The 43,921-nt window shown below is 52.7% G+C and carries 45 protein-coding genes and 1 pseudogene; 26 read left to right on the top strand and 20 right to left on the bottom strand.

Annotated features, from left to right (window positions below):
• Nucleotides 1–156 precede the first annotated feature (156 nt).
• Nucleotides 157–882, top strand: a complete 726-nt coding sequence (locus Q0683_RS05235) for a segregation/condensation protein A (protein WP_298614730.1) — start codon at nt 157–159, stop codon at nt 880–882.
• Here the strand turns inward: Q0683_RS05235 and Q0683_RS05240 are convergent.
• Together Q0683_RS05240 and Q0683_RS05245 are read right to left on the bottom strand one after the other, a co-directional pair.
• A complete protein-coding gene (locus tag Q0683_RS05240; protein WP_298976633.1) occupies nt 879–1,730 on the bottom strand; it encodes an inositol monophosphatase family protein in 852 nt (283 codons plus the stop codon). The two genes, Q0683_RS05235 and Q0683_RS05240, sit on opposite strands and share 4 nt — an antisense overlap.
• 6 nt (nt 1,731–1,736) lie before the next feature.
• The gene (locus Q0683_RS05245; protein ID WP_298614734.1) at nt 1,737–2,129 is read right to left on the bottom strand and encodes a 2Fe-2S iron-sulfur cluster-binding protein; all 393 of its coding nucleotides are present in this window, start codon (nt 2,127–2,129) and stop codon (nt 1,737–1,739) included.
• A 171-nt stretch (nt 2,130–2,300) separates the two neighbouring features.
• On the opposite strand from Q0683_RS05245, the pseudogene Q0683_RS05250 reads away from it, so the two are divergent.
• A pseudogene (locus tag Q0683_RS05250) lies at nt 2,301–2,714 on the top strand (DUF1269 domain-containing protein); the annotation flags it as partial.
• A 237-nt stretch (nt 2,715–2,951) separates the two neighbouring features.
• Nucleotides 2,952–4,727, top strand: a complete 1,776-nt coding sequence (locus tag Q0683_RS05255; RefSeq protein WP_298976637.1) for a hypothetical protein — start codon at nt 2,952–2,954, stop codon at nt 4,725–4,727.
• 6 nt (nt 4,728–4,733) lie between these two features.
• Here the strand turns inward: Q0683_RS05255 and Q0683_RS05260 are convergent, their stop codons facing one another.
• Nucleotides 4,734–5,567 carry an acyl-CoA desaturase gene (locus tag Q0683_RS05260; protein WP_298614738.1) on the bottom strand — a complete coding sequence of 278 codons (834 nt, stop codon included), beginning with the start codon at nt 5,565–5,567 and terminating at the stop codon, nt 4,734–4,736.
• A 520-nt stretch (nt 5,568–6,087) separates the two neighbouring features.
• On the opposite strand from Q0683_RS05260, the gene Q0683_RS05265 reads away from it, so the two are divergent.
• The 4 genes from Q0683_RS05265 to ntcA all read left to right on the top strand — a co-directional run bounded on the left by Q0683_RS05265 (nt 6,088) and on the right by ntcA (nt 8,791).
• A complete protein-coding gene (locus Q0683_RS05265; RefSeq protein WP_298614740.1) occupies nt 6,088–6,297 on the top strand; it encodes a hypothetical protein in 210 nt (69 codons plus the stop codon).
• Nucleotides 6,298–6,636: 339 nt separating this feature from the next.
• A complete protein-coding gene (locus tag Q0683_RS05270; RefSeq protein ID WP_298976640.1) occupies nt 6,637–7,296 on the top strand; it encodes a hypothetical protein in 660 nt (219 codons plus the stop codon).
• Nucleotides 7,297–7,307: 11 nt separating this feature from the next.
• A complete protein-coding gene (locus Q0683_RS05275) occupies nt 7,308–7,952 on the top strand; it encodes a DUF2834 domain-containing protein (RefSeq protein WP_298614746.1) in 645 nt (214 codons plus the stop codon).
• A gap of 173 nt (nt 7,953–8,125) precedes the next feature.
• On the top strand, nt 8,126–8,791 hold the full coding sequence (gene ntcA / locus Q0683_RS05280) for a global nitrogen regulator NtcA (protein WP_298614749.1): 666 nt from the start codon (nt 8,126–8,128) through the stop codon (nt 8,789–8,791).
• Here ntcA and Q0683_RS05285 read toward each other — a convergent pair.
• The gene (locus Q0683_RS05285; protein ID WP_298976643.1) at nt 8,788–10,416 is read right to left on the bottom strand and encodes a cyclic peptide export ABC transporter; all 1,629 of its coding nucleotides are present in this window, start codon (nt 10,414–10,416) and stop codon (nt 8,788–8,790) included. The two genes, ntcA and Q0683_RS05285, sit on opposite strands and share 4 nt — an antisense overlap.
• Nucleotides 10,413–10,640 (bottom strand): photosystem II assembly protein Psb35, encoded by a 228-nt coding sequence (locus Q0683_RS05290; RefSeq protein ID WP_366142441.1) that lies wholly within the window; start codon nt 10,638–10,640, stop codon nt 10,413–10,415. The genes Q0683_RS05285 and Q0683_RS05290 overlap by 4 nt, the downstream gene beginning before the upstream one ends.
• 216 nt (nt 10,641–10,856) lie before the next feature.
• Here Q0683_RS05290 and Q0683_RS05295 point away from each other — a divergent pair, with 216 nt between their 5' ends.
• Together Q0683_RS05295 and hemC are read left to right on the top strand one after the other, a co-directional pair.
• Nucleotides 10,857–12,191, top strand: a complete 1,335-nt coding sequence (locus Q0683_RS05295) for a TIGR03279 family radical SAM protein (protein WP_298976645.1) — start codon at nt 10,857–10,859, stop codon at nt 12,189–12,191.
• A 73-nt stretch (nt 12,192–12,264) separates the two neighbouring features.
• On the top strand, nt 12,265–13,227 hold the full coding sequence (gene hemC, locus Q0683_RS05300) for a hydroxymethylbilane synthase (protein ID WP_298617714.1): 963 nt from the start codon (nt 12,265–12,267) through the stop codon (nt 13,225–13,227).
• Nucleotides 13,228–13,231: 4 nt separating this feature from the next.
• Here the strand turns inward: hemC and Q0683_RS05305 are convergent, their stop codons facing one another.
• The 3 genes from Q0683_RS05305 to accD all read right to left on the bottom strand — a co-directional run bounded on the left by Q0683_RS05305 (nt 13,232) and on the right by accD (nt 17,737).
• Entirely contained in the window at nt 13,232–14,338 is a 1,107-nt protein-coding gene (locus Q0683_RS05305; protein WP_298976648.1) for a CHAT domain-containing protein, read from the bottom strand.
• 496 nt (nt 14,339–14,834) lie between these two features.
• On the bottom strand, nt 14,835–16,685 hold the full coding sequence (locus tag Q0683_RS05310) for a serine/threonine phosphatase (RefSeq protein ID WP_298614764.1): 1,851 nt from the start codon (nt 16,683–16,685) through the stop codon (nt 14,835–14,837).
• A gap of 128 nt (nt 16,686–16,813) precedes the next feature.
• On the bottom strand, nt 16,814–17,737 hold the full coding sequence (accD, locus tag Q0683_RS05315; RefSeq protein ID WP_298614767.1) for an acetyl-CoA carboxylase, carboxyltransferase subunit beta: 924 nt from the start codon (nt 17,735–17,737) through the stop codon (nt 16,814–16,816).
• Between the two features lie 237 nt (nt 17,738–17,974).
• Here accD and rseP point away from each other — a divergent pair, with 237 nt between their 5' ends.
• From rseP to Q0683_RS05335, 4 genes are all read left to right on the top strand, one after another.
• Complete coding sequence (gene rseP / locus Q0683_RS05320) at nt 17,975–19,081, top strand: RIP metalloprotease RseP (protein ID WP_298614769.1); 1,107 nt, start codon at nt 17,975–17,977, stop codon at nt 19,079–19,081.
• Between the two features lie 3 nt (nt 19,082–19,084).
• Nucleotides 19,085–19,753 (top strand): endonuclease III, encoded by a 669-nt coding sequence (nth, locus tag Q0683_RS05325; RefSeq protein ID WP_298614772.1) that lies wholly within the window; start codon nt 19,085–19,087, stop codon nt 19,751–19,753.
• A gap of 189 nt (nt 19,754–19,942) precedes the next feature.
• Nucleotides 19,943–20,701 (top strand): hydroxyacylglutathione hydrolase, encoded by a 759-nt coding sequence (gene gloB, locus Q0683_RS05330; RefSeq protein ID WP_298976651.1) that lies wholly within the window; start codon nt 19,943–19,945, stop codon nt 20,699–20,701.
• 62 nt (nt 20,702–20,763) lie between these two features.
• Nucleotides 20,764–22,083, top strand: coding sequence for a hypothetical protein (locus tag Q0683_RS05335; protein WP_298976653.1), 1,320 nt, complete (start codon nt 20,764–20,766; stop codon nt 22,081–22,083).
• A 100-nt stretch (nt 22,084–22,183) separates the two neighbouring features.
• Here the strand turns inward: Q0683_RS05335 and Q0683_RS05340 are convergent, their stop codons facing one another.
• From Q0683_RS05340 to Q0683_RS05350, 3 genes are all read right to left on the bottom strand, one after another.
• Complete coding sequence (locus Q0683_RS05340) at nt 22,184–22,414, bottom strand: hypothetical protein (protein WP_298614781.1); 231 nt, start codon at nt 22,412–22,414, stop codon at nt 22,184–22,186.
• 70 nt (nt 22,415–22,484) lie between these two features.
• Nucleotides 22,485–23,366 (bottom strand): 3'(2'),5'-bisphosphate nucleotidase CysQ, encoded by an 882-nt coding sequence (locus Q0683_RS05345; RefSeq protein WP_298614784.1) that lies wholly within the window; start codon nt 23,364–23,366, stop codon nt 22,485–22,487.
• Nucleotides 23,363–23,539, bottom strand: a complete 177-nt coding sequence (locus tag Q0683_RS05350) for a hypothetical protein (protein ID WP_298614787.1) — start codon at nt 23,537–23,539, stop codon at nt 23,363–23,365. The genes Q0683_RS05345 and Q0683_RS05350 overlap by 4 nt, the downstream gene beginning before the upstream one ends.
• A 42-nt stretch (nt 23,540–23,581) precedes the next feature.
• Here Q0683_RS05350 and rodA point away from each other — a divergent pair, with 42 nt between their 5' ends.
• The 4 genes from rodA (at nt 23,582) to Q0683_RS05370 (ending at nt 26,209) form a co-directional block, all read left to right on the top strand.
• Nucleotides 23,582–24,856, top strand: a complete 1,275-nt coding sequence (gene rodA, locus Q0683_RS05355) for a rod shape-determining protein RodA (RefSeq protein ID WP_298614790.1) — start codon at nt 23,582–23,584, stop codon at nt 24,854–24,856.
• Between the two features lie 59 nt (nt 24,857–24,915).
• Entirely contained in the window at nt 24,916–25,083 is a 168-nt protein-coding gene (locus Q0683_RS05360) for a DUF3285 domain-containing protein (protein ID WP_298614792.1), read from the top strand.
• A 21-nt stretch (nt 25,084–25,104) separates the two neighbouring features.
• Nucleotides 25,105–25,584 carry an rRNA maturation RNase YbeY gene (ybeY, locus tag Q0683_RS05365; protein WP_298976657.1) on the top strand — a complete coding sequence of 160 codons (480 nt, stop codon included), beginning with the start codon at nt 25,105–25,107 and terminating at the stop codon, nt 25,582–25,584.
• Nucleotides 25,585–25,756: 172 nt separating this feature from the next.
• On the top strand, nt 25,757–26,209 hold the full coding sequence (locus Q0683_RS05370) for a diacylglycerol kinase family protein (RefSeq protein WP_298614796.1): 453 nt from the start codon (nt 25,757–25,759) through the stop codon (nt 26,207–26,209).
• Nucleotides 26,210–26,234: 25 nt separating this feature from the next.
• On the opposite strand, the gene ychF is transcribed toward Q0683_RS05370, so the two are convergent.
• The 5 genes from ychF to Q0683_RS05395 form a co-directional block, all read right to left on the bottom strand.
• Nucleotides 26,235–27,326 (bottom strand): redox-regulated ATPase YchF, encoded by a 1,092-nt coding sequence (gene ychF / locus Q0683_RS05375; protein ID WP_298614799.1) that lies wholly within the window; start codon nt 27,324–27,326, stop codon nt 26,235–26,237.
• A gap of 242 nt (nt 27,327–27,568) precedes the next feature.
• Nucleotides 27,569–28,984: a type I glutamate--ammonia ligase gene (gene glnA / locus Q0683_RS05380; protein ID WP_298976660.1), complete on the bottom strand. Its 1,416-nt coding sequence runs from the start codon at nt 28,982–28,984 to the stop codon at nt 27,569–27,571.
• 110 nt (nt 28,985–29,094) lie between these two features.
• Complete coding sequence (locus tag Q0683_RS05385) at nt 29,095–29,592, bottom strand: DUF2085 domain-containing protein (RefSeq protein WP_298614805.1); 498 nt, start codon at nt 29,590–29,592, stop codon at nt 29,095–29,097.
• Between the two features lie 166 nt (nt 29,593–29,758).
• A complete protein-coding gene (locus Q0683_RS05390; RefSeq protein WP_298614807.1) occupies nt 29,759–31,117 on the bottom strand; it encodes a glycosyltransferase family 1 protein in 1,359 nt (452 codons plus the stop codon).
• A gap of 58 nt (nt 31,118–31,175) precedes the next feature.
• Nucleotides 31,176–32,252: a glycosyltransferase family 4 protein gene (locus tag Q0683_RS05395; protein ID WP_298614809.1), complete on the bottom strand. Its 1,077-nt coding sequence runs from the start codon at nt 32,250–32,252 to the stop codon at nt 31,176–31,178.
• A gap of 344 nt (nt 32,253–32,596) precedes the next feature.
• On the opposite strand from Q0683_RS05395, the gene Q0683_RS05400 reads away from it, so the two are divergent.
• The 5 genes from Q0683_RS05400 to Q0683_RS05420 are packed head-to-tail and all read left to right on the top strand — an operon-like array spanning nt 32,597 to nt 35,304.
• Nucleotides 32,597–33,466 carry a branched-chain amino acid ABC transporter permease gene (locus Q0683_RS05400; RefSeq protein WP_298614811.1) on the top strand — a complete coding sequence of 290 codons (870 nt, stop codon included), beginning with the start codon at nt 32,597–32,599 and terminating at the stop codon, nt 33,464–33,466.
• A 22-nt stretch (nt 33,467–33,488) separates the two neighbouring features.
• On the top strand, nt 33,489–34,001 hold the full coding sequence (gene rfaE2 / locus Q0683_RS05405; protein ID WP_366142728.1) for a D-glycero-beta-D-manno-heptose 1-phosphate adenylyltransferase: 513 nt from the start codon (nt 33,489–33,491) through the stop codon (nt 33,999–34,001).
• A complete protein-coding gene (locus Q0683_RS05410) occupies nt 33,977–34,684 on the top strand; it encodes a GUN4 domain-containing protein (RefSeq protein ID WP_298976666.1) in 708 nt (235 codons plus the stop codon). The genes rfaE2 and Q0683_RS05410 overlap by 25 nt, the downstream gene beginning before the upstream one ends.
• Before the next feature lie 37 nt (nt 34,685–34,721).
• Nucleotides 34,722–35,117 carry a hypothetical protein gene (locus Q0683_RS05415; protein ID WP_298976668.1) on the top strand — a complete coding sequence of 132 codons (396 nt, stop codon included), beginning with the start codon at nt 34,722–34,724 and terminating at the stop codon, nt 35,115–35,117.
• Between the two features lie 4 nt (nt 35,118–35,121).
• Nucleotides 35,122–35,304 carry a hypothetical protein gene (locus Q0683_RS05420; RefSeq protein ID WP_298976670.1) on the top strand — a complete coding sequence of 61 codons (183 nt, stop codon included), beginning with the start codon at nt 35,122–35,124 and terminating at the stop codon, nt 35,302–35,304.
• A gap of 149 nt (nt 35,305–35,453) precedes the next feature.
• Here Q0683_RS05420 and Q0683_RS05425 read toward each other — a convergent pair whose 3' ends face one another.
• From Q0683_RS05425 to Q0683_RS05435, 3 genes are all read right to left on the bottom strand, one after another.
• A complete protein-coding gene (locus tag Q0683_RS05425; RefSeq protein ID WP_298617721.1) occupies nt 35,454–35,756 on the bottom strand; it encodes a carbon dioxide-concentrating mechanism protein CcmK in 303 nt (100 codons plus the stop codon).
• 119 nt (nt 35,757–35,875) lie between these two features.
• On the bottom strand, nt 35,876–36,670 hold the full coding sequence (locus Q0683_RS05430; protein WP_298976672.1) for a site-specific DNA-methyltransferase: 795 nt from the start codon (nt 36,668–36,670) through the stop codon (nt 35,876–35,878).
• Nucleotides 36,661–37,335 carry a BsaWI family type II restriction enzyme gene (locus Q0683_RS05435; RefSeq protein ID WP_298617703.1) on the bottom strand — a complete coding sequence of 225 codons (675 nt, stop codon included), beginning with the start codon at nt 37,333–37,335 and terminating at the stop codon, nt 36,661–36,663. Before Q0683_RS05435 ends, Q0683_RS05430 begins: the two co-directional genes overlap by 10 nt.
• A gap of 475 nt (nt 37,336–37,810) precedes the next feature.
• On the opposite strand from Q0683_RS05435, the gene cofH reads away from it, so the two are divergent.
• From cofH to leuB, 4 genes are all read left to right on the top strand, one after another.
• Nucleotides 37,811–39,016, top strand: coding sequence for a 7,8-didemethyl-8-hydroxy-5-deazariboflavin synthase subunit CofH (cofH, locus tag Q0683_RS05440; RefSeq protein WP_298976674.1), 1,206 nt, complete (start codon nt 37,811–37,813; stop codon nt 39,014–39,016).
• On the top strand, nt 39,013–40,614 hold the full coding sequence (locus Q0683_RS05445; protein ID WP_298615973.1) for a DUF3352 domain-containing protein: 1,602 nt from the start codon (nt 39,013–39,015) through the stop codon (nt 40,612–40,614). Before cofH ends, Q0683_RS05445 begins: the two co-directional genes overlap by 4 nt.
• Before the next feature lie 86 nt (nt 40,615–40,700).
• Entirely contained in the window at nt 40,701–41,615 is a 915-nt protein-coding gene (locus Q0683_RS05450) for a pentapeptide repeat-containing protein (RefSeq protein WP_298976676.1), read from the top strand.
• Nucleotides 41,616–41,672: 57 nt separating this feature from the next.
• Complete coding sequence (leuB, locus tag Q0683_RS05455; RefSeq protein WP_298976678.1) at nt 41,673–42,758, top strand: 3-isopropylmalate dehydrogenase; 1,086 nt, start codon at nt 41,673–41,675, stop codon at nt 42,756–42,758.
• A 26-nt stretch (nt 42,759–42,784) separates the two neighbouring features.
• Here the strand turns inward: leuB and Q0683_RS05460 are convergent.
• Nucleotides 42,785–43,921: Piwi domain-containing protein (locus Q0683_RS05460; RefSeq protein ID WP_298976680.1), on the bottom strand; the 1,137-nt coding region annotated here is incomplete at its 5' end.

Consider the following 43,921-nt stretch of genomic DNA (forward strand, 5'->3'; position numbering starts at 1 on the left):
GCCAAATTATTACCAATTTGGGGGGGCAAATTTGGGCTGAATCGGCGGGGCGCGATCGCGGCAGTGAGTTCCACTTTACGATTCCCATTGCTGAGCCTTTTCTGGATAGGGGCCATCAAGCTCCCTAAGATAGACAACAACAGGGGGCAGCTAGCCATGAGCCAATCCTTTGCCGATGCCGCCATTGACATTTTGATTGACTTGGCCGAGCGGGGGGAAATTGATCCTTGGGATATTCAAGTAATTGAGGTCTTTGATCGCTGCTTGGCAGAGTTGGCGCGGCGGGGGGAGCCTAATCTCAGTGAATCAGGGCAAGCCTTTTTGTATGCTGCAATGCTGGTACTCCTAAAGAGCGATCGCCTAGTGGCGGTTGTTGAACCTAGGCCAGCCGAAGAAGAATTCAGGGAGCCGTCAGAGATCGGCGAAAACCAGTCCGTTAGAGTCTTACCCCCTGCCCTAGAGCAGCATTTGCATCGCCGCCCCGTAGCTCCCCCCCAACAACGGCGCCGCGTCACCCTTGAGGAGTTGATTGCCCACCTGAAAACGATGGCGGTTCAAAGCGATCGCGCCAAGGTACTGCAAGCTCATCAACCTCGCCGTCGTCGCCGTCCCACGCCCCTTAAGACAATTACCCAACTGGCTCACCAAGAAAACCTCACGGAGATAGCCGGCGAAGTGGAAAGTCTCCTTGGAGAAATGGCTCCCGCAGGCACTTGGTTAGACTTCCAAGCCCTGCTGCAACTCAAACCCGATCCCGTCGGTGTCTTTTGGGCACTGCTGTTCCTTGCCGCCCAGTCCAAGGTGGAGCTTCAGCAAGCAGACTTCTATCAAACCCTCCAGGTGCGGACTTGTGTCGCTGAGCCGATACCCCTAGAGGCCTAGGTTAGCTCTGGTAGAAACGAAAACCCCAGGGGTTTCACCCGTAGGAGTGCCTCACTTAGGGCAGCATGGAGATACCCATTCGTCGCTAAAATCCGCCCGGAGGTCAGTTGAAAAGGAGATTGATCGTAGGCAGTCACCACACCTCCAGCTTCGCGAACCAGAACCACACCCGCCGCCAAGTCCCAAGGGGAAAGACCCCGTTCCCAATAGCCATCTAGACGGCCACAGGCAATGTAGGCCAAGTCAATGGCCGCTGCACCTCCCCGCCGTACCCCTTGGCTGAGATGGGTCAGGTAGCAAAATTCGGCGTAATTATTGTCCTCGGTTTCGCGGCGATCGTAGGCAAAACCAGTAACCAAAAGGCTGTGACTTAGTTCTACAGTCCTAGAAACGCGAATCGGCTGGCGATCGCGAGTTGCCCCGAGGCCGGTGGCCGCCCGAAAGAGTTCGCGGTGAAAGGGATCATAGACTACCCCAACATGGGGTTCCCCCTCCACCAGCAAAGCCACCGACACGGCACTAAAGGGGTATTGATGGGCGTAGTTCGTTGTCCCATCCAGAGGATCGATCGCCCACAGAAATGGATTGTCCTTGAGGCCCGAAAGGCCGGATTCCTCCGCCAGTACCGCATGGTCAGGACAATGGCGACGAATCACATCCAACACCGCCACTTCCGACTGGCGATCGGCCACTGTGACAAGGTCACCGGAGCGCCCCTTCTCTTCAATCTCACTTAATTTGCCCCAGTAGTATTGAAGGACAGCGCCCCCCGCCAAGGCTGCCTCGGTGGCAATTTCCAAATAGCGCTGCCGCTCACTTTCCGGCAGTGGACAATTCACGGCTGACATAAAGACTTAATCCTCATCGAGGGGTAGACCCAGTTGTACCCGCCCCTTGCCAAAGTAGCGACCAAATTGCAGCTCATAGACCTCGTCCTCATCTTGGGTTTCCACCTCAAGATCAGAGCGGGCGTAGCTGACACACAGGAGGGCATAACCTTTGGCTTGCAGGGCAGGGGAAAGACCCATGGCTTCGGGTTGATACACTTGGCCAGAGAGGATGCGCACTGCACAGGTGGTACAGGCGCCATTGCGACAGGAAAAGGGCAGCTCAAGGCCTTGGCTTTCAGCGAATTGCAGAATGTAGCGATCGCTGGGAACAGTAATTGTGTACGTCCGTGTGGGGGGGTCTCCCGGCTTTAGGGGACGCACGTGAATGGTCACCGTGTAGGTTTGTGGCGTACTCATGGTCTTGTTATCCTACAGCGAAAAAGGTCGTAACTACCGTCTGAAAGCATTGGTGCAAGGTCTAGCATTGCCCCTTAGTTACCATACCGCAGTCGCAACCCGCTAATGATAATGCTAGGGTAGGGACGGTTCTATCACCCACATTTGAGGGAGACCTAAAGTTATGAGTACCTTGATCTGGAGGATGCTGCCCTTGTTGTACGTACCAAAGAGGGCAAGGTTAAAATCAACCAAACCCAAGATCTAACCCTCCAGGGAGCTTTTGGGGGTTGTTAATCGGTCTATTGTTCTTCAATCCTCTCTTGGGCTGGGCTGCGGGTCTAGTGGCGGGGGCAATTTCCGGCAAATTTACCGACGTTGGCATTGATGACAACTTCATCAAAGAATTGGGACAAACTATCTCCCGCTAGCTCGGCTATTTTTACATTGGTGCGTCAAGCCACACCCGACAAAGTAATCGAGGAAATTGCTGCCTTTGGCGGCAAAGTCCTGCGCACGTCTTTGTCAAAAGAGGATGAGGCAAAGTTGCAGGAAGCTCTCAATCGAGGCAATGCCTATCCCCAGCGAAGTGACAACCTCTGGTGAACCAACGAACAGTTAGTTTGTTTTTGCTCTAGCTCTCACTCGAAATTGACTAGGATAATCTTGAGAGGCTCGGCCATTCCCTAGATACAGCCCTTTTCCCAAGGAACTTGCGCAACACTGCGAAAGCAAGTGTCGGACAACAGTCCAGTTCCTTAACCCCTATTTCAGAAAAGGGCTATCGCTGGGCATGGTGCTCACAGTTAGGGATGCCAATAGGGAGTGTTGGGGAGTGAGAACATGGTGCAGGATCAAACCAAACTAGCCACAGTGATCGGGATATTGAAACGCTTTGGCGGGCGATCGCGCCAACTCAATCGTCTAGTCCCCCTTGGGCAAAAGCAGTGGCATGCTTGTTTACCTTGGTTGCAACACTGGCAAGGGGTGGCCGGCCTCTCCCTCTTAACCTCTGTGAGTATTGCGGGGCTATCCCTATGGCTGTTGCTACGGCAACCGACAACTCCCGGCAATTGCGATTTTGTCCTTTGGCCTTTGGCATCGGCCTCCTTTCGCCTCTACTGCGCCCAACAGGCGGCGGAGCGACACACCCTTGAGGATTTGCTCCATGCCATTGATCTCATTGACGACTTGCCCCGCGATCATCCCCTTGCCCCTGAAATCAATCGTCGCTTAGAAGCGTGGTCAGATCAGGTTTTGGCCTTGGCAGAGGTAGCCTTTCATGAAGGGCAATTGAATCGGGCGATCGCCTTTGCACGACGCATTCCCCGTCAGGTTCAAGCCTATGCCAAGGTGGAAGAGCGCATTCAGCGCTGGCAAGAAATTTGGCAAGAAGGGGAGGCCATTTATCGGCGCGCCGAAGCCGCCTTAAAAAACCTTGCATGGCGAGAAGCCTTTCAAATTTCCCTCCAATTGCAATTTGTGGACTGTCGTTATTGGGCACAGGAGCAGTTTGGTGCCTTTAATGAGCGGATTATCCGTGCCCAACGGGAAGACCGGCAGTTGGATGAAGCCCGCGCCCTTATGGCACAGGGGGGAGCCGATCGCTTGGCCGCTGCTATTGAAATTGTGCGGCGAATTCCCCCTACCAGTGATATTTATCCCGGCGCGCGGCGATTGCTCAATGAGTTGGGTGAACGGCTGCTTGCATTAGCAGTGGCGGCTTTCAATCGCTATGACCCCCAAGAAGCGCGGCGGATTGCCCGTTTGATTCCCGCTGATGTCAGGAGTGCCCGCAGCGCTGAGGATTTGCTGAAGTTGGCAACAGCAGAAGAATTTGCCCAAGCGGGGATGGGAGAGGATATTGATCGGGCGATCGCCCAAGCACGAACAATTACCGCAGAACGCCCCCTCTACTTTGAAGCTCAACAGGCGATTCGCCGCTGGCAAGCGGATCTAAAAGTCCTGCATACCCTTGCAGAAGCGCAGGCCATTGCCCGTGGCGGCACCCTTAATCACCTTCACCTTGCCCTCAACAGGCTCAACATTCCTTTCGTGGACGCCAGTCCCTACCGCCAAGAACAAATCCGCGATCAGCGACGGCTGTGGCAACGCCAAATTGAGATTGCCGAGGATCAACCGCTCATTGATCAAGCCAATGCCCTTGCCCGTCAAGGCACTCCCGAAGCCCTGCTGGAAGCTCGCCAACTCCTTGAGCAAATTCGCCCCCGGCGTGCCCTCTATCAAACGGCTCAAAATCGCCTCAAAGAACTCTTTCCCCCCCTTGTAACTCAAGCGGTCGGCTGGCAGCCTGATGCGGATACAGTCCGTCTCAATGAAGCCCAGCGCCGTGCTCGGGGAGGGCGCGATCGCGACTTTGCCGCTGCCATTGCCATTGCCCAAGAAATTTCCCCAAACTCCAGTGTCTATGCCGCCGCCCACCAGTTAATTGTGCAGTGGGGCAACAACATCCTAGAACAAGCGCGCTATTGGGTGGGGCGGAACAACCGGCAGGCGATCGCCACCGCTGAACTCATCCCCCCCACGCATCCCCTCTACCCAGAGGCAAGGGAATTGATCCGCGTTTGGCAAGAGGCGGAACCAGAGAAGCCTTTTTAGCAGCTTTTATTGGTTCGCGGGAGCTTCCACAAGCCGCACCCTTTTGGCAAGACCGATCGCTTGCAGTGCCCGAATCGTGATCCACGTAATATCAAATTCCCACCATTGCAGACCGTGACGTGCCGAATGGGGATAGGTGTGGTGATTATTGTGCCAGCCTTCACCAAACGTAAGCAGGGCAACCCACCAGCAATTTGTGGAGCGATCGCCCGACTCAAACGTGCGATAGCCAAACCTATGGGTGGCACTATTGACAAACCAAGTGAGGTGATACACCAGGACAAGGCGGACAAAGATGCCCCAGACCACAAAAGGCAGCCCACCCCACAGATACAGCAAAACCCCTAAAACCACTTGAAGGGGCAGGAAATACCGATTCAAAAACCGATAGACAGGATCAGTGTTAATGTCCTTGGTGAGGCGCTCTACCTCTGCCTTAGCGGGCACTTCTTGGAGCATCCAGCCCATATGTGACCACCAAAACCCCTTTTGGGAATTGTGCTGATCCAGTTCTTGGTCAGAGTGGAGGTGATGATTGCGGTGGAGGCCAACCCATTCAATGACACCCCCTTCACAGGCCAAGGTACCGCAAAAGGCAAAGAAATATTCCAGCCATTTTGGACACTGAAAACTGCGATGGGTGATAAGGCGATGCCATCCTAAGGTAATCCCCAGACCCCCGGACACCCAATAAAGGACAAAACAAAGAAGCACTGCCGACCATGAAAACAGTTCGGGCACAAATGCCAGCAATGCTCCCAAATGGACAATGCCCATAAAAAAAATCACCCCCCACTCGGGACGCTGGGGGCGTGAAGGCAACGAAGAAACAGATGTCATAGAACTCTCAAACGCATTGACAAGCCCCGCCGGACTTACAGCCAGCCCGATTGAGGCATCAGGTTGTGAATGCCTTTGCAGCTCGGCCTCAAGAGAAACCTGTAGCTTAATTGGCAAATCAGCCAACCCTTAATTTTATTTTTGCCGAGATTAGAGAGCACGTCAAGTGAAATTTGGATCGGTTATCCACCAACATCTAAGCCCCCTGACACCTGATCAAAATCCCAAGCTGGAACGACTCAAACAAGTACAGAGCCAGACCAACCCTTAGAAATTTTAGGATCCCTACTTGTGCGAACGGCAGTGGGGCACTGTGCGGGAAGATTATTCCGCCGACGGCAACGCTTGAGAATATGTTTCCCATGTTCAGGCGCGATCTCAAGCCTACTGGGGGGATGAAGATGGCCTCGGCGGCATTTGTGATGCCCGACAGCAGCTCTGTTTTGCCCTTGCCCTCCGATACCGCAATACTTGGAAGTGGACACCGGCGAAGGTTCTCGCCAAACCCAAACTCAAGCAAATGAACGCAACACTGTTCTACGAATACTTTCACGGGGATAGTGGTGTAGGACTAGGTGCGAGTCACCAAACGGCCTGGATGGGGCTGATCGCACAAATTATCATGGCGCTGAATGTTTTCGATGCCGAGGAGGTCCTGGAAATAAGGATACTTAGCCGTGGTCTGGAAACAACTCGCGGCGTTGATCAGCGCCAGCTCGCACCTGCTTAACAATCGCCCCTTTTTTTGATTTCTTGATACCGAAATTGAACAACGGCTGCAAAAACCCTAAACCTCGGTAACCCTAGCTGATTTTGGATATATTAAAGTATGCCAATATACTAGTAAATTTCCGTAAAATTACTGAGCAGTTGACACGCACTGTCCTCTACATTGGTAAAACAAAGGGAGGGATGTGGCTAGATTCAAATTGCTACTGCTTTCAACATTCATTGATTGAATAAACAGAGCATTTATATTTTGCAACGAAAGCAGGAGACATGTTAAACTGGTTTACAAAAGTTCATATTCCCCTCCTGTTCCACTTTGGCTGCGTTTGAGGTTTAGATTATGTCGCTCACACCCATGACTCGTTACTACATTCGCCGTCTGCTTGCAGAGCGAGCTGAATCCCTTGGGTTAACCGTGAGTAGCACCGAAGATCACAGTCAAGCCTTTGCCGATCAACTGGCGCGTCTAGAGTCCTTAGCAGCAACCAAGTTGGCAGAGATTGATTTAATTGTTCGGATGCACCAAACCCTCAGCCGCAATGGCCAAACCTACAACCGCTACCTTGCCAATTTAGAACAAAAGCTCTTTGCCATCATGGGTCTAGGGGGGCAAGTCTGCGAAGAATTGACAGAGATCACCCTGCCTCAGCTCGAAGAGACCAAGGGTACCGCAGCAAAAGTCCTCACCTTGGCTGAAGTGCTAGAACACTTTAATAAAGTTGGTGATATTGCCCAGAAATACCTTGGCAAAATGATTGTGGCCAACTATTGGCGGGGTACTCGTCCCCACAGCAGTTGGTTTGCTGACTTTACAGTAACCAATGAAGCTCGTGTGGTTTGTCAATCGTACCAGTCCACCCGCGATGTATTCCTCAGTGAGGAGCAACTCAAGCATTTGCAAGGTTGGCTAGAAGCATTTATTCGCCAGTGCCAGCGAGTGCTGCCCCAATTCACGAAACAACTGCAAAAAGCAGGGGTACGGGAAACGGTTCTAGCTTAGAAAAGGGCGGTATGCGAATTGTCTTTGCGGTTCTCTGGCTGGGATTGATTGTCTATAGCTTTGGTTTTGCACCCCCAGATCACCCGCAGACACTGGTGCTGATTCAACGACTAGCTACAGGAGACTGGCAGGGCATTAACCCCCTAATTGTCAGTCTTTTTAATCTTATGGGCGTGTGGCCACTGATTTATACTGCATTACTGGTCGTGGATGGCCAAGAACAGCGATTTCCAGCGTGGCCATTTGCTGTCTTGAGTTTTGCCGTGGGTGTGTTTGCCCTATTACCCTATTTCATCCTGCGCCGGCCGGCACCGATCTTTACAGGAGAAATCAATAGAGGTGTACGCCTTGGGGAATCACGAATTACGGCCACTGGCATTGGTCTATTGGCTGTGGGCTGCCTTGGTTATGGTTTGATCGCAGGCAATTGGGCAGACTTTTGGCAGCAGTGGCAAACCAGCCGCTTTGTCCATGTGATGACCCTTGATTTTTGTCTGCTATCGCTATTGTTTCCATTCCTTCTCGTTGATGATTGGCAGCGGCGGGGTATAGAGAATTCGCCGTGGCGGTGGTGGAGTGTTGTGCCCTTACTGGGAGCATTGGGGTACTTACTTTTGCGTCCACCTTTAATTCTCTCGAAAAAAAGTGTGGCATGATACAAAAAAATGCCCCTGAATTGGTTTTACTCATCTGTCAATGCTGAACTCTACACCCAGAGCGAGATTCACCGGCGTTGAGAGAGTTGTGTTGTTGGGGGGATAGGAATGCCAACAGCACCTCTGCGATCGCTACGCCATCCATTGAACCACCATGGATTAACACACGACTCATGAACAAAGATCAACCCTTGGCACCCGTCTTTCGCCACATGGCCAGTGGCTTGTTTCCATCCACAACTGAAACCTACGAACGTGGGAAAACCATTTTCTTTCCAGGGGACCCAGCAGAAAAGGTTTATTTTCTCTTCAAGGGCGCAGTGAAGCTCTCCCGAGTGTATGAAGCAGGTGAAGAAATTACGGTGGCACTGCTGCGGGAAAATACGGTGTTTGGCGTGTTGTCCTTGATTACGGGCACCCGCTCCGATCGGTTTTACCATGCGGTGGCATTTACAAATGTGGAACTATTGGCGGTTCCCATCGAACAGGTGGAAAAGGCAATGCACGAGGATGCAGAGTTGCTGATGTTTATGATTCAGGGGTTGTCATCGCGCATCTTACAAACGGAGATGATGATTGAAACCCTTGCCCACCGCGATATGGGATCTCGCTTGGTCAGCTTTTTGCTGATTCTTTGCCGTGATTTTGGCATTCCCACCAGTGCTGGCATAACCGTGGATTTAAGGCTTTCCCATCAGGAAATTGCCGAGGCCATTGGTTCGACGCGGGTAACTGTGACGCGTCTATTGGGAGAACTGCGAGATCAAAAATTGATCTCAATCCACAAAAAGAAAATCACAGTCCACAATCCCCTCATGCTGAGCCAGCAGTTTACCTAAGGGTTGGTGGTTGTCACCAGTTGACCATAGTCCAGTTTAATCAGGCGATCGGCGACATCAAAGTAGCGATCGTCATGGCTAATCACAAACACCGTTTTGCCCTGGGCTTTTAGCTCTGGCAGAAGTTGGCGGTAAAAAATCTCCCGAAAGAGGGGGTCTTGATCCGCTGCCCATTCATCAAAGAGATAGGCGGGGCGATCGTCCAGATAGGCCATCAACAAGCCCAAACGCTTGCGCTCCCCTTGGGAAAGAGAGGTTGTGGAAAAGCGGTTACCTTCCAGGCGGACTTTGTGGCTCAAGCGCAATTTCTCAAGATAAGCGGGAACTGCTGCCAAGCGTTCGGGGGATTCAATGCCCAAGAGTGAGTCAAAAAGATAAAAGTCACTAAAAACTGTGGCAAAGTGTTGGCGATACCATTCATAGTCTTCAGGCTGCAAACAGTGATCATCCACCCAAATTTCCCCCTGATCGGGAATGTAGAGTCCCGTAATAATTTTGGCGAGGGTAGATTTGCCACTGCCATTGCCACCCACAATAAACAGGAGTTCGCCAGCTTGGACGGTCAAACTTAAAGGCCCTAGGGTAAACGTTGCCGGTTCGTCCTCACGGTTGCCGTGGTATTGATGGCGAATCTGTCGCAGTGAGAGGGTTTTCCAGCCCAAGGGGGGGAGTTCCCCACGACCCTCAATGTCTTGGCGGGGATCTCCAAGGTTCAGGTGCAGGGATTCCACTTTTTTTAAGGCAACGCTGGCACGATTAAAGATAGGAATAGCATCAATTACCTGTTGCATCGGCAGCATTAGATAAATAATCGTCAGAACATAGCCTGAGAGAACCGTTGGTGTGGCTTGGAGCAAATGGGGCAGCGTAAAGAGAAAGAAGCCAATCGTCACAAACAACAGCAACTGTCCCCAACTGGCAGCAATGGCAAAGACCATGTACCCTAGTTCGTTTTGCTGCCGTGTTTTCTGAGCAGTGGGTTCTAGCTCCCCATAAAAGAAAGCCAAGCGCCGTTGTCGGTTGAGCTTGAGTTCTTTGTTGCCTTCAGTCAGTGTCCGAAAGTGTTGAAAGAGGTGATCCTGTTGCTGCCGCGCCTGCTCTAGGAATTTTCGTGCTCTGCCCGCTAGAAACAAGTAGCTGCCAGTACCGATGGCAATCAAGGCAACAAGAGCAAAAAAGAGGGGCGGCGACAACCAGCCCATGTAAATCAGACAGCCAATGACAATGGCAATGGCATTAAAAAGATTGGGCAGGACGGAAAAGGAACGGGAGACGGCGTCCACGTCTTCTGTCAGCGTCGCAAGGAGTTGAGGATGACCAATGGCTTCTAAGTGGCGTAGGGGTGAGGCGAGAATCTGACGACTGAGGAGGAGACGCATTTCATAGACCGCCTGTTGGGCAGCCCGCACCAGCAGAACTTGGGAGCTAAAGTGAGTGACTAGTAGAAGTGTGCCGAGGAGAATAAATCCCCAAGGCAAGAGCTGTTGTAGGACAGGGGTTTTCTGGAGAGCCGCATTAATCAGGGCAATGAGGGCAGCCGTGCTGCCACCGTTGAGAAGCCCAGCGATCGCTGCTGCAACAATCGTCGGCCAAGCCGCCTGTAATAGAATCCGAAAGAGCTTCACGACTCTGTGGTCTCATCAGGGGCGGGGGTGGACTCGGACTCTTCGAGATTTAACTTGGGAATAAAACTGGGGCGATCGGCATTTTCCCACCCGAGGGGACGTTTCGAGTTGTACCAGGCAACAAGGCCAATACTCACCGCAGCCACAAGACCCAGCAGCAACACCCCATAAAAGGGGACAAAGTTACCAGTCCCCACGGTAAAGCTAATCCCCAACAACCCCATGATTTCCCTCGTTAACATATAGAACACCACTATATCAATGCAGCGACTGCTTTGAGAATCCTTGGCGTTGGAAGCGGCTGTGTTTGCTAAGGTACAGTACAAGATAAGGAAGTTTTACTGACCCGGTGCGCGGCAAGCCCCGCCGTACCGCTGCGCGGGCGCAAGCCAACAGGCCGGGTAGGATGTCAATGTAGTCCCTCTTTTCATCAATTAACCATGAGCGATCGCGCCCTTCGACCGGCTGTTGTGGCTGCTGTGGAGCCTGGTTCTATTGCCGCTGAGTTGGGATTTGAACCCGGAGACGCTTTGGTGGCCATTAATGGCGATCGCCCCCGCGACTTGATTGACTATCGGTTTCTCTGTGCCGAGGAATACCTCACCCTCGAAGTGCTGGGCAAAGACGGCCAAACCTACGTCCTCGAAATTGAAAAAGACATTGATGAAGACTTAGGACTGGAGTTTACCACGGCCCTTTTTGATGGATTGATGCAGTGTAACAATCGCTGTCCCTTTTGCTTTATTGATCAGCAACCCCCCGGTAAACGGGAGAGCCTCTACGTCAAGGATGATGACTACCGCCTTAGCTTTCTCTATGGCAGTTACATTACCCTGACAAATCTGCTGCCCTCGGAGTGGCAACGCATTGCCCAACTGCGTCTTTCTCCCCTGTATGTCTCTGTCCATGCCACAGTGCCCAGCGTTCGCCAGCGCTTGCTGAAAAATCCACGCGCCGGGGAAATTCTCCAACAAATTCGCTGGTTTCAAGAGCAACGGCTGCAACTTCATGCCCAAGTGGTTGTCTGTCCGGGCATCAATGACGGGGAATGCCTTGAGCAAACACTGCGGGATTTAGCGCAGTTCTATGATCCGGAGGAACCAACCGTGCTTTCAGTGGCAGTGGTGCCCGTGGGTCTTACCCGCTTTCGCCCTCCTGAGGATGAACTGATTCCTGTCACCCCTGACCATGCCCAAGCGGTCATTCAGCAGGTACAAAGGCTCCAACAGCACTTTGAGCAGCAGTGGCAAACCCCCTTTGCCTGGTTGGCGGATGAATGGTTTTTGATTGCTGGCTGCCCCTTACCCCCTGCCGCCCACTATCAGGAGTATCCTCAACTCAGTAATGGCGTGGGCACAATTCGCCTGTTTTTAGAAGAGTTTGACCTTCACGCCCAACAGCTTCCCCAACGCCTACCGCAGCCACGCCATCTCAGTTGGGTGGTGGGCAATGCGGTAGAACAAGCCTTTGCACCCCTAGTGGCTCGCCTTAATCAGATTGAGAACCTGCGCCTTGATCTGTATGCCCTTGCCAGTGACTATTGGGGACAGCAGATGTCGGTCACGGGTCTGTTGACCGGCCATGATTTGATCTATCACCTAAAGGGCAAGCCCTTGGGCGATCGCCTACTGCTGCCCAGTCTCATGCTCAAGCACGATGAAGCAGTCTTTCTTGATGATGTGCCCTTAGCCACGGTGGAGGAGGCGCTAGAGGTACCAATTCAAGTGGTCTCCGGTGGCGCGGCAGGGATTATTGCCGCCTGTACCCATCCCTAAAATGGCCGATCTTGCCCCTTGGGATCCCCGCGACCTATAATGACTGGATGCTGTTCGCTGCACACCCAACACTATGGTTGCCACCTCGTCCCGTCCGATTCGCATTGGTTCCCGCAAAAGTCAACTGGCTCTTGTGCAAACGGAATGGGTACAGGCGCAACTCCAAGCTCGCCATCGCGATCGCGCCTTTGAGGTGGTAACCATGACTACCCAAGGGGACAATATCCTTGATGTCGCTCTTGCAAAAATTGGCGATAAAGGACTCTTTACCAAAGAGCTAGAACTTTCAATGCTGCGGGGCGAAACTGATTTAGCCGTCCACTCTCTCAAAGATTTACCCACCAAGTTGCCGGAGGGCCTAGTTTTGGGCGCGATTACCCAGCGGGAAGACCCAGCGGATGCCCTTGTCTTGGGGGCGAAATGGACCGGATATACGATTGAGACCCTCCCCCCAGGCACGGTGATTGGTACTTCCTCCCTGCGCCGCTTGGCCCAACTGCGCCACTCCTATCCCCATCTGACGTTCAAGGATGTGCGGGGGAACCTGAATACCCGCCTTGCCAAGTTGGATGCCGGGGAATACGATGCCTTGATTTTGGCGGTAGCCGGTCTACGGCGTTTGGGATTTGGCGATCGCATTAGCCAAGTCTTACCCGCAACGGTTTCTCTGTACGCCGTGGGTCAGGGCGCCTTGGGCATTGAATGCCGCGCCGAAGATGCCGACATCTTGGCCTTGGTCAAGACCCTCGAACATCCAGAAACAGCAGCTCGTTGCTTAGCGGAGCGAGCCTTCCTAAGGCAATTGGAAGGGGGCTGTCAAGTGCCCATTGGGGTACATACGGTGATTGAAAATGGCCAACTCACCCTCACAGGCTTAGTGGCGAGTCTCGATGGCCAACGCCTTGTCAAAGACAGTCTCACAGGGGAGCCTGCCAAGGCCGAAGAACTGGGGATGCGCCTTGCCCTAAAGCTGCGCGAACAGGGAGCCGCAGAGATTTTGGAAGAAATTTTTGCCACCGCACGTCCTGAACGGTAATTAGTTACCACGGACTGCCAACTATCGTAAAGGCAGCCCAGAAGTAAGGATGGCTCAAGGAGCGATCGCCCACCGCAAGTGCTGGGGGTAAGGGAATTGCGCCACGAATCGTTCGTAGTTCATTCCCCTTGACTGTAATATCTCCTCGCAACATGGCCAATTGAGCTTGGCGTAGTGCTTCCGCCTTGATGGGGGCTGTATTCAACTGATTGTAAAAGCCTGTCATCAAAGCCAGTGTCCCCTCATCACTGACATACCACAGACTGGCCACTACCGACTTTACTCCTAACTGCACCGACAACCCGGCAAATCCCAGTTCTGCATCCAAGTCACCTACTGCTGTGCGACAGGCACTCAGGGTCAGTAATTCCGTTTCCGGACGATACAGGCGTAAATTCCGCAACTGCAATAAATTCAACCGCCCATCAGTAAAGACAATATAGGAGTTTTCAGGAGACCCTGGCTGAAACTGAGCATGGGTTGCCAGGTGGATGATTTGATAAATTCCCTGCCGATGCTGCCGCTGCAAGTTGGGAATCGTAAAGTCAGCATTGAGGAACTCCGTACCCCCCCCTAAATCCTTAGTAATTTGGTCTAGTTCTATGGGTACAGCGGGTAAGGGAGATTGGTCTTTGAACTCCGATGCCCCCATCGCCAGAATTTTCGCCCGTTGAATGTTGCGATAGCGCCTATCCGTTAAGCTCATGCTGGGCACGAGTGCCAGATTAAAACGTTCAATCAAAAAGCGTTGACCATCATGGAGCGCCGATAGAGGGACAGTCCGCAGGCCACTGTCAAGGACAAAAACCAAGGTTTCAATGCCTTGGGCATCCAATTGAGGTCGCAAAGGAGCGATCAACCATTGATAAAGTTGCTGGGATGCAGGTAGGTAGGCACGAGTATTGACCAAGCGTGGGTCACGAATACTATTGGTAAACTGGTTCGCCGTTTTTAGAAGCTGCTCCTGCCCAACTGCCCGCACAGGTGCATAAATCGTCTCTCCCTCAGGCGTCACCATCATCAAATCCAGTTGGGTAGGGCGTGCCAGTGTATAGATGACGGCTGGCTTCTTACCTGTTTGCTTGGCAATTTCATTTAGAGCAGCTTGCAAATCCTTGATCGATAGCTCTGGCTGGTTACAAAGCTGACCCAAGTAACTTGTTATCTCTTGGCAACCTCGTTGGTCTAGAAGAGGGATAGCACGGCTTGGATTGTTCCTTGCTAAAGCAATTTCAATCTCTTTTGTTGAGAGAATAGGAACCGGGAAGCCTGTGACTTCAATCGAGGGGAGGGTAACTGAGGGCGGAGGTTGCAGCAAATTATTGTAAGAAGGACTAGGTTCAGAAGGGTAAGAAGGACGAGGTTCAGAAGGGTAAGAAGGACTACGTTCAGAAGGGTAAGAAGGACGAGGTTCAGAAGGGTAAGAAGGAGGAGGGTAAGAAGGAGGAGGGTAAGAAGTCCGGGAAACACCAGCCAAAATCCATTTACTCGATACTAAAACTAAATTAATCCAGCAGGCTCCCGTAATACTGCCCAGAGCGTATGCAAGCAGAGATTGGAAGCGACGAGTTAACATACGGAGTTTACCTTACTAGAGGATTTAAGAACTAGAATAAGCTATTCAATACAGATCGCAACTTAAACCGGAGGGCGATCGCCGTCAGGTTATCATGGCCATTGACTTGATTTCCTAGGTCAATCAATTTATGGAGCGACTGACTGAGGGGGATACTAAAGTCGAGCATCGGGACTAGGTGGCTAATAATATGGGTCTCGAGGCAGCGATTATCGGAGAGGCCATCGGAGCAAAGTAAAACCAGCGTATCTTCTTCGATGTCTAAGTCAATCACTTCCGGGTGGATGGCCTCATTGTGGCGAGGGCCGAGGGCTTGGGTGAGTTGGTAGGCATCGGGGCGGCCATAGGCAATTTCTGGTTCGACCCCCTGCTGGATCAGACGTTGACCCACTTCGTGATCTGTAGTCAGTTGTTGCAGCCCTTGGCGTTTAGTAAAGCGGTAAATGCGACTGTCTCCGACATGACCTAGGCGAAGATGGTAGTTTTGGACTAACGCCATCACTAGCGTTGTGCCCATGCGGCCACTACCTGTTTTTGCTTTTTGATCATTGGCGGCAAAAATGACCTCGTTAGCACGGTAAATCGCGTTGCGAACCTCCTCAGCACTGGGAAGTTCTCCCTGCCATGGCCAAGTCTGCTCGAAGTAGTCATGAACGGTTTTCGTGGCCAAGGAACTGGCAACTTCTCCTTCAGCGTGCCCCCCCATGCCGTCACAGAGAACATAGACCCCCTGAACTTCTAGTTGTTGACCGTTGGGAGTCATGCGCACCTGCTGCCGATGATTGATGAGATAGAAATCCTCGTTGTGGTGGCGATCGCGCCCGGTGTCGGTGTGGGCAGCAACATCTACTTGAACCAGTTGTCGCGGTAAGAGGGCAGTTGGTGCATCCTCAATGGCAGTGTGATCTTCCTCCACTGAGAGGGGGATGTCTGGCAGTTCATCAATCAAATCACCCCTACTTCCGCCTATCCCCTCCTCACAGTTTGGCAAAGGTTCACCAGGCAGGGTGGAAGCAAAGGAGTCGAGTAACATCTGAATTTCTGAAATTTTCTCTAAAGGCGCTGTACTCAAGGAAACTAAGAGGGGCAGGAAAACGGCTTGGCGGCGATTAGAGGCATGGGCAAACAACTCCTGCCAAACACCAACGAGACTGAGGGGTGGCGTGGGTCGTTCAAAGGTTTCCACTAAAGGCAAGGTGAAGTCGAGCTGATGCAGCCACAATTGATTGTCAGGGTTGACGGCTAAGTTCTTCACGGTGAGCAAGGAATAATGGCAGTGCCACGGTTCTAAGATTTTCCAGAGGTCGATCATGTCCTCTAGGTACTGAAAAATTTGCTTATCGGAAATGTTGTCGTCTTGCCAAACATCCTGTAGAGGGCGAGCAGTGGGATTGTAGTCGAGAATAATGCCGTGGCAATAGTTGGCCGGCAGGTTGCCGGTGGAAACGGTATCTAGCCAAGCATCGTGGATAGGGGGAATCGTTTCGGGATAGACAAGGTGCAAGGCAAGGTAGGCGATCGCCACCGCACTGAGGTTGGGGTATTGCGATTGCAGATGGGGAATAACCACACTGGGATCGAGAATACTTAGCCCCTGTGCCCAGTCCTGAGCCGTTGCCCGCAGGGTTTCTAGCAGTGTTGGTTCCTCAGGCTGTAGATCCTGTACCAATTGGGGTAAATCACAGGCGTAACGGTGATCCCAGCGTTGATAGCGGTGTTGTGGGTCAAAAAAGGCGGCGGCATTGGGAGGATTGGTGTCCTGCTCAAACACCGTTTCCTCAGAGTTGCGGTTGGGAAGAGCCAAAATGGGGTGATTAGGATAGGCAGGATAGAGAACACCCCACCAAAGTTTGAGGTTTTGATCCGTTTGAGCGGTAGGCATTAGAGCAGGTGAGTCAGCAAAAAACGCACAGCGACGACCACACCTTGCGGTATGGGAGGGGTATCCCCTATTGTATAGCGATCGCCCCAGGACGGCCCTTCTCTATGTCCTGTTCCTGCTTTTTATCACTATTCTTCAACCATTGCCATCAAGGGAAATGATTTTGGCAACAGTGTTGAGGACACTTGACTTGCCACAGGCTGATGCAAACGGATTAACTGTGCCAAGGTTGACTTCAGTTGGGTGCGCGGCACAATCACATCCACAAAACCACATTTTTGAACAAATTCGGCAGTTTGGAAGTCATCGGGCAGTTTCTCCCGCAGCGTTTGCTCAATAACCCGCCGCCCCGCAAAGGCGATCGTTGCTTTTGGCTCGGCAATAATAATATCTCCCAACATGGCAAAGCTAGCGGTCACACCTCCAGCGGTTGGGTGTGTCAAAACAGGGATATAGAGCAGGCCGGCACTGCGATGACGCTCAAGGGCAGCAGCAGTTTTAGCCATTTGCACCAAGCTGAGCATCCCTTCCTGCATGCGGGCACCCCCAGAGGCACAGACAATCACAAGGGGAATATGCTCCCAGGTCGCGCGCTCAATCAGGCGGGTGATTTTTTCACCCACCACGCTGCCCATACTGCCACCCATGAAGGCAAAGTCCATCACCCCTAGGGCAATCGGTAACCCCTCCAGTTGGCCAAGGCCCGTTTGTACGGCATCCTTAAGACCGGTTTTCTCTTGATACTCCCGCAGGCGATCGCTATAGGGCTTGCGATCCTTGAATTGCAAGGGGTCACAGCTCACCAGATTTTCGTCTAAAGGACGCCACGTGTGCGGGTCAATGAGCTGTTGGATGCGCTCACTGCTGCTGACGCGGTGGTGATGGCCACACTCTGGGCACACCAGTTGATGGCTATGCAGATCCTTGCTGTAGATCATCACGCCACAGGCTTCGCATTTGGTCCAGAGACCATCGGCTATTTCTCGCTCTGGCTGCATGGGCGTGAGGGGGGCATCTTTGCGGCGATTTGCAAACCAATCAAATAAAGACATTGTAGAAAATTCCCTTTAACGTTCAGTTCTCAAATAGCGCGTTTGTATGGGTCTCCCCAAGGAGTGTCCACTAAGAATAATTACTTATCATCCCACTTTGTTGCATTTTTGCAATATATCGCACAAGCTTGAGAAAGTATGCAAGAGCCTGTAGGTGGATCACCGACCCAAGGGGGAAGTTCGGTGTCACAATAGGAAAGAAGTTGACAGTTTGCAGCGTAGCACTGGGTTAAATTTATGTCCATGGTTGCAGTTGTGGTGGCGATCGCTATCCTAGGAGTTCTGATTTTTGTTCATGAATGGGGGCACTTCATCGCTGCCCGCAGCCAAGGCATTCATGTCAACCGCTTTTCCATCGGCTTTGGTCCTATTCTTTGGAAGTTTCAGAGCAAGGACACCGAGTACGCCCTGCGCCTGATTCCCCTAGGGGGCTATGTGGGCTTTCCAGACGACGATCCCAATAGTGACGTTCCTGCCACCGATCCCAATCTCTTGAGCAACCGTCCGATCTTAGACCGCGCCATTGTCATCAGCGCGGGGGTGATTGCCAATCTGGTTTTTGCCTATTTGCTACTGCTAGTGCAAGTGGGCGTCATGGGAATTAGTCAGGCCACCTACCATGAGGGGGTGCTGATTCCGGCGCTTGTCCCCGAAAGTAGCCTTGTGGCCACCAAAGCAGGCATTCAGCCGGGGGATTTGGTTTTAGCCGTAGATGGCCAACCCTTGGGGGCCGATGCCAATAGCCTACCCAACCTGATGCGAGCCATTCAGCAACATCCGCAGCAACCCCTGACCCTGACGATTCAACGCCAAGGGCAGATCAAAGAGATCACCGTGACGCCAGAGGTGAGTGAGGACGGCAAAGCCCGAATTGGGGTTCAACTAGCGCCCCATGCGGACATCCATCGTGAGCATACCCTAAACCCGATTAAGCTAGTTACCGCCGCAGCAGCGGAGTTTCAGCGGGTCATTGTACTCACCCTAGAGGGGTTTCGGGAAATTTTCCAGCACTTTGATCAAGCGGCTCAACAGGTCTCTGGACCGGTGGCGATCGTGGCGATGGGGGCAGACATTGCCCGCTCCAATGCTGAACAGCTCTTTACGTTTACGGCTTTGATCAGCATTAACCTTGCTATCATCAACATTCTGCCCTTTCCGGCTCTTGATGGCGGTCAGCTACTCTTTTTATTGGTGGAAGCGCTGCGGGGTCGTCCCTTGCCCAATCGCATTCAAGAGGGTGTGATGCAAACGGGGCTAGTTTTGCTCCTCGGACTTGGGATGTTCCTCATTGTTCGCGATACCGTGAACCTCACGGGCTTGGACTGGGTGCAGCAACTCTTTTAAGTCATGGCTATTACTCGTCGCCTCTGTGCCAGGAAACAACGGGCACTGGAAATTCTCACCCGTCTTAAGCGCCTCTATCCCAATGCCACCTGTAGCCTCAATTTTGCCAATCCGTTGCAACTCCTGGTGGCTACGATTTTGTCTGCCCAGTGTACCGATGAACGGGTGAATCAAGTCACACCGGCGCTGTTTGCTCGTTATCGCGATGCCGAGGACTTTGCAACGGCGGATTTGGCCGAGCTAGAACAGTACATCAAGTCCACTGGTTTTTATCGCAACAAAGCCCGCCATATTCAAGGCGCCTGTCGCCGCATTGTCGAAGTCTATGGGGGGCAAGTGCCCAAGGTGATGGAGGATCTGCTGTCGCTGCCGGGGGTAGCCCGGAAAACTGCCAATGTGGTTCTTGCCCACGGCTACGGCATTTTGGGGGGAGTTACTGTGGATACCCATGTCAAGCGGCTGAGTCGGCGCCTCGGTTTGACTCAAGAAACGGATCCCGTGAAAATTGAGCGAGACTTAATGCGCCTGATCCCCCAACCCGATTGGGAAAACTGGTCAATTCGCTTGATTTACCACGGCCGCGCGGTTTGTCAAGCCCGTCAACCCCAGTGTGAAGCCTGTGAACTCATTGATTTGTGTGCCACGGGCAAGAAGCTCATACCCAAGTCATAGGGGATTGTAGATGACAACCTAACCGCAACTACTGGCCAGCAGCGTGTCGCTCTCTATGGCCTCACTTGGCAGCAGTAGGAAGAGATTCTCAATGCTTTGCCGCAAATCCGTGCTGCTCATTTGATTTGATTGCGGCACGCTTGAGATTACAATGCCCCTGAGGATCCACTTTGCAACGGTACTGCCACGATGATGATTTATCGCCTCAATGCCCTGACGGATAACTACATTTTTCTGCTCCACGATCCGCAAACGGGGACAGCGGCAGTGGTGGATCCGGCAGAGCCGGAGCCTGTTCTTGCCAAGTTAGCGGAATTGGGAGCAACGCTGACGGCCATTTTTAATACCCATCACCACTGGGATCATGTGGGTGCCAATCGTGCCCTGCGATCGCGCTTTCCCAATATCGAGGTCTATGGCAGCTGTGAGGATCAAGGGCGCATTCCAGAACAGACCGTCTTTCTCAAGGCGGGCGATCGCGTTCCCTTTGGCAACACTGATTTTGAGGTGCTGTTTGTTCCCGGCCATACCCGCGGCCACCTTGCCTACTATGCCCCGGAAACGGGTGACCTATTCTGCGGCGATACGCTCTTTGGCGGTGGCTGTGGACGTCTCTTTGAGGGCACACCGGCGCAAATGCTGGAGTCTTTGAACCAACTGCGGCAATTGCCGGAGAGTACGCGGGTTTGGTGCGCCCACGAATATACCCAAAAGAACCTCAGCTTTGCCCTCACCGTGGAAGCCGACAATCCTGTTCTGCAGGAGCGCTACGCCCAAGTTTGTCGCGATCGCGCCCAAGGGAAAAGCACGATTCCCAGTACGATTGGCCTTGAGAAGGCGACCAATCCCTTTTTGCGCTGTGAAGTGAGTGCCATTCAAGCAGCCGTGGGGGCCACCACACCCCTCCAGACCTTTACACGCTTGCGGGGTAAACGGGATCAGTACTAGCAATCTCGCTGATGCCAAGAGAACGGTAATCTAGTTCTATACCCCTTACCTAGAAAGTTGCCATGGCAGTTTCCTATCAGAGTCGCTTTTTTAACTTCTGGCGACGGCAATGGCAGTATTGGCAGCAGCAGTGGCAACGCCAAAAATGGCAGGTTGAAAGTACCCTTAGTGGCACGCTTCAGGTCATTGGCGCGATTCTAGCCCAGTTTTGGCAGCGGGGACTTCCCCAACTCATGGGGACGGTCTCTCAAGTACGTCAACGCCTCCTACCGAAACCCACGGCAGCTCCTCCTGCCGATGAAGCCCTGTTAAGGGTGATGTCCGCTCTCTCCCTCACAGGAGGAGAAGATGAAGCTTTGGCCGTGGCGATCGCCCCCCTTGCCCGCCCCCTGCCTTGGTGGCAGCGCTGGATCGCGCCTTTGCACCGCTGGTTTCACCCCCCGTCTAAGACGTTACTGCCACAGGACACCCCCTTGGCACAGCGGCAACCCTTTTACCTCGCCTGCGATCGCATCGCCAAATCCCTGTTGATAGTGGATGAGGCTGCCCGTCCCTTGAAAGTCTTCACCGCTGCAGAACAGCAGCACATCGAACAACGGATTACCTATGCCCTGGCAGTGTACTATCAGCGCCTTCGGCAGTGGTATCGGCGGCGGCATCACTGGCTCTGGGGCCGGCGGGAGAGATCGCTCAAAGCAGGCTCTACCCCCCAGTTCTGTTTGGTGGGAACCTTTCTCGCGCAACTTCAGCTCACAGGAACAGGGGAAGGGGATTTAGCCTTGCCCCCCCTATCTCCCCTAGGGGCAGCTATCCAATGGGTGCGATCCCACCTCCCCTTGAGACGCAAGAACCCGCTATCTCTAAGGCGAGTCCAGGGAATTGCTACGCTCCTGGGAACCCAACAAATGGTGCTCATTGGCAGCGATAATGAAATCCTTTACACCCTTAGCCCTGCCCAACAGGCGCAAGTTCTAGCCTGGATTGAACGCCATCTCCACCCCTTCAAACTGCCCTTCCGAAATTGGCTGAGTCAACTCTCCTACTGGCTAGGGGGAGTCCAGCCGCCGCTGGGGGCAGCCGTGAATTCGCCACTATTGGCAGCTACGGATCCTTTACCTGTTTTTTCGCCAGGGGAGACGCTGCTCAGGCTAGGGAGCACATCCACAGCTCATTTGTTACAAGCAGAAACTGCGGCCACCGGTGTCCATCTGAATCCAGAGCAGCTGATTCTCGATGTGGATGCCGCTCTCATTGGCTACGAACTCCACTGGTTTGAACGACTGCTGCTGTGGTGCGATCGCCTGTTTTTGTGGATTGAAGAACACCTGATTGGCTGGGGTCGTTGGCTCTTACAACAGTGGCAGCGCCGGCGGCACCCCTAGCGCTCCTCAATCTGACGAATCGAATCGCATCCATCATTTCCTTAGAGGACTGCATATTCCCCTGTGGGCGGGAGAGTTTCGATAGGCTAGCTTTGGGATTCTATTCAACAAGATATGTTGATATGTTAAACACAGGGATACGGCGGCAAAAATTTCCACTGAGAAAGAGCGCCACGGACTGAATCATTTGCAGATCGCTCCTGTTGGGACTCAGAGCAGGGGGGCGATCGCGATCCGCAACGGCATTATCAAAATTGCCGAGGAGCAAGTTAGATACATAGGCTTCAGTGTACTGGGGATTGAGGGCGATCGCCATTCCCAGGAATGACAACTATGCCGGCGCCCCATCGGGATGCCTGCCGGCAGACGCTAGACCCACGATAGCCGATTAATCGGGGATTCTAAGCAGAGCCAAAGGACAGTTGAACCGTCGTAATTGCCTCCACCAAGGGCGATCGCAAGGCAGCCACGTACTCCGGCCAGCCAATGAGAATGGGTTGCTGGTGGGCAAGGGTCTCTCCCTGCAAACCGCTGGCATCAAAGCGCAGTGGATTCCCTTGCAAGTCAGTGCAAACCAAACCTGCCGCCGTGGCTAAAGCCAAGGGAGCTGTGGTGTCCCAAAGCTTGACCCGCTGATTTAAGTAAAGATAGAGTCCTGCTCGCCCCAAAATCACTTCGATTACCTTGAGGCCAAAACTGCCTAGAAAGCGAAATTGGACTTGAGGCAATACCCGATGAATCGCCTCCCCGTAGGTGCGGTAGTCGCGATAGCCAATCATGATCGGGCAATGGTTTTCACTGGGGGAGGGCGGGCAAACGGGTAACAGCGGGACAGGCGGCCCGCCACTGCTCATCTGAAAGAGTCCCCAGTCTTTACCACCGTAGTAAAGATGATCCAGATTGGGAGCATAGATCCAACCCGCCACTGGGCTGTAGTACTCCAGTAATCCCACCATGAGGGCATACCCTTGGCGATGGTGAATCAGATCGTCGGTGCCATCGAGGGGATCAATCAGCCAGTAGCGATTTTTCTGTTCTCGAAACACCGCTTGGGAGGCGGCATTTTCTTCGCTGATGATGCCATCTTCGGGAAACCAAGCGCGAAATTTCTGACTCAGCAGCCGATCCAAAAAGCGATCAATACTAGTGGCAAAATCTTGGCGTCCCTTTTCAATGACCTCAAAGGGTTGCTGTGCCAGTTGCCGTGCCCGCTGTCCTGCTTGGCGCAGGAGTTGATTGATCCGCCAGATTTGGCTAGCAGTCAGGGGAGGAGAAGTTGTCATTTGAGGTCTAGCCGTCCACTTTCTTTTAGTTTGGCGCTAAAGACCAGCGGCTCCTGTGGCGATCGCTGGCGTAACTGTTCGAGAATAGCAGCTTTACCCCCCAAAAACCCTGACCAACGCTGTCGCCACCGAAGTAGGAATCTGCTCAGGGTAGAATGGAAGTCTTGATCCAATCACCACTGTTCTAGCCTAGCGGGAACCAAGGATATTTGAGGATGTTTTGGACAACTCGGCGATGGCAACGCCGCTGGTCTGCTTGGTTTTATCCATGGCGGGGGATGGATTGGGTTCTCCTCATTGCCGTCTGGCTAGTTACGCTGCTGGGGGCAGTGGCCATTCACAGTGCCGAACTGCACATTGGCGAAAAGGATGGCTTCCAACATCTGGCGATCGCTGGTATTGGGACAATTTTGCTTTTTCTGCTAGCCCGCGTTCCAACCTCGGTCTTTCTCTCAGTGCACTGGTGGGTTTACGGCATTAGTTGCGCCCTCCTACTGGCTGTGAACCTATTTGGCGTTGAAGCCAATGGCGCCCGCAGCTGGCTGCCTATTGCTGGCTTTAATTTGCAGCCTTCAGAACTGACCAAAATCTCCATCATTCTCACCCAAGCTGCCCTCCTGCAGCGAGTGCCTGCCGATGGCCTCAGTGGCATTCTACGGGTGTTTGCGGCAACGGTTTTGCCCCTGGGGTTGATTTTAGCTGAGCCTGATCTGGGGACTTCGCTGGTCTTTGGGGCGATTACTTTGGGGATGCTCTACTGGGCAAATGCCCGTTTGGGCTGGATTGTGCTCATGCTTTCCCCGTTGGTGGCGGCCATTCTCTTTGCCCTGCCCCTGCCCTATGGACTCAACCTATGGCTTTGGTTTCTGTGGACATTGGCCATGGGAGTTGTGGCTTGGCAGAATCTTCCCTTGGGTTGGATTGGGGCGATCGGCGGCATTGTCCTCAATCTTTCGGGGGCAGGTCTGGGCCAGTTGCTGTGGAGTGTTCTCAAAGACTACCAAAAGGATCGCCTCTTGATGTTCCTAGACCCCGATAAAGATCCCTTGGGGGCGGGCTATCACCTCATCCAATCCCGCATTGCCATTGGGGCGGGTGGCCTCTGGGGGCGGGGGCTGTTTCACGGTACGCAGACGCAATTGGGGTTTATTCCTGAGCAGCACACGGACTTTATTTTTTCGGCCATTGGGGAGGAATTGGGCTTTGTGGGAGGTTTGCTGGTTTTAGGGCTGTTTTGGTTGATTGGCCTGCGGCTGCTGCAAATTGCCAATAGTGCCCGCGATGATTTTGGCTCCCTGTTGGCGATCGGCCTTTTCGCCATGTTGATGTTCCAAGCAGTGGTCAATATCGGCATGACAGTTAATTTGCTTCCTGTGACAGGTATTCCCCTCCCCTTCCTCAGCTATGGCCGTTCTGCGCTGCTGGCAACCTATATTGGTTTGGGGCTGGTGCAATCGGTGGCCAATCACCGCCCGCGATCGCGCTACTAGGTCGAATCACTCTTTGTTAAAATCTGTTAAAACTAATGTAGCCGAATCCCGACAGTTCCATGAGCGAGTCCCCAGAATCCACATCTTCCCCTACCGAGCAGCCCAGTTACGTCAAATTGGCGATGCGAAACATGGTGCGCAAGGGGGGTAAATCCTTGACCCATTTCGCCCTCACCAGTATTGGTCTGTTGGCGTTGCTGGTGGGCTTGTCCTACCTCACCCGTTAGTTAAGAACCAAGAAAAAACGAATGACGGTTACCGTCTATCTGGAACTCCACGTCCCTTCTCTACCCTCTGAGGTGGCAGCACTGCCTTGGAACCTGTGGTTTGCAACTTGGATCGGGATGGTTGAACCAAAGGCCGGTAAAGCGTATGAGCTGACGCTGCGCTTGACAACCGACGCCGAACTTCGAGTTCTCAATCGTCAATATCGCGATCGCGACACCCCGACGGATGTCTTGGCCTTTGCCACGCGGGATCAGGCTCTGCCCTTCCCGTCGGAGGAACCAGAATACCTTGGTGACATTGTCATTTCTGCTGAGACCGCCCAACGGCAAGCCACCGCGGCAAACCATCCCTTCTTAACGGAAGTGAGTTGGCTTGCTTGCCATGGCCTGCTGCATCTATTGGGCTGGGATCATCCCGACGAGGTGCACTTGAGCCGAATGCTGGCGCAGCAAGCGCGCTGCCTAGAAACGGTGGGACTGACTCCCCCTCTCCTTTGTTAACTGGAACTCTTTTCTTTCCTGCAAGATGTGCTTCAATGGGAGGCGTTTAGGGGTTGAGTGCTACGGTGTTTTTCCCCCTCTACCCCAGGAGGGGTCAAAACTAGATAAATCGCTCAGCAACTGAGTAATGATTTTCGCTGTGATGGGTAAACTAGGGAGTAACTGAAGTGGTATGACGCAGCAAGCAATGACTGCCTGTGCCGAAAAGGTGGCAAAAACAGCACTAAGGCGACAGCACTCCCACCGCGTAGCCTTTTCTTTATTGAGTAGTTTTCGCTATGCTTGGAATGGTGTGGCCTATGCCTTTCAAACGCAGCGCAATTTCCGCATTCACACCGCAGTTGGCCTAAGCGCGATCGCCCTCAGTGGTTTGCTAAAACTTCCCCCCGTTGAAGTGGCAGTGATTTTCCTCACAATTGCTGTGGTGATGGGATTAGAGCTGCTGAATACGGCGCTGGAAGCGGTGGTGGATCTCACCGTTGGCAAGGAATACCATGATCTTGCCCGTATTGCGAAAGATTGTGCCGCCGGTGCGGTTCTCCTCAGTGCCATTGCCGCAGTGGGGGTGGCGATGACCTTAATTGTCCCCCCCTTGGTTTACCCGATGGTGGGAATGCTACTATAGGTTGCGATTAAATCAGGAGGAATGGCTAAACATTAAAGCGGAAGAGCATCACATCCCCCTCCTGCACAACATAGTCTTTACCTTCACTGCGCACCAAGCCTTTTTCCCTGGCAACAGTCATGGATTGACAGGCCACTAGATCCTCATAGCTCACCGTTTCAGCTCGAATAAAGCCCCGTTCAAAATCACTGTGAATGACCCCTGCCGCTTGGGGCGCTTTGGCACCAGCGGGAATCGTCCAGGCACGGGTTTCCTTGGGACCTGTGGTAAAGAAGGTTTGCAGACCCAAGAGCTTATAGGTGGAGCGAATGAGCGATCGCAAGCCCCCTTCCCTGACGCCAAGACTGGCGAGATACTCCGCGCGATCGCCCTCGGGTAAATCCACAAGTTCAGCCTCCACTTGCGCAGAGACAATCACCATCTCTGCCCCCTCCTGCCGGGCAATTTCCTGAACCGCCGCCGTCCATTCATTGCCGGTGGCCAGATCCTGCTCAGCAACATTGGCGGCATAGATCACAGGCTTACGGGTGAGCAGCCCCAGCGAACGGATTGCGGCTTCCTCCTCCTCCGTGAGTTGACAGAGACGGGCAGGCTGCCCTTGATTGAGCACCTCCAGCAGCTTTTCCAAGGCAGTCAGTTCAATCTGGGCATCTTTTTGCGATCGCGCCGCCTTGCGGGTGCGCTCTATGCGTTTTTCAATTTGCGCCAAATCTGCCAGCGCCAACTCCAAGTTAATGACTGCAATATCCTCCACAGGATTCACCCGTCCTGCCACGTGGACAATATCTTCATCCTCAAAGCAGCGCACCACGTGCACAATCGCATCCACCTCGCGAATATTGGCAAGAAACTGGTTGCCCAATCCTTCCCCTTTGCTGGCTCCCTTGACCAAACCAGCGATATCCACAAACTCTACCCGTGTCGGCACGATCTGCGCTGATTGGGAAATTTTTGCCAGTACCTCCAGCCGTTCATCGGGGACTGCCACCACACCCACATTGGGTTCAATCGTGCAGAAAGGAAAATTGGCTGCCTCCGCCTTGGCATTGGCCACAAGGGCATTAAACAGCGTTGATTTGCCCACATTCGGTAGGCCGACAATTCCCGCACGTAGCATCAGACCCTACAACCTCATTCTTGGGAAAAACATTCCTGAAAAATAGCATTTAAGCATAGGAATGTTAATTTTTAGCAACATCCCAAATTATCAGAAATTCTAGCCCTAGGCAACTGCCAGCACCCCCATAATCCTCAGCCCCCTCTCGGCATGGAATCCGCAGAAAAAATAAAAGAGGCAACCCTCGCCGAGTGCCTCTGATGGTGATCTTTCTGGAGGTAACGATCTAGCGGTTTATGTCCCTAGGCATCAAAGTAAAGGGTGAATTCATAGGGGTGAGGACGCAGCGACAGGGGAATCACTTCCGTATCCAGCTTGTACTGAATCCAGTTGAGGATAAAGTCTTCGCTAAACACCCCCGTTGCCGTCAGGAAGCTGTGATCCTTTTGCAGGTTTTCCAAAGCCGCCATCAGTGAACCGGGGGTCGAGGGAATCTTAGCCAGTTCTTCAGGGCTGAGATCGTAGATATCAACATCGAGGGGGCTACCCGGATCAATTTGATTCTTAATGCCATCAATGCCGGCACACAGCATTGCCGCAAAAGCAAGGTAGGGATTACTGGTTGCATCGGGGCAACGGAACTCTAGGCGCTTGGCTTTGGGATTGGGACCCGTGAGGGGGATTCGCACGGAGGCAGAGCGGTTGCCCTGGGAATAGGCAAGGTTCACGGGAGCTTCAAAGCCGGGAACCAGTCGTTTGTAGGAGTTCGTTGTCGGGTTGGTAAAGGCCAGCAGCGCTGGAGCATGCTTGAGGATACCGCCAATGTACCAGAGAGCAATTTGACTCAAATTGGCGTAGCCATCTCCCCAGAACAGCGGTTGGCCATCTTTCCAAATGGATTGGTGGGTGTGCATCCCCGAACCGTTATCGTTGAAGAGGGGCTTGGGCATAAAGGTGGCCACTTTGCCGTGCTTGCGTGCTACGTTCTTGACGCAGTATTTATAGGTCATCAGCCAGTCGGCCGCCTGAACAAGGGTGCCAAAGCGAAAGCCCAATTCACACTGACCGGCGGTGGCCACTTCGTGGTGATGCTTTTCAATCGGCACACCGCACTTGGCCATTGTCAACAGCATTTCTGTGCGCAGGTCTTGGAGGGTGTCGGTGGGAGCGACGGGGAAGTAGCCCTCTTTACCACGGACTTTGTAGCCTAGGTTGCCCCCTTCCTCTTCGCGACCCGTGTTCCAAATTCCTTCAATGCTGTCAATGTAGTAGTAGCCCGATTGCTGATTTTGATCGTAGCGAACGTCATCAAAGATAAAGAATTCAGCTTCAGGACCAAAGTAAGCTGTATCGGCAATGCCTGTTGCTTTCAGATACTCAACGGCACGGATAGCAATGGAGCGCGGACAGCGATCATAGGGTTGGCCGGTGCGCGGATCTTTGATGGTGCAAATCATGCTCAGGGTGGGTTCTTTCATGAAGGGATCTTCCCACGCCGTATTTGGATCCGGCACCATCACCATATCAGACTCGTTGATGGCTTTCCAACCACGAATACTAGAGCCATCAAAAGGGATACCCTCGGTAAATGAATCCTCGTCAATTTGGCTTTTGTGGACTGTCAGGTGTTGCCACGTACCGGGCATGTCGGTAAATTTCAAGTCGATTAGCTCGTACTTACTGTTGATTAAATCCAAGATTTCTTGGGGCGTTGCCATGTATAGATTACTCCTTACTGTATTGGGCGCACCGCAGCGACAATCTATGGTAGAAAGTTGCCTTAATTAGTTTTTGTATCGGAGACTACCAAAATTCGGTTGTTTGCGCCCTAACGGGAGGTGACAAGGCGCTGTTTGGGATACAGCAGGGGCATGATTAATAATCCCAAGCCCAATCCAGCGATCGCGCCAAAGGGAAAAACCACCCAATTGGAGTAGCCCCAAACACCGTAGTGTTGCAATGCCCACTCTAGGGGATAAAACAGCATCAACAGCGTCGCCACTAAAAAGCCCCCTAGACCATACTGCGGCAGCCAATACCATTCACAGCCGGTGGGGGAACGCTGAATCCACCAACGGGTCAAGAGAACCCCGCAAAGGGTGCCGTAGCAGCGCATGCACACCGCCATTTTCCAAGGGGGAGCGAGCATCAGGCCCATGTCTGGCTGTGGACACACATGATTGCCCATGGTGTAGATAATGTGGGCAATTTGCGGCAAGAAAAGAAAATTGCTGGCAGCCAAGAAGGGGGCAAAGAGGGGACCTAAAACGAGAGCTGCCAGAACCACGTCAGGCCAGAGGGGAGAAAGCGATCGCCACCGCACCATCGGATGTTAGAAATGATACAAAACGATAAATAACCTCCTAGAATCTAACAAATTGTTCACAGCAAGGGCAATCAGGGGTTGGGCAGAGCGGAGACAGACGTGATCCGCCCACGCGGGAATGCTACTTGATCTTGTCTTGAGCCACTCTGCCACGTCATTAAGATGCTTAGGAGGCTAAGGCCGCTTTGGTCACAGTCGTCAGTGAGGCTGTGTTTTTGACGGTATCTAGGCGGGGTGAATTCCCCATGAGGGAGGCAGCAAAGAGTTGACGATAGAGCTGTCCCATCTGTAGGGCGATCGCCTCCCAGTTAAAGAGGGCTTGCACGCGCGCACGGCCATTCTCTCCAAGGGTACGTGCCCAGGCGGGATCGGCCAAGAGGCGTTGAATGGCATTGGCCAAGGCGCTGGCGTCCTGCGGCGGCACCAGTAATCCTGTTTCCTCCGGCACCACTGTGAATTGCAGACCCCCCACCGCGGAGGCAATGACCGGCGTGCCACAGGCCATGGCTTCAATGGCCACTAGGCCAAAGGGTTCATAGTAACTGGGCACCACGCACACATTGGCGGCACTGTAGTAAACCGCTAGGCGCTCATGGTCAATTTGGCCCACAAACGTCACGCGATCGCCTAAGTGGTACTCCTGCACCAATCCTTCAATGCGCCGCCGTTCGGCACCATCACTGCGCTGGGGATTACTGCCCCCCACCAGCAGGAGCCGCCCTTCGGGAACTTGAGCCATCGCTGCCACCAGCGTCTCAATCCCTTTGCGGCGATCGAAGCGCCCCACATAGAGAACAATGGGTTCCTCGGCAGACAGCTTCAGTTGCTCGCGGGCATTGGCCACGGGATAGAAGAGATTCAAATTCGTCCCACAGGGAATCAGACGTGTTTGCCCCGCCTTTGAGACCCAGCGTCGCAGGTAGGCTTCTTCTTGGGGACTGGTGACGATGACACAATCGGCATTTTCAAGGATTATCTTTTCCGCCATCAGGCGAGTTTCATCCCGTTGAGCTTGCTCAGAAGCCACCTGATATTTCACTACCCCCAAGGAGTGATACGTGTGCAGCCATTGGAAATTTAAGTCCTGCCGCAACTGCCACCCCACCCAACCGGAAAGCCAGTAATTGGTGTGGATCAGGGGATACCCATATTTGGCATGGTAGGCCTTAAAGGCTTTAACAAACTTCGGCAAGGTCTCAAAGAGCTTTTCCCGCGGAATATAGGTCACCGGACCTGCCTCAAGGCGGATAGTGCGACAGTGGGGGCTGTGCTCAATGATATCGGGGTCATTGGGGTCAATTTTGCGAGTAAACATATCCACCTGCCACCCAGCGGCTGCTAAGGCTTCCCCCAGTTGCCGCACGTAGATATTTTGACCCCCCGCCGATTCATGGCCGACCTCGGCAGCGGGATCGCCGTGGACAGAAATCAGGGCAATAGGTTGCCGAGCAGGAATTTGTGGTTGGGATGTAGCAAAGGCTCGCGGTAGTGTACTTTTTGCTGTACGGGTTGATAATGTTTGCATAAATACACCTTTTGAATAACGACCAAGGAACAACCGTTGTAAGAAAATACCGGGCAGTCTAGCTCGCTACTAGTTCTAAACTACCCTTGCGATGTCCGTTACTTACCAAGGCACCTGCGAGTACTGCTGCGTAAACGGCTTCATACTCGGTTACCATGCGCTCCACGCTAAAGCGCTTCCAAACAGCATCACGACAGGTTTGGCGATCCAGTTTTGACACTTCTGCAACAGCGGCAACACACTCTTCAACAGAGTGGCATAGGAAACCCGTTTTGCCATGTTCAATCACCTCAGGGGCAGCTCCTTTGGCGATCGCCACCACGGGTGTTCCTGCTGCCATGGATTCAATCATCACAAGGCCAAAGGGTTCTTGCCACGTAATGGGAAAGAGCATGGCGATCGCCCCCCCAAGGAGGGCATTTTTCGTAGGATGATCGGCTTCGCCAATGAACTGGATAAATTCACCATCAATGTGGGGTTCAATTAATTCCTTGAAGTAGTCGCGATCCACCCGATCCACCTTGCCTGCCATCTTCAGAGGAATGCCCACCCGTTTGGCAATCTCAATGGCAAGGTGCGGGCCTTTTTCAGGGGAAAGCCGTCCTAGGAAAGCCAGATAGGGAGGATCACTGGGCTGGGGATAAAAGCGATGGGTTTCCACGGCAATGGCGTTATAAACCGTGGCAACGTAGTTGAGATCGCCAAGTTGCCGCTGCGAATGGGAGATACTGACGTAGTTTTGATGGCGATATTGGGTGAAAATGCGTTCATTATCCGTTGTAAAGCGACCATGGAGCGTGTGAACAACGGGTGTTTTCACCAGGCTGGCATAGGGTAAAGCGGCGTAGCCCACATGGGAATGAATGACATCGAATTCATTGGCGCGACTAAAGACCTCTCCTAATTGAAGGGCTTCATAGACGGCATATTCCTGCACAGTGGGATCAAGGCGAATGGCTTTGGGATAGGTAGAAACCAGTTTGGCTTGGGTCATCGAATCGCCGCTGGCAAAGAGCGTGACCTCATGCCCTCGCTTGACTAGCTCTTCCGTCAGCAGACTCACCACCAACTCCACACCCCCATAGGCCGGCGGCGGTACCCGTTCCCACAGGGGAGCGATTTGAGCAATGCGCATACAGGCCTCCTCAAACAATACGGTTGGTCACCGCTGCCTTGATGCTAATCGCGCGATTGACTCAAGCAGCATGGCTGCCTCAACGGTACGCAATCTCGCCGCAAAAGACCAAGGGGGTAAATCCCTACCTGAAACTTCGGGAATCCGTACTTTTATTTGTTATTGTCGCTACATTTTGTCAACTTAGGGTATGATAGGATTTCGTATTTGTCTTTGCGATTTCTGAGGCAACGGCAATTTTCCTAGCTAGAGAAAAAGTATCGTGAAAATATTCCTCTAATCGCTATTCTATGAACAGGCGTTGCCCGTTTCACACCTTACTAAAATTTTAGGCGCAATGGTTCATGGATATTCAACTGATTCAAGTTTTCGTTAATGGCTTGGCAGTGGGCAGTATTATTGCTCTTGCCGCCGTCGGTTTAACACTCACGTTTGGGATTTTGCGTCTGCCTAACTTTGCCCATGGGGATTTTATGACCGTGGGAGCCTACCTCACATTGGCTGCCAATAGGACAGGACTGGATATTTGGCTCTCAATGGTAGTGGGGGGACTAGGAACGGCCGGGTTGATGCTGGTGAGTGAGAAGCTTCTGTGGCAGCCAATGCGCGATCGCCGCGCCACTTCAACGACGCTGATTATTATTTCTATTGGTCTTTCATTTCTGCTGCGCAATGGCGTGATTCTTATTTGGGGGAGCGAGAACCAAACCTACCGTTTGCCAGTGATGCCTGCCCTTGATTTTTGGGGTGTGAGAATTATCTACTCGAAGGTGATTGTGATGATTTTGGCGGTGATGGCAATTGCCACTGTGCATTTCATCCTGCAACGCACGAAAGTGGGTAAGGCGATGCGAGCGGTGGCCGATGATCTCGACCTGGCGCGGGTTTCGGGAATTGATGTCGAGTGGGTGGTGCTGTGCACTTGGCTCCTAACAGGGGTGCTCACAGGTGTGTCCGGGGGTCTCTACGGCCTAATGACAGCAGTACGACCAAATATGGGTTGGTTCTTGATCTTGCCCCTTTTTGCCAGTGTGATTCTTGGCGGCATTGGCAATCCCTACGGGGCGATCGCCGGCGCCCTGATTATCGGCGTTGCCCAAGAGATGAGTACACTTCTCATTCCCTCTGAATACAAGCTAGCCGTTGCCTTGGGGATCATGATGGCCGTGCTCTTGGTGCGCCCCCAAGGGCTATTTCGTGGCACCCTTAGTTAGTTCCGGCAGGAGGGTTCCCCTGATTCCCCGTCTCTACACCGTTGACACCCTTGTTGCTGCAATTGGTGCCGCTCCCCAAGAGTGGCGCCCCTTGGTGTTTACCAACGGCTGTTTTGATCTCCTCCATGCCGGTCATGTGCGCTACCTCGCGGCCGCCCGTGCCCTTGGCAAGCGCTTAGTGGTGGGGTTAAATAGCGATCGCTCCGTGGCTGCCCTCAAGCCAAAACGGCCAATTATTCCTGAGCAGCAGCGGGCAGAGGTGCTGGCTGGTTTACGATCAGTAGATGCAGTCGTACTATTTGGCGATCGCACGGCCATATCCCTGATTGAGGTTCTCCAACCGGAGATCTACGTCAAGGGGGGCGATTACCAATTGGAGACTCTACCGGAAGCAGCGGCTGTCCAGCGCTATGGCGGTCGCATTGAACTTATTCAGGTGGAGGTTCCCAGTTCGACAACGGCGATCGTCCAGCGCATTTTAGAGTTGTACGGGGAGGAGTCATTGGGCACATGGTCAGCACAGAACCTACCTTAGCCGATTTACGGCAACAGTTGTACAACGGCAACGAAAAATCCCAACTGGCTGCCATGACCACCCTGAGTACGGTGGGCAGTGAAGGCTATCAACTCCTGCAGGAGTTTCTCAAAGACAGTGCCACCTTGTCTCCTCCACCTGCCCTCTGGGTGCGGGGTCAAGCCTATCGTCTCCTATACCATTGTCCAGAAGCATCTGTGCAAGCTTTTTTGCAACAGCACTATCCCCAAGGGGTCATTCCCCTACGCTCCGATCGCGGGGTGGACTATCAGGAACTCGCTGAACTCCTAGTAGCCGAAAAATTTGAAGCCGCCGATCGCCTGACCACCCAAAAGCTGTGTGAACTGGCTGGTCCAATGGCGCAAAAACGCCGCTGGGTTTACTTCACGGAGGTGGAGCAGTTTCCCATTGTGGATTTGCAAACGATTGACCAACTGTGGCTGGCATTTTCTCTAGGTCGCTTTGGCTATTCAGTGCAGCGGCAACTGTGGCTGGGCTGCGGCCGAAACTGGGATCGCCTCTGGGAGAAAATTGGCTGGCGGCAGGGCAAGCGGTGGCCGCGCTATCCCCATGAATTTATCTGGGATTTGAGTGCCCCTCGTGGCCACTTACCCCTGACGAATCAACTGCGGGGGGTACAGGTGATCAATGCTCTCCTCAATCATCCCGCTTGGACAGCCTAGAATAGGGATAGCAATCGTAGCAGGGGTGAATGCAGGGATGCAGAAGAAGATTCCGCAATTGATGATCGCGATCGCCCTTGGGATAAGCCTCAGCACTGCAGCCATTCCCCTCCAGGTGATGGCTCAAACCAGTGGTGGCCTCTTGACCGCCGAGCAAATGAAAAAACTTAATCTCAGTGTTGAGCAAAAACAGGCGGTACTGCGGCTCACACTGCGCACCAACGATCGCATCCTCAAAATCTTGGATCGCGATCAACAGCGCATCTTTCGCAATGCCATCAAAGAGGGGAAATCCACAAGTGAAGCCATGAACGCGGTTGCCCTGCGGCCGGAGCAAAAAGCCCAGCTCTCGAAGGTGACAGAGGAGGCCCGTGTCGAAATGCTAACCATTCTCACCCCCGAGCAGGTGAAGCAACTGCAAGGATCGCGCTAGCGTGATGAACGTTTTTGTCCCCTGTACTGGTCGCTGTGGTTCAGTCACGTTTGCCAAGGCTTGCAGCTTCATCACCAATTTCAGGAGTGCCTATGAGTCACGGACATTCCTGCGGGGTGAGGCTCGCTTGGCCTACCCCAGTCGCTCTATTGGAGTGGACAATCGCCTTTCTCAGTTTTTGGGGTGACTCGATCAAACCTAGGGCGATCGCGCTTACTCCGTTCACCTACGGCGGGATGACTTCAGGGTTGCCCACGGCTACTGCCAGCGGTACGGCATCGGGATGCTGAAAGCATAGCGCGAGGGGATTTTGCTCAAGCACCGATGCAAACCACTTCAAAGTAAGAAATCCTCGGGTGGCTGACGAGGTGTGAGAATTGGTAGGACATGTTCCAGGTTGCCATCGGGACGGGCAATAATCTGATGGGAAATAATGGCTTGCCCCTTGAGCGATCGCGCCGCCCGAACCGCTGCATTTACGTCCGCCACCTCTCCTCGAATCACCACCGTCCAATAGCCCGCACCAATTCCTTCACAACTCACAAGGGTAACCTGAGCGGCTTTCACCAATGTATCGGCCACAGCAAGGGCTGCCGGGTACCCCAAAACTTGCACCATGCCCACCGCCTCTGCGGCCATCACCATTCCCCTTTCCACGTCTCCCATATTTTATGATGAGAAAAGGATGGTATCCTACTTTAGCTTGCTACAAGCAGAACTAACAGAATTATCTAGCAAAAACTGTCAATTAGAGAAATTTACAAATTTACTACATCGAAAAGTGTAATCTCATTCAGGAGTCTCTGCTTTGCCAGTTCTGCATATCGAGGATCTATTTCAACACCGACGCCTTTTCGTTTATTAGCAAAGGCTTCTACCAGTGTTGTACCACTGCCACAAAAGGGATCGAAGACAGTATCCCTCGGAAAACTGAAGAGTTTGATACATCTTCTCGGTAGCTCTCTTGGAAAGGGGGCAGGATGACCAATCTTTTTTTTACTCTCACCACTAAATGTCCATAGGCCATTTGTCCATTCCATGAACTCTTCTCGCGTGATGTCAGGGTTTTGATTGGATTTGCGCCGCCATTCCTCCTTATACAGCACGACAATTAACTCTACTGGAGCAATCACATAGGGCGCTGAAGGCGACATCCAAGACCCCCAAGCGGTGCGGCGTGAAATATTCCCTTCATTCCAGACAATGGTGGATTGATATTTCCAACCAACCTCTTGGGCTAAAACGGTCAAATCGGCGCCTACACTGCGCTGCCCCCCTTTGTTCTTATCCAGTGGAATATTGAGACACAATCGCCCGCCTATTTTTGTCCAATTCAAACAGTTTGACATCCAAACTCTACTAAACTCTAGATAATCACTGTAGGGGACATCATCTTTCACCGAGTGATATTCAAGACCGACATTATAGGGCGGAGAAGTCACAATTAAGTCAATAAAAGGCTCAGTAAATAAGTCCGAATTAAGGCTATTGTCAAGGAATAGCCATATATCTTTCATTTGGAAAAATGCTTGTTTTTTAGAGATTATTTCCATTGATCTTCTCGTACTAGTTTTTTAAGATCTGGTATTAAGTCTTTCATGGATTTTACTTTGTCAGCTCTATCAAAGTCCTGTTTTGCGATATAAACACCGTCGAGATCATATTCTAGTACAATGCGTGCCTTTCTGGGATTGGCTTTTGAAGATAGCTCATTGTCTTTATCAGGTGTGACCATTAGCACTTTTATGTGCTTAGTGGTATTAAAACTAGCTAGCTTCAGTTTCCAGTAAGGAGTTTCAGTGTATCTCTCACGAAAAGAATTTTTAACAGAAATAATCACTATTACTTGGTAGTTATTTTTGGAATAGATAACAATATCACTATCTGGTAGTACTGAGTATTCACCAAAGAAAACTTCTATATTCCTTCTGACTGTTTCTAATTCGGGAGTTTTGGGATTGATTAACTCGCGATCAGAGGTTATTCCTAATCCATGGTTATAACAAAAATCTTGCAAAAGTCTTTTGGTAATGTCTTCTAATACCCGACCAATAGTTGAAACCCATGCTTGCCTTGCCATTTTATCATTTTCATAGGAGTGATTTGAATAAAATTGACTTTGCTGTTGATCTAGAAACTCATTTAATTTTTCAAGTGCTGCATCCCCGTGCTCTTTCAGAAAGGCTTCAAAGCTCTTAAGAATTTCTTCCTTATCCATTTACTCTACTCCAACTCTACTTCAGAAGTGTTGATCGTCAGTTTGAAAAGCGAGAAAGTAAGGAAAGAGGTATCGCATCCTTGCCTCAAAAGATCAAAACATTGTTCGACTTATTATTTCATCTTTTGTAGTTATTGTCAAGTCTGTTCTGAAGTGCCTCGGTTCTTGTGGCTATCCAGTTCTAAATTCGCAACCGGTCTTGAAGATCTAGCTAACATCTGTTTTCACAATATGGGAGACTTGTTTTATTAGCTTAATTAGCTTAACTATTCAGAATTTGGTTGGTAGAAAAATAAAACAATACACAGAAAATTTTCAAGCCAAGAGTTTCTAGATGATTTATGTGAAGTGAACAGAAGGTGGTTGTGTGCGTTAAAAATGCTATGTCAGAAGAGGGTGAAGGGGATCGTGAACTAGAGATACGATATAGGCTAGAGAAAAAATGCCCTAATTTCCTTGAGGAGGAGTGAATTCCATGCAGACTACCGGGGCGATCGCGCGGCATGAGGCTCAGGCATTCGCGGAGCTAGAGGAGGTTCTGGCTAACAACGGCATTTCTGCTCCACAGGCTTTGCATCTTTTGACAACCGCCCTTCCTGTGGCCGCCGTCAGTGACCCTCAAGACCCCTTGCCCCCCCTCCTCAGGGCGCTGCAAACCGCCAGCGATCGCCTGCGCCAACAACAGGTGGGAGATACCGTCACCTATGTGGTTAACCGCAACATCAACTTCACGAATATCTGCGAACAACACTGCGGCTTCTGTGCCTTTCGCCGCGATGCCACCGCTGCCGATGCCTACTGGCTCGATATTGACAGGATTCTTGGCAAAGTGGCTGATGCAGTTGCCCAAGGCGCAACGGAAATCTGTATGCAGGGGGGACTCAATCCAGCCGCCAAGGAAGGCAGCTCTACGTTGCGCTATTACCAATCCCTCGTGCGGGAAATTAAAACCGCCTTTCCTGGCGTCCATCTCCACGCCTTTTCGCCCCAAGAGATTCAATTTATTGCCCGTGAAGATGGCCTTTCCTATGCCCAAGTGATTGACGTTCTGCATCAGAGTGGGGTGGACTCCATGCCCGGTACGGCTGCGGAGGTGCTCGTGGATCGCGTGCGCTCAAGAATTTGTCCTGAGAAAATTAACACCGCCACTTGGCTGGAGATTGTGGAAACAGCCCATCGCTTGGGGGTATGGACAACCAGTACAATGCTCTGCGGCCACATTGAAACCCCCGCGGATCAAGTGGCTCACCTACAACACCTACAGCGACTTCAGCAAAAAGCCCTGGAGCGCGACTATCCCGCCCGCATTACGGAGTTTATCCTGCTGCCTTACGTCGGGGAACTTGCGCCCAAGGCAATGCGACAATGGGTAGGACACCTCCAGCCACAGCTATTACCGACATTGGTACTGACGGCGGTGGCGCGGTTATTTTTGGGACAGTGGATTGTCAACCACCAGCCCAGTTGGGTCAAACTCGGCCTAGGGGGGGCAACCATGGCACTGGATTGGGGCTGTAATGATTTGGGGGGAACGCTGATGGAAGAACATATCACTTCAGCGGCCGGAGCACAGGGAGGAACAGGAGTTAGCCCAGCCAATCTCGTGGCAGCAATTCGCTCCTTGGGGCGAACCCCGCGTCAGCGCACCACACTGTACGCACTTGTTGGAGAGCCTCGATGACCCTTAAATCTCAGCCCTCAGTTCAGTCTGCCCGTCGGTTCCAGCCCTGGTTTGTGGGTGGTGCAGCAGTTGTCATTGTCGGCGCAGCCGCTGCAGCCGGGGTCTTTCTATGGCAACGCTTCAGTCAACGTCCGATCGCCCCAGGGATGGCGATCGCTCCCCCAACGGCCTTGCTGACCCTCACCCTGCCCACCGATCCCCAGCCTTGGGAAGCCCTTGCCAAAAGTGGCTTATTGCAAACACAACCCTGGTTAAATCCCACCTATGCGCCTTTGTCGCCGGCGGGAGTCAATCTTGAGCAGCTAGATTACCTCAAGGATGTGCGTCCTTTCATCGGTGACCAGGCCACCCTAGTACTCTTGCCCATGACGCCGGAATCGCTTAGGGAATCGCCACTGCCCCCCTATGCTTGGATTGTGCCGACGCTAAATCTCCCCATGGGAGAGCAACTCCTGCAAAGTGTTATCGGCGAACCCATCACAGAAATCAATGGCGTCAAAATCTTCAAGGCCAAGGGAATTCTCCCCGACCCCGATGGTGGCGCGATCGCCCTCCTCAAGCACGCAGACAAAGCCTACCTTGTCTGGAGTCAGCACCAGAGCGCTTTGCAACAGGTCATTGCCACCGCCCAAGCCAACAACGGCATTGCCCGCCAGCCCAACTATCAACAGGCAGTCAAGGGGTTATCGGATCATCGCCCTTTGGCGGAACTCTATTTGAACTTGCCTGCCTTTTTAGCCAGTCAGATGGCTGCCCCTGAGGGACGTCTGCCTGAACCCCCTCGCGAGCTACAGGGGATGGTGCTCACCGCCGACCTGACCCCTGAGCAGATTGAGCTAGAGGCCGTGACGTGGCGTTCCGAACAGAATCAAGCCTTGGTCAGTGAAGGCCAAAGCCGTGAACTCAGTCGTCTCGTGCCTGAAACAACTCTGGCGTTTTACAGTACAGGCTCCTTTAGGAGTTCATGGCAGAATGCACCTGCCTCCATTAAAGAGACAATCGCCAACACCGTTAAAGATCTCACTGGCCTCGATTGGCAGCAGGCTTTTGTGCCTTGGATGGATGGTGAGTTTGCCGCTGCTTTTGTGCCCATTGCTTCGCTGGGGAATGCTCCTAGCTTGCTCTTTTTAACGCAGACCAGCAGTCGCCCCCAAGCTAGCCAAGCCCTCAGTCAACTGGATAGCCAAATTCGCGATCGCCTGCGCTGGCAAGTGCAGCAAACGGCAACAGAACCCCAACCCATCACCACCTGGCGCATTCCCCCCGGCCTGCCGGTGGGACAGCATGGCTGGCTCAATGACAATACCTTTTTTTTGACGTTGGGGCCTCTGACGGATGTGAGTCGCCGTCCTGAGCGCTCCCTAGCGGACTCTCCCCTCTACCGGGCTGTGCTTCCCAATCCGAAAGGCACACAGTTCTACCTGAATTTGAGTGATCTAGGGCCATTGCAAAACAACTTGCTCGTGCCACAACTGGCTCCCGAAGTGGCGCGATCGCTCCAGCCCTTTGCTGCTCTAGGCATCACTAGTGATGTGCGGGATAATCAGTTTACCCACTACATTGCCCGAATTCGCCTAAAACCAATCTCATCACGGTAGATTCGGTCAAGGTCGAGGGCACTCTCAAATATAGACTCGGATTTGCGATCTAAGGAAGTGACTCAATTACTGTGGAACCGGATGTTTTGCTGAAACGATATAACCTTGGCGATCGCAATTTCGCAGGGATACATTTGCGCCATGCTAACCTGAGTCGGTATGTTTTGGCGGGCATTGACCTTTCCCGTGCCGACCTCACGGATGCTGCTTTACAAAGTACTAACCTGCAAGGGGCTGATTTGCGGGGAGCAATCCTAACTGCCGTCAATCTCAGTCAAGCAGATCTGCGGGGGGCCGATCTGCGGGGGGTGATTTTAATCAGTGCCGATCTGCGCTGGGCGTCTCTGCGCAAGGCTAACTTAACGGGAGCAGATTTGACCCGTGCCAACCTTGCCAATGCCGATCTTAGTGAGGCCAACCTCACCGGTGCCCAACTTAGTGAAGCAATTTTACGGGATGCCAATCTCACGCTCACGGATCTCACCCTTGCCGAGCTAGAGCGGGCCAACCTGAGCCGTGCCAACTTAACTGAAGCGTACCTGCGGGGTGCCGATCTCGCGGATGCGGTTTTGCGGGAAAGTCAACTTGTACAGGCCAATTTACGCGGTGCCAATCTCAGCGCCACGAATTTGCAACAGGCCAACCTAGAGCGGGCGATTCTCATCGGGGCGAATCTGCGCCGTGCCCGCCTTGAAGAAGCCAATCTGCGGGAGGTGGCTTTCAAGGAAGCCAATTTACGCCATGCCTGTTTGGACAAAGCCAACCTTGTGGGTGCCGATTTACGGGGGGTGAGCCTTGCTCAAGCCCTATTGCGGGGAGCAGATCTGAGTTCAGCGATTCTCATTGGTGCCAATTTAATGGGGGCAAATCTCAGTGGTGCCGACTTGCGGGGAGCCAATCTCATTGAAGCAATTCTCACAGGCGCCAGTCTCAATGGCGTGGATCTCAGTGCCGTGGAGATGAGTGAGGCGATACTGCCGGATGGCTATCTCTCGGAATAGTCTCAGGGAGAGACCGCTGCTGGTGTAGAGTAAAAGATCAGTGATTTTGAGAGAGGCATGGCAACCCCATATCGGATTGCGGTTTTGGCCGGGGATGGCATTGGTCCAGAAATTACCGCTGTAGCGCTGGAGGTGTTGCGGGCGATCGCCCCTCGCTTTAACCTCGAATTTGAGTTTGTGCCTGCGTTAGTGGGGGGAGCGGCCATTGACGCGGTGGGAGAACCCCTGCCAGCCGCAACCCTCAAAACCTGTCGCCAGAGTGATGCCGTCCTTCTAGCTGCCATTGGCGGCACGCAGTGGGACAATTTGCCCCGCCATCTGCGCCCGGAAACCGGCCTCCTTGCCCTCCGCGCCGGTCTGGGGTTATTTGCCAACTTACGCCCCGCCAAAATCTTTCCCCAACTGATCCATGCCTCTTCCTTGAAGCCAGAGGTGATTGCGGGTGTGGATCTGATGGTGGTGCGCGAACTCACGGGTGGCATTTACTTTGGTCAACCGCGGGGAATCTTCACCACTGAAACGGGGGAGCAGCGGGGGGTTAATACCATGGCCTACACTGCAGGCGAGATTGATCGCATTGGGCGAGTGGCCTTTGAGATCGCCCGCAAACGGCAGGGCAAGCTCTGCTCGGTAGATAAGGCCAATGTTCTCGAGGTCTCTCAACTGTGGCGCGATCGCCTGAGTGCCCTGAGTATAGAGTATCCCGATGTGGCGCTAACCCATCTTTACGTGGACAATGCCGCCATGCAGCTAGTGCGCGCCCCAAAACAATTTGACACAATTGTTACCGCTAACCTATTTGGGGATATTCTCTCTGACATTGCGGCAATGCTCACGGGGAGTATTGGAATGCTGCCCTCGGCAAGTCTGGGGGAATCTGGTCCCGGTCTGTTTGAACCGGTGCACGGCTCTGCCCCAGATATTGCCGGTCAAGATAAGGCCAATCCTTTGGCAATGGTGCTGAGTGCAGCAATGATGCTGCGTTACGGTCTGAACCAGCCAGCGGCAGCGCAAGCAATTGAGGAGGCAATTACTGCCGTTTTAGATCGCGGGTATCGCACCGCCGATCTCATGGCGGAGGGCTGTACCCTTGTGGGCTGTCGGGAGATGGGTGACCTGTTGATTAAGGAATTGTCCCCCTAGACCCCCAGCCACCGCTCCTCCTGCCTTTAGACACCGATTAACTTGTCGCGGTCTAGGGTTGCAACGAGGTCAAGAGACGGAAGGCGGGAAAACTCTTGACTCAGGCGATGGGCTAAGTGCAGTACCCAGGGCAGGCGAGCATGGCTGAAAGCACTCCCCGGATGTAACTGGGTCAAGTGGTAGGTTTGGATGGCCAGTTGCTCTAGGGAAGTTTTCCCATACTCGTGAACCACCCGCAGAGGTCGAGCACTGCCGAGTTCCTTGCCCCTACTTTTGATGGGTTGGCTGCTAATGAGAATAAATGAGCGCTCTTGTTCCTCAAAAACCACGGTTCCCTTCGGGGCAGCGGCATATTGATCATTTTCTATTTTTTGAGGATCATTTTCTATTTTTTGAGGATCATTTTCTATTTTTTGAGCGAGCCGCCCTGCACCCGTTTTACGCACACTCAGAAGATCTACCGCAATGTTCATTTTTCCGAGTTCATCAATTGTGCGTTGGAACTCGTCTTGCCGCGCTAAGCCATCCCGCAGCAGAAGAACCTTCTTAGGATAGCGCTTTTCGGAGTGGTACTGCTTAAACTTACCCACGAGCTTGCAGACGGTCTGCCAGAGTGCCTCGCCACTGATTTTCTCCCCCCGTTGTACTGACGGCAGTTCCCACCCCAAGGATTGACCATTGGCAAGGATGGCAAAGGCAGGAGTGCCAAAGTATAGAGAACGATTGGTACCTGCATCGAAACCAATGATCAGTTCCGCCCACTCAGAATGTGGCTGTAGATGGATGGGCTGCCACTTGGCTTTGCAAAGCAGACCCAAGACAATGTTGAAGGCTTTGTATTGATTGAGATCTTTTGGTGTAAAAAACTGGGTGGCAATGCCTGCCCTCAGTGCCCCACTACGAACGCGCTGCTTTTCTGGAGAGTAAGGCATCATCACAAGGATTGTTCTAACTCCTTCCCTAGCCCACTGCTGCCAAAATTCCTGCTGTTGGAGATCGCCTTCGCCCATATCAGATCGCGTGCGAAATGACTGAATTTCCAAGGATTTGCCGTGGATGCGCCCCAACTCCTTCAGGCACTTAGTAATTTCCTTGGGACAGATGTGCTCGTCTGTGCACAAGTTCAGCAGGCCGAATTTCTCTTCGCCGACGCGAGCACAGCC

Origin of the sequence: uncultured Thermosynechococcus sp. (assembly GCF_938074695.1) — a bacterium.
In the GTDB taxonomy this organism is placed as follows: Bacteria; Cyanobacteriota; Cyanobacteriia; order Thermosynechococcales; family Thermosynechococcaceae; genus Thermosynechococcus.

Coding starts and splice junctions, on each gene's coding strand:
- Q0683_RS05235 (WP_298614730.1), top strand. CDS start 157: ATGAGCCAATCCTTTGCCGATGCCGCCATTGACATTTTGATTGACTTG.
- Q0683_RS05240 (WP_298976633.1), bottom strand. CDS start 1,730: ATGTCAGCCGTGAATTGTCCACTGCCGGAAAGTGAGCGGCAGCGCTAT.
- Q0683_RS05245 (WP_298614734.1), bottom strand. CDS start 2,129: ATGAGTACGCCACAAACCTACACGGTGACCATTCACGTGCGTCCCCTA.
- Q0683_RS05255 (WP_298976637.1), top strand. CDS start 2,952: ATGGTGCAGGATCAAACCAAACTAGCCACAGTGATCGGGATATTGAAA.
- Q0683_RS05260 (WP_298614738.1), bottom strand. CDS start 5,567: ATGACATCTGTTTCTTCGTTGCCTTCACGCCCCCAGCGTCCCGAGTGG.
- Q0683_RS05265 (WP_298614740.1), top strand. CDS start 6,088: ATGAACGCAACACTGTTCTACGAATACTTTCACGGGGATAGTGGTGTA.
- Q0683_RS05270 (WP_298976640.1), top strand. CDS start 6,637: ATGTCGCTCACACCCATGACTCGTTACTACATTCGCCGTCTGCTTGCA.
- Q0683_RS05275 (WP_298614746.1), top strand. CDS start 7,308: ATGCGAATTGTCTTTGCGGTTCTCTGGCTGGGATTGATTGTCTATAGC.
- ntcA (WP_298614749.1), top strand. CDS start 8,126: ATGAACAAAGATCAACCCTTGGCACCCGTCTTTCGCCACATGGCCAGT.
- Q0683_RS05290 (WP_366142441.1), bottom strand. CDS start 10,640: ATGGGGTTGTTGGGGATTAGCTTTACCGTGGGGACTGGTAACTTTGTC.
- Q0683_RS05295 (WP_298976645.1), top strand. CDS start 10,857: ATGAGCGATCGCGCCCTTCGACCGGCTGTTGTGGCTGCTGTGGAGCCT.
- hemC (WP_298617714.1), top strand. CDS start 12,265: ATGGTTGCCACCTCGTCCCGTCCGATTCGCATTGGTTCCCGCAAAAGT.
- Q0683_RS05310 (WP_298614764.1), bottom strand. CDS start 16,685: ATGCCTACCGCTCAAACGGATCAAAACCTCAAACTTTGGTGGGGTGTT.
- accD (WP_298614767.1), bottom strand. CDS start 17,737: ATGTCTTTATTTGATTGGTTTGCAAATCGCCGCAAAGATGCCCCCCTC.
- rseP (WP_298614769.1), top strand. CDS start 17,975: ATGTCCATGGTTGCAGTTGTGGTGGCGATCGCTATCCTAGGAGTTCTG.
- nth (WP_298614772.1), top strand. CDS start 19,085: ATGGCTATTACTCGTCGCCTCTGTGCCAGGAAACAACGGGCACTGGAA.
- gloB (WP_298976651.1), top strand. CDS start 19,943: ATGATGATTTATCGCCTCAATGCCCTGACGGATAACTACATTTTTCTG.
- Q0683_RS05335 (WP_298976653.1), top strand. CDS start 20,764: ATGGCAGTTTCCTATCAGAGTCGCTTTTTTAACTTCTGGCGACGGCAA.
- Q0683_RS05345 (WP_298614784.1), bottom strand. CDS start 23,366: ATGACAACTTCTCCTCCCCTGACTGCTAGCCAAATCTGGCGGATCAAT.
- rodA (WP_298614790.1), top strand. CDS start 23,582: ATGTTTTGGACAACTCGGCGATGGCAACGCCGCTGGTCTGCTTGGTTT.
- Q0683_RS05360 (WP_298614792.1), top strand. CDS start 24,916: ATGAGCGAGTCCCCAGAATCCACATCTTCCCCTACCGAGCAGCCCAGT.
- ybeY (WP_298976657.1), top strand. CDS start 25,105: ATGACGGTTACCGTCTATCTGGAACTCCACGTCCCTTCTCTACCCTCT.
- Q0683_RS05370 (WP_298614796.1), top strand. CDS start 25,757: ATGACGCAGCAAGCAATGACTGCCTGTGCCGAAAAGGTGGCAAAAACA.
- ychF (WP_298614799.1), bottom strand. CDS start 27,326: ATGCTACGTGCGGGAATTGTCGGCCTACCGAATGTGGGCAAATCAACG.
- glnA (WP_298976660.1), bottom strand. CDS start 28,984: ATGGCAACGCCCCAAGAAATCTTGGATTTAATCAACAGTAAGTACGAG.
- Q0683_RS05385 (WP_298614805.1), bottom strand. CDS start 29,592: ATGGTGCGGTGGCGATCGCTTTCTCCCCTCTGGCCTGACGTGGTTCTG.
- Q0683_RS05390 (WP_298614807.1), bottom strand. CDS start 31,117: ATGCAAACATTATCAACCCGTACAGCAAAAAGTACACTACCGCGAGCC.
- Q0683_RS05395 (WP_298614809.1), bottom strand. CDS start 32,252: ATGCGCATTGCTCAAATCGCTCCCCTGTGGGAACGGGTACCGCCGCCG.
- Q0683_RS05400 (WP_298614811.1), top strand. CDS start 32,597: ATGGATATTCAACTGATTCAAGTTTTCGTTAATGGCTTGGCAGTGGGC.
- Q0683_RS05410 (WP_298976666.1), top strand. CDS start 33,977: ATGGTCAGCACAGAACCTACCTTAGCCGATTTACGGCAACAGTTGTAC.
- Q0683_RS05415 (WP_298976668.1), top strand. CDS start 34,722: ATGCAGAAGAAGATTCCGCAATTGATGATCGCGATCGCCCTTGGGATA.
- Q0683_RS05420 (WP_298976670.1), top strand. CDS start 35,122: ATGAACGTTTTTGTCCCCTGTACTGGTCGCTGTGGTTCAGTCACGTTT.
- Q0683_RS05425 (WP_298617721.1), bottom strand. CDS start 35,756: ATGGCCGCAGAGGCGGTGGGCATGGTGCAAGTTTTGGGGTACCCGGCA.
- Q0683_RS05430 (WP_298976672.1), bottom strand. CDS start 36,670: ATGGAAATAATCTCTAAAAAACAAGCATTTTTCCAAATGAAAGATATA.
- Q0683_RS05435 (WP_298617703.1), bottom strand. CDS start 37,335: ATGGATAAGGAAGAAATTCTTAAGAGCTTTGAAGCCTTTCTGAAAGAG.
- cofH (WP_298976674.1), top strand. CDS start 37,811: ATGCAGACTACCGGGGCGATCGCGCGGCATGAGGCTCAGGCATTCGCG.
- Q0683_RS05445 (WP_298615973.1), top strand. CDS start 39,013: ATGACCCTTAAATCTCAGCCCTCAGTTCAGTCTGCCCGTCGGTTCCAG.
- leuB (WP_298976678.1), top strand. CDS start 41,673: ATGGCAACCCCATATCGGATTGCGGTTTTGGCCGGGGATGGCATTGGT.